At 67.5% G+C, this 57,671-nt stretch carries 47 protein-coding genes and 2 pseudogenes (1 of these 49 running past the window's edge); 25 read left to right on the forward strand and 24 right to left on the reverse strand.

Translation table 11 applies throughout. The features are described 5' to 3' along the window. The 17 genes and pseudogenes from C7I84_RS12670 to C7I84_RS12755 form a co-directional block, all read right to left on the reverse strand. Positions 1 to 282, reverse strand: a pseudogene (locus C7I84_RS12670) (leucine zipper domain-containing protein); the annotation flags it as partial. 131 nt (positions 283 to 413) lie between these two features. Further along, on the reverse strand, positions 414 to 1,295 hold the full coding sequence (locus C7I84_RS12675) for an AAA family ATPase (protein WP_106772567.1): 882 nt from the start codon (positions 1,293 to 1,295) through the stop codon (positions 414 to 416). A 310-nt stretch (positions 1,296 to 1,605) separates the two neighbouring features. Beyond that, entirely contained in the window at positions 1,606 to 2,616 is a 1,011-nt protein-coding gene (locus tag C7I84_RS30945) for a xanthine dehydrogenase family protein molybdopterin-binding subunit (protein ID WP_106772569.1), read from the reverse strand. A 3-nt stretch (positions 2,617 to 2,619) separates the two neighbouring features. Continuing rightward, positions 2,620 to 3,984, reverse strand: a complete 1,365-nt coding sequence (locus C7I84_RS30950; protein ID WP_106772704.1) for a xanthine dehydrogenase family protein molybdopterin-binding subunit — start codon at positions 3,982 to 3,984, stop codon at positions 2,620 to 2,622. A 196-nt stretch (positions 3,985 to 4,180) separates the two neighbouring features. Then, complete coding sequence (locus C7I84_RS12695) at positions 4,181 to 4,663, reverse strand: (2Fe-2S)-binding protein (protein ID WP_106772570.1); 483 nt, start codon at positions 4,661 to 4,663, stop codon at positions 4,181 to 4,183. Positions 4,664 to 5,056: 393 nt separating this feature from the next. Then, entirely contained in the window at positions 5,057 to 5,857 is an 801-nt protein-coding gene (locus C7I84_RS12700) for an FAD binding domain-containing protein (protein ID WP_106772571.1), read from the reverse strand. Between the two features lie 30 nt (positions 5,858 to 5,887). Further along, positions 5,888 to 6,331, reverse strand: a complete 444-nt coding sequence (locus C7I84_RS12705) for an SRPBCC family protein (protein WP_106772572.1) — start codon at positions 6,329 to 6,331, stop codon at positions 5,888 to 5,890. A 224-nt stretch (positions 6,332 to 6,555) separates the two neighbouring features. Next, positions 6,556 to 7,371: an AraC family transcriptional regulator gene (locus C7I84_RS12710; protein ID WP_106772573.1), complete on the reverse strand. Its 816-nt coding sequence runs from the start codon at positions 7,369 to 7,371 to the stop codon at positions 6,556 to 6,558. Between the two features lie 203 nt (positions 7,372 to 7,574). Next, the gene (locus tag C7I84_RS12715) at positions 7,575 to 8,969 is read right to left on the reverse strand and encodes a glutamine synthetase family protein (RefSeq protein WP_106772574.1); all 1,395 of its coding nucleotides are present in this window, start codon (positions 8,967 to 8,969) and stop codon (positions 7,575 to 7,577) included. Between the two features lie 33 nt (positions 8,970 to 9,002). Then, a complete protein-coding gene (locus tag C7I84_RS12720; RefSeq protein ID WP_245428420.1) occupies positions 9,003 to 10,091 on the reverse strand; it encodes a branched-chain amino acid ABC transporter permease in 1,089 nt (362 codons plus the stop codon). Positions 10,092 to 10,094: 3 nt separating this feature from the next. Further along, positions 10,095 to 10,994 carry a branched-chain amino acid ABC transporter permease gene (locus C7I84_RS12725; RefSeq protein WP_106772575.1) on the reverse strand — a complete coding sequence of 300 codons (900 nt, stop codon included), beginning with the start codon at positions 10,992 to 10,994 and terminating at the stop codon, positions 10,095 to 10,097. Positions 10,995 to 10,997: 3 nt separating this feature from the next. Further along, positions 10,998 to 11,702 (reverse strand): ABC transporter ATP-binding protein, encoded by a 705-nt coding sequence (locus tag C7I84_RS12730; protein ID WP_106772576.1) that lies wholly within the window; start codon positions 11,700 to 11,702, stop codon positions 10,998 to 11,000. Between the two features lie 54 nt (positions 11,703 to 11,756). Then, on the reverse strand, positions 11,757 to 12,908 hold the full coding sequence (locus C7I84_RS12735; RefSeq protein ID WP_106772577.1) for an ABC transporter substrate-binding protein: 1,152 nt from the start codon (positions 12,906 to 12,908) through the stop codon (positions 11,757 to 11,759). Positions 12,909 to 12,956: 48 nt separating this feature from the next. Continuing rightward, complete coding sequence (locus C7I84_RS12740; protein WP_106772578.1) at positions 12,957 to 13,682, reverse strand: ABC transporter ATP-binding protein; 726 nt, start codon at positions 13,680 to 13,682, stop codon at positions 12,957 to 12,959. A gap of 174 nt (positions 13,683 to 13,856) precedes the next feature. Then, positions 13,857 to 14,435 (reverse strand): helix-turn-helix domain-containing protein, encoded by a 579-nt coding sequence (locus C7I84_RS12745; protein ID WP_106772579.1) that lies wholly within the window; start codon positions 14,433 to 14,435, stop codon positions 13,857 to 13,859. A 71-nt stretch (positions 14,436 to 14,506) separates the two neighbouring features. Continuing rightward, a complete protein-coding gene (locus C7I84_RS12750; RefSeq protein ID WP_106772580.1) occupies positions 14,507 to 15,325 on the reverse strand; it encodes an N-formylglutamate amidohydrolase in 819 nt (272 codons plus the stop codon). Next, positions 15,303 to 16,712 (reverse strand): aldehyde dehydrogenase family protein, encoded by a 1,410-nt coding sequence (locus C7I84_RS12755; RefSeq protein WP_106772581.1) that lies wholly within the window; start codon positions 16,710 to 16,712, stop codon positions 15,303 to 15,305. The genes C7I84_RS12750 and C7I84_RS12755 overlap by 23 nt, the downstream gene beginning before the upstream one ends. A 155-nt stretch (positions 16,713 to 16,867) precedes the next feature. Here C7I84_RS12755 and C7I84_RS12760 point away from each other — a divergent pair, with 155 nt between their 5' ends. From C7I84_RS12760 to C7I84_RS12775, 3 genes are all read left to right on the forward strand, one after another. Next, positions 16,868 to 17,620 (forward strand): SDR family NAD(P)-dependent oxidoreductase, encoded by a 753-nt coding sequence (locus C7I84_RS12760; RefSeq protein ID WP_106772582.1) that lies wholly within the window; start codon positions 16,868 to 16,870, stop codon positions 17,618 to 17,620. 266 nt (positions 17,621 to 17,886) lie between these two features. Continuing rightward, positions 17,887 to 18,633: an SDR family NAD(P)-dependent oxidoreductase gene (locus C7I84_RS12770; RefSeq protein ID WP_106772584.1), complete on the forward strand. Its 747-nt coding sequence runs from the start codon at positions 17,887 to 17,889 to the stop codon at positions 18,631 to 18,633. Positions 18,634 to 18,959: 326 nt separating this feature from the next. After that, positions 18,960 to 20,063 (forward strand): aldo/keto reductase, encoded by a 1,104-nt coding sequence (locus C7I84_RS12775; RefSeq protein WP_245428421.1) that lies wholly within the window; start codon positions 18,960 to 18,962, stop codon positions 20,061 to 20,063. Between the two features lie 32 nt (positions 20,064 to 20,095). Here the strand turns inward: C7I84_RS12775 and C7I84_RS12780 are convergent, their stop codons facing one another. The 3 genes and pseudogenes from C7I84_RS12780 to C7I84_RS12790 form a co-directional block, all read right to left on the reverse strand. Next, a complete protein-coding gene (locus C7I84_RS12780; protein WP_106772585.1) occupies positions 20,096 to 22,912 on the reverse strand; it encodes an autotransporter serine protease in 2,817 nt (938 codons plus the stop codon). A gap of 201 nt (positions 22,913 to 23,113) precedes the next feature. Continuing rightward, a pseudogene (locus C7I84_RS12785) lies at positions 23,114 to 23,731 on the reverse strand (LysE family translocator). A gap of 211 nt (positions 23,732 to 23,942) precedes the next feature. Then, a complete protein-coding gene (locus C7I84_RS12790) occupies positions 23,943 to 24,602 on the reverse strand; it encodes a response regulator (protein WP_106772586.1) in 660 nt (219 codons plus the stop codon). Positions 24,603 to 24,673: 71 nt separating this feature from the next. On the opposite strand from C7I84_RS12790, the gene C7I84_RS12795 reads away from it, so the two are divergent. The 4 genes from C7I84_RS12795 (at position 24,674) to C7I84_RS12810 (ending at position 29,454) form a co-directional block, all read left to right on the forward strand. Further along, positions 24,674 to 26,455, forward strand: a complete 1,782-nt coding sequence (locus C7I84_RS12795; RefSeq protein ID WP_245428431.1) for an ATP-binding response regulator — start codon at positions 24,674 to 24,676, stop codon at positions 26,453 to 26,455. A gap of 194 nt (positions 26,456 to 26,649) precedes the next feature. Beyond that, positions 26,650 to 27,888, forward strand: a complete 1,239-nt coding sequence (locus tag C7I84_RS12800) for an MFS transporter (RefSeq protein ID WP_106772588.1) — start codon at positions 26,650 to 26,652, stop codon at positions 27,886 to 27,888. A gap of 118 nt (positions 27,889 to 28,006) precedes the next feature. Then, positions 28,007 to 28,297, forward strand: coding sequence for an ArsR/SmtB family transcription factor (locus C7I84_RS12805; RefSeq protein WP_106772589.1), 291 nt, complete (start codon positions 28,007 to 28,009; stop codon positions 28,295 to 28,297). Positions 28,298 to 28,338: 41 nt separating this feature from the next. Further along, positions 28,339 to 29,454, forward strand: a complete 1,116-nt coding sequence (locus C7I84_RS12810; RefSeq protein WP_106772590.1) for an alkene reductase — start codon at positions 28,339 to 28,341, stop codon at positions 29,452 to 29,454. 210 nt (positions 29,455 to 29,664) lie between these two features. Here C7I84_RS12810 and C7I84_RS12815 read toward each other — a convergent pair whose 3' ends face one another. Continuing rightward, on the reverse strand, positions 29,665 to 30,537 hold the full coding sequence (locus tag C7I84_RS12815; protein ID WP_106772591.1) for a LysR substrate-binding domain-containing protein: 873 nt from the start codon (positions 30,535 to 30,537) through the stop codon (positions 29,665 to 29,667). A gap of 105 nt (positions 30,538 to 30,642) precedes the next feature. Here C7I84_RS12815 and C7I84_RS12820 point away from each other — a divergent pair, with 105 nt between their 5' ends. From C7I84_RS12820 to C7I84_RS12855, 8 genes are all read left to right on the forward strand, one after another. Next, positions 30,643 to 32,343, forward strand: coding sequence for a Na/Pi cotransporter family protein (locus C7I84_RS12820; RefSeq protein ID WP_106772592.1), 1,701 nt, complete (start codon positions 30,643 to 30,645; stop codon positions 32,341 to 32,343). 72 nt (positions 32,344 to 32,415) lie between these two features. Next, positions 32,416 to 33,615 carry a 2-aminoethylphosphonate--pyruvate transaminase gene (locus C7I84_RS12825; protein WP_106772593.1) on the forward strand — a complete coding sequence of 400 codons (1,200 nt, stop codon included), beginning with the start codon at positions 32,416 to 32,418 and terminating at the stop codon, positions 33,613 to 33,615. 29 nt (positions 33,616 to 33,644) lie between these two features. Continuing rightward, the gene (gene phnA, locus C7I84_RS12830) at positions 33,645 to 34,904 is read left to right on the forward strand and encodes a phosphonoacetate hydrolase (protein ID WP_106772594.1); all 1,260 of its coding nucleotides are present in this window, start codon (positions 33,645 to 33,647) and stop codon (positions 34,902 to 34,904) included. Positions 34,905 to 35,076: 172 nt separating this feature from the next. Further along, on the forward strand, positions 35,077 to 36,531 hold the full coding sequence (gene phnY, locus C7I84_RS12835) for a phosphonoacetaldehyde dehydrogenase (RefSeq protein WP_106772595.1): 1,455 nt from the start codon (positions 35,077 to 35,079) through the stop codon (positions 36,529 to 36,531). A 9-nt stretch (positions 36,532 to 36,540) separates the two neighbouring features. Beyond that, positions 36,541 to 37,659 (forward strand): TIGR03364 family FAD-dependent oxidoreductase, encoded by a 1,119-nt coding sequence (locus C7I84_RS12840; protein ID WP_106772596.1) that lies wholly within the window; start codon positions 36,541 to 36,543, stop codon positions 37,657 to 37,659. 496 nt (positions 37,660 to 38,155) lie between these two features. Then, on the forward strand, positions 38,156 to 39,178 hold the full coding sequence (locus C7I84_RS12845) for a putative 2-aminoethylphosphonate ABC transporter substrate-binding protein (protein ID WP_106772707.1): 1,023 nt from the start codon (positions 38,156 to 38,158) through the stop codon (positions 39,176 to 39,178). A gap of 91 nt (positions 39,179 to 39,269) precedes the next feature. Next, positions 39,270 to 40,451, forward strand: a complete 1,182-nt coding sequence (locus C7I84_RS12850; protein ID WP_106772597.1) for a putative 2-aminoethylphosphonate ABC transporter ATP-binding protein — start codon at positions 39,270 to 39,272, stop codon at positions 40,449 to 40,451. Position 40,452: 1 nt separating this feature from the next. After that, positions 40,453 to 42,462 carry a putative 2-aminoethylphosphonate ABC transporter permease subunit gene (locus C7I84_RS12855; RefSeq protein ID WP_106772598.1) on the forward strand — a complete coding sequence of 670 codons (2,010 nt, stop codon included), beginning with the start codon at positions 40,453 to 40,455 and terminating at the stop codon, positions 42,460 to 42,462. A gap of 154 nt (positions 42,463 to 42,616) precedes the next feature. On the opposite strand, the gene C7I84_RS12860 is transcribed toward C7I84_RS12855, so the two are convergent. Next, on the reverse strand, positions 42,617 to 42,823 hold the full coding sequence (locus C7I84_RS12860) for a hypothetical protein (protein ID WP_106772599.1): 207 nt from the start codon (positions 42,821 to 42,823) through the stop codon (positions 42,617 to 42,619). Positions 42,824 to 43,541: 718 nt separating this feature from the next. On the opposite strand from C7I84_RS12860, the gene C7I84_RS12865 reads away from it, so the two are divergent. From C7I84_RS12865 to C7I84_RS12900, 8 genes are all read left to right on the forward strand, one after another. Next, positions 43,542 to 45,125, forward strand: a complete 1,584-nt coding sequence (locus C7I84_RS12865) for an ABC transporter substrate-binding protein (RefSeq protein ID WP_425351339.1) — start codon at positions 43,542 to 43,544, stop codon at positions 45,123 to 45,125. Between the two features lie 136 nt (positions 45,126 to 45,261). Continuing rightward, entirely contained in the window at positions 45,262 to 46,242 is a 981-nt protein-coding gene (locus C7I84_RS12870; protein ID WP_106772708.1) for an ABC transporter permease, read from the forward strand. A 20-nt stretch (positions 46,243 to 46,262) separates the two neighbouring features. Continuing rightward, a complete protein-coding gene (locus tag C7I84_RS12875) occupies positions 46,263 to 47,168 on the forward strand; it encodes an ABC transporter permease (RefSeq protein ID WP_106772601.1) in 906 nt (301 codons plus the stop codon). Next, positions 47,168 to 48,991, forward strand: a complete 1,824-nt coding sequence (locus C7I84_RS12880; protein WP_106772602.1) for an ABC transporter ATP-binding protein — start codon at positions 47,168 to 47,170, stop codon at positions 48,989 to 48,991. Before C7I84_RS12875 ends, C7I84_RS12880 begins: the two co-directional genes overlap by 1 nt. A gap of 128 nt (positions 48,992 to 49,119) precedes the next feature. Further along, a complete protein-coding gene (locus tag C7I84_RS12885) occupies positions 49,120 to 49,887 on the forward strand; it encodes a DeoR/GlpR family DNA-binding transcription regulator (RefSeq protein WP_106772603.1) in 768 nt (255 codons plus the stop codon). Further along, positions 49,874 to 51,154, forward strand: coding sequence for a Zn-dependent hydrolase (locus C7I84_RS12890; RefSeq protein ID WP_106772604.1), 1,281 nt, complete (start codon positions 49,874 to 49,876; stop codon positions 51,152 to 51,154). The genes C7I84_RS12885 and C7I84_RS12890 overlap by 14 nt, the downstream gene beginning before the upstream one ends. Before the next feature lie 13 nt (positions 51,155 to 51,167). After that, positions 51,168 to 52,115, forward strand: coding sequence for a phosphotransferase (locus C7I84_RS12895; protein ID WP_106772605.1), 948 nt, complete (start codon positions 51,168 to 51,170; stop codon positions 52,113 to 52,115). Positions 52,116 to 52,119: 4 nt separating this feature from the next. Continuing rightward, positions 52,120 to 53,064, forward strand: a complete 945-nt coding sequence (locus C7I84_RS12900; protein WP_106772606.1) for a phosphotransferase — start codon at positions 52,120 to 52,122, stop codon at positions 53,062 to 53,064. A gap of 106 nt (positions 53,065 to 53,170) precedes the next feature. Here the strand turns inward: C7I84_RS12900 and C7I84_RS12905 are convergent, their stop codons facing one another. After that, on the reverse strand, positions 53,171 to 54,664 hold the full coding sequence (locus tag C7I84_RS12905) for a xylulokinase (RefSeq protein ID WP_106772607.1): 1,494 nt from the start codon (positions 54,662 to 54,664) through the stop codon (positions 53,171 to 53,173). A gap of 93 nt (positions 54,665 to 54,757) precedes the next feature. Further along, positions 54,758 to 55,744, reverse strand: a complete 987-nt coding sequence (locus tag C7I84_RS12910) for a sugar-binding transcriptional regulator (protein ID WP_106772608.1) — start codon at positions 55,742 to 55,744, stop codon at positions 54,758 to 54,760. Between the two features lie 113 nt (positions 55,745 to 55,857). On the opposite strand from C7I84_RS12910, the gene C7I84_RS12915 reads away from it, so the two are divergent. Both C7I84_RS12915 and C7I84_RS12920 read left to right on the forward strand, forming a co-directional pair. After that, positions 55,858 to 57,213 (forward strand): iron-containing alcohol dehydrogenase, encoded by a 1,356-nt coding sequence (locus C7I84_RS12915; protein WP_106772609.1) that lies wholly within the window; start codon positions 55,858 to 55,860, stop codon positions 57,211 to 57,213. Positions 57,214 to 57,216: 3 nt separating this feature from the next. Continuing rightward, positions 57,217 to 57,671, forward strand: partial view of an HAD-IIB family hydrolase gene (locus C7I84_RS12920; protein WP_106772610.1) — the 5' portion only. It continues 361 nt past the right edge of the window; 455 of the gene's 816 nt are visible here — the first part of the coding sequence; its start codon is at positions 57,217 to 57,219; its stop codon lies off the right edge, out of view.

The following is a 57,671-nucleotide window of genomic DNA, read 5'->3' on the forward strand; positions in this document are numbered from 1 at the left end:
CTTCAGCTTCTTCGGACCCCAGTTCGGATGATCGAGCCGGCACTCCACCAGCGCCGCGCGGATGTCCTCATCGACCGATCGAGCCTGAACCAGCGGCGCCCGCGAACGGGCCACCACCCCGCCAAGCTCCTCGGCCGCGTAACGCCGCATCAGCATGTAACCCGCCTGCCGGCTGATCCCGTACTCGGCACACAGCGCGCTCATGTCATCACACTCGCCCGAAAGCCGGTCCATGATGAACCGGCGCTTCACTTCCTCGATGCTCGCTCCAGTCCAAACCATCGGCAGGCTCCTTCCCCTGCCGACACGCTAATCTGTCAACCATCTCGCCGGTCCATTCTGTCAACAATCTGCCCGGTCTGGACCTTGCAGCCACCCCTCCCTCAAGGGGGAGGGGGAAGCCGGCGCTCCGTTCACCCCAGCGCCTCCTCGACGATGCGGCCGAGGTCGGGCGCGAGGTAGGAAAGGTCCTCCTCGTCCTTGATCAGGACGCCGATCGCCCGGCGGAACGCTTCCGGCCATGGGCTGCCGCCCTTCTCCAGTACGGTCGCCGCATTGGCCCATTCGACGGCCTCGGAAATGCCCGGCGGCTTGGCCAGCGGCCGGGCGCGCAGGCTGCGCACGGCGTCGGCGACGGCGCGCGCCGTCTCTTGCGCTACATCGCCTGCGCGCAGCATGATGATCGCCGCCTCGCGCTCGGCGTCGGGGTAGCCGATCCAGTGGTAGACGCAGCGCCGGCGCAGCGCTCCCGCCAGCTCGCGCGTGCGGTTGGAGGTGAGGATCACCACCGGCTGCGCGGTCGCGCGGATGGTGCCGCGCTCCGGGATGCTGATCTGGAAGTCCGACAGGAATTCCAGCAGCAGCGCCTCGAATTCGTGGTCGGAGCGGTCGATCTCGTCGACCAGCAGCACCCGTTCGAGCGGCGCCCGCAGCACCTGCAGCAGCGGGCGCGCCACCAGGAAGCGGTCGTCATAGATGTCGATCTCGCGCTCGCCGGCCTGGCGGATGGCAAGCAATTGGCGCTGGTAGTTCCATTCGTAGAGCGCATGCGCGGCGTCGATGCCTTCGTAGCATTGCAGCCGCACCAGATCGCGCCCGAGCAGCGCGGCGACCGCCTTGGCCGCCTCGGTCTTGCCGACCCCTGGCGCGCCTTCGAGCAGCAGCGGCTTGCCCATGCGCAGCGCCAGGAAGATCGCCGTGGCGAGCCCGTCGTCGGCGAGATAGCGCATCTCGGCGAGCCGCGACGCAACGGCCTCGGGCGATGCGACGGGCTTTTCGGCGGCCGCTCTGGTCATGCCGCTCTCCGCCTGCAAAGGCGCCGACCGTGCGGTGGACTTATCCTCCCCTTTGTGGCGAGGGCAAACACATATGGAATTACCCCCACCCCTACCCTCAAGGGGGAGGGGACTGGCTTGCGTTTCCGCTCGGTCTCAATCGTCGGCGGTTTTGCGCGGCAGAGCAGCCGCAAAATCCCCCTCCCCCTTGAGGGGAGGGGTAGGGGTGGGGGTATTGCGCGGGCCGACGCTTCCAGAACTTCCTTGTACGATTGCGCCACCCTTGAGAGGGCACGCCGGTCGCGACTGAGCATGACCGCTTCCATCCTCCCTACACCGCCCCGGCCCGCTGCTCCTTCAGCGCCCGCAGAATCCGCTCCGGCGTGATCGGCAGCGTGTCGACGCGCACGCCGACGGCGTCGAAGATGGCGTTGGCGACGGCCGGTATCTGCGGATTGGCGCACATCTCGCCCGGCCCCTTGGCGCCATAGGGCCCGTCCGCCGCCGGCCGCTCCAGCACAATGATCTCGGTCTCGGCGAGGTCGCCCGGCCCCGGCATCAGATACTCGTTGAAGTCGGTGCCGCCATGCTCGCGGTTGGGATAATAGGGCTCGGTCGTCTCGTAGAGCGCGTGCGAAATGCCCATCCACGAGCCGCCGACAAGCTGCTGCTCGACCATCCTCGGGTTGAGCGCCCGGCCGATCTCGAAGACGTTCTTGACCGAGATCACCGTCACCTCGCCGGTCTCGTCGTCGACGTCGACTTCCGCCACCGTGCAGGCATGCGCGTAGCAGGTCGACGGCTTCATCGCCCCGGTCTCCGTTTCCGGGAAGGAGCGCGGCACCAGGAACATGCCGCGGCCGGAGATCGAGCGGCCGAGCTTGAAATGCGCGGTCAGCGCCGTGTCGAAGATCGAGATCGCCTTCTGCGGCGCGCCCTTCACGTGGATGTTGCCGGTGCCGTCGGTGTCGAGGTCGGCGGCGTCCACCTCCAGCGCCTCGGCCGCCACCTCCAGCATCACCTGCCGCGCCTCCTTTGCCGCCTGGATCACGGCGTTGCCGATGCGGTGGGTGCCGCGCGAGGCGAAGGTGCCCATGCAGTGCGGGCCGGTGTCGGTATCGGCGGTGTCGATGATCACCTGCTCGGTCGGCACGCCGATCGTCTCGGCGCAGATCTGGGCCATCACCTGCTTCAGCCCCTGGCCGAGATCGACGGAGGACAACGTCACCATGAAATTGCCGGTCGGCGTCGAATGCACCAGCGCCTGGCTGGGGTCGCCGCCGAGATTCATGCCCGTGGGATAGTTCACCGCCGCCACGCCGGTGCCGCGCCAGATCGCCATCGCTCAGCTCCCCTTGTAGGACGACATGGTCATGAATTTCTCGGCCACCGGCCAGTTGGAGGCGCGCGCCGCCTCCTGCATGCATTCAATCAGCGCCGCGCCCTCGGTCTTCTGCCGGTGCGCCTTCATGTCGCCGTCGCGATAGGCGTTGATGAAGCGGAATTCGAGCGGGTCCATGCCGATCAGCCGCGCCAGCTTGTCCATCTGCACCTCCAGCGCGAAGTCGGCGATGGTGACGCCGAAGCCGCGCATCGCCGAGGACGGCGTGCGGTTGGTGTAGACGCAATAGGTGTCGATCCACACATTCGGCACGGTGTAGGGGCCGGGGTAGTGCGCGGCGCCCTTTTGCGCGCCATAGGGCGAGTGGCGCGAATAGGCGCCGGCATCGGTGTAGCCCGTCACTTTCCGCGCGATCAGCCGCCCGTCCTTCGTCACCCCGTCCTTCAGCACGATCTTCTCCGCCGCGCGCGGCGAGGAGATCTGCATCTCCTCGTAGCGGCTGTAGATGAAAGAGACCGGCCGACCCGTCAGCTTCGAGGCCAGGATGGCGATCGGCTCGACCGTCACGTCGACCTTGCCGCCGAAACCGCCGCCCACCGTGCCGCCGACCATATGCAGCTTGTGGCCGGGCATCTGCAGGATGATCGAGGTGTTGTCGAGGGTGAAGAACATCGCCTGCGTGTTGGTGTGGCAGGTGAAGCGGTCGTTGCCCTCCGGCACGACGATGCAGCCGGTCGTCTCGGTCGGCGCATGCTCGATCGGCGACGACCAGTAGGTCTGCTCGAGGATGTGGTCGGCCTCGGCAAAGGCTTTTTCGACGTCGCCGAAGCGCACCTTCCGGCACTCGCCGCTGTCATACATGTAAAAATTCTGGCCGTGATATTCGTTGACCACGGGCGCGCCGGGCTGCAGCGCCGCCTCCATGTCGAGCACGGCCGGCAGCACCTCGTAGTCCACCTTCACTTTCGCCGCCGCCTCTTCGGCGGCGCGCTCGCTGTCGGCGATGACGGCCACCACCGCCTCGCCCTTCCAGCGCACCTTGTCCTCGGCCAGCACCTGCTCGTCCTCCGGCCCGACCTGGATGAGGATCAGGATGGTGTAGACGTTGTGCGGCACGTCCTTATGAGTGAGCACGCGCACCACGCCCGGATGTTTTTCCGCCTCCGACGTGTCGATGCTTCTGATGCGCGCATGGTGATGCGGGCTGCGCACCATCTTCAGGTGCAGCAGCCCCGGAAAGGTGCGGTCAGCGAAATAGGCGGTCTTGCCGGTCACATGGCCGGGCACGTCGGAGCGCGGCCGCCCCTGGCCGAGTTCCTTCAGGTCGTCGGTTCGCTGGTCGGCGAAGTAGGATTTGGCGAGTTGGATCATTGGCGAGTTCCCGGCTCTCGTAGAGCTTCTCCGATCGACGTATTGCGCTCCCTCCACCGCCTTCGGCGGTCCCCCTCTCCCGTTTCGCAGGGGAGGAGCCGGCCGCCGCGGCCTGCCGCGACCTTGATCCTCCCTCGTTTACGGGGGAGGGGGACCACGCGAAGCGTGGTGGAGGGGGCGGCCATGATTTCCATCACGCCGCGTTCTGCGAGTTGGCGCGGGCGGCCGTCAGCACGGCGCGGATGATCGGCTCGTAGCCGGTGCAGCGGCAGATGTTGCCGGAGATCGCCTCGACCACGTCCTCGCGCGTCGGGTTCGGCGTCTGGTCGAGCAGCGCCTTGGCCGCCATGATCATGCCCGGCGTGCAGAAGCCGCATTGCGCGGCGAATTCGTCGACGAAGGCACGCTGCAGCGGATGCATGACGCCGTCCGCCGCCAGGCCGGCGGTGGTCTCGACCGCCGCCCCCTCGCAAGTCTCGGCAAGCGTCAGGCAGGAGAGTTTCAGCTCGCCGTCGATGATGACCGAGCAGGCGCCGCAGGCACCCTGGTGGCAGCCGCCCTTGGGCGAGGTGTCGCCAAGCTTGTGACGCAGCACCTTCAGAAGCGTCGCGCCACTCTCGACGAACTCCGCCTTCTCCTCCCCGTTCAGCGTGAACTGGACCGGTACCTTCGCCATCTTCTCCTCCTCGCGCCTGCGCGGCTACTGGGCCGCTGCGCCTTGGCGATTCCCTATCGACGTTTCGGACTTCGCGCCCCTTGTCCTGCCGGACACTCCCCCACTCCCCCCTTGAAGGCAGGGCAATCGCACATGAGTTTACCCCCACCCCTAACCCCTCCCCACAAGGGGGAGGGGAATTCGCTGGCCTGTTCGCCAGGCGTCAGTCATCGACGGTTTCGCCTGGCATGGCGGCCGCAAAGTCCCCCTCCCCCTTGTGGGGAGGGTTAGGGGTGGGGGTACGGACCGGCGAAAGTCCCCATCGTTTGTCATATGCGATTGCCCTGCCCTTGAGGGGGAGAGTCCGGCAGGACAGAGGGGGTGCGAGGCACCGAAGCATACGCCACCTGAAACCTACTCCAGCAGCAGCCGGCCGAAATGCACCGGCAGCACTTCCTTGCGGTACCAGGCGCTGGCGATGGCGTCGGTGATCGGCCGCACGCCGTCGCCGACCGCCGCTATCGCCGCCGCGATGCCGTCCTTCGTGCGCCTGCTGCCGACCAGCGCCTTCTCGGCCGCGCGGGCGCGGATCGGGTGCTCGGCCATGCAGCCCAGCGCGATGCGCGCGGCGGTGACGGTGCCGTCGGCGCTCTCCTCCAGCACGGCGGCGATGCTCAGCACCGAAATGCCCTTCGGCTTGATGCGCGAGACCTTCAGGAAGCGGAACTGCCCAGCCGCCGGCACGTCGAAGCCGACGCCGGTGACCACGGTGCCGGCATGCATCCCGGCGCGGCCCGCCAGGAAGGCCTCGACCGGCACCTCGCCGCCGGTCGTATACACGGTCGCGTCGAGCGCCAGCAGCGCCACGGCGAAGTCGCCATAGGGCGCCGGCGCGAACAGGTTGCCGCCGACCGTCGCCATGTTGCGCACGGCCGGCCCGCCGACGGCCCTGGCCGCCCTCGCGAGCGCCGCCAGCTCCGGATGGCGGGCGATCTCGGCCATCGTCACTGCTGCGCCGAGATGCGCCCTCCCTGCGTCGACCGCGATCTTTCGCAGTGCCGGATCGGTCGAGCGGACGAAGGTCGACAGCGAGATGTCCCCCTCGTTGGCGGCGCGCACCACCAGGGTGCCGCCGCCGAGATAGCGGGCCCCGGCGGCCTTCAGCGCCGCGCCGGCTTCGGCTGCTGTTTCGTAGGTCTTGAGTGCGAGCGGCATGCCATCCTCCCGAGCTGGCCGCGACGGCCCTCAGCCGTTGCCGACGAAATGGTTCTTCAGCGCGTTGAACCCGCCCTGGAAGACGTTCTCGCCCATGCCCTTGGCGATCTCGTCGGCCTTGTCGGCCGGCGCGTCGAACTCCGCCGTCCACACCGCATAGGTGCGGTCGCCGTCGGTGACGCGCTCGAGCCGCAGCGTGGACGTATGGTTCGAGATCGGAGCCGGGTGTCCGATGATCGTATAGGTCACGTTATGATCGTCGTCCGAGAAGGCAATCAGCTTCTCACGGATGGTCGCACCGGACGCGACCTTGAAGTTGCGCACGCAGCCGATCTCGGTCGCCGCTCTGCCGTCCTCGATATGGCTCTCCACCATGCGCGGGTGCCAGCCCGGCAGGCCGTTGAAGTCGCGGATGCGCTCCCACACCTTTTCCACCGGCGCGTCGATGACGCTGGACACATGAACCTTCGCCATGCGGCGCTCCTCCCGAACTGTGCGTTGGAGGAGAGACTATGCCGCGCCAATCGAGCGCGCTTATCAATGCGTCTTCGCTGCTTATCGATGCGTCTGAAAAAGCGCGGGTTCAGGAGGCACCGCAGGGGACAGTTTACTTTCTTTCCGCAGAAAGGCCGAAGCACGCGAAAGGCTGGTGCGGGCGGAAAAAAGTAAACTGTCCCCGGTCCTTGACCGTGTAGCGCCTACACTGTCGCCCGCGCTGCCTCCCTATAGAGCGTCGGCGGCACGCCGGCGTGGTCGCGGAAGAAACGGGTGAAGTTGCCCTGGGTGGTGAAGCCGAGATTGCCGGCCACCGAGATCAGCGGCTCCTCCGATCCCTGCAGCTGCCGCAGCGCCTCCTCCATGCGCAGCGTGTTCCAGTAGACGTTGGGCGTCAGCCCGGTCTGCTCCTTGAACAGGGCGAAGAAATGCGGCCGCGACAGCCCGACGGCCCGCGCCACCGCGTCGAAGCAGATGCGCTCGCACACATTGGCCTTCATCAACTCGATCGCCTTGCGCACGCGGAAATCCCGGATCGCCGGGCCGCGCCGCCGCGGGCTGGTGGGCGCAGCGTCCAGCAGGCTGTCGATCAGCCGCTCGATCTCGTAGGCGGCGATCTCGCCGAAGCCGTCGTCGTCCTCCAGCCGGTGGTAGAGGTCGAGCGCGGCCCGGTGCAGCCAGGGGTCGAGCGGGATCGCCGGCTCGGCGAACAGCGGCACGCCGCGGGCGAGGGCGCGGCGCCGGCGCGCCCAGTCGGGATCGATGTAGAAGGCGAGGAACCGGCCCGGCGTGCCGTCCGGCGAGAAGGCATGGCTGTGCGGCTCCAGCGAGTCGATGCCGGCGGCCATGTCCCCGGCCAGCCGCACCGTCTCGCCGCCGATGGTCATCTCGCCGGCGCTGCCCTCGAGCCACAATATGATATGGGCTTCCGCATGCGCATGGGTGACGAGGCTGCTTGCGACGTTCAGCACCGAGACGTGGCCGAACGCGCCCCGGAAGAGCCTGATCGAGCTCGCCATGTTTTCCTCCCCAGAGCTTCGTGCCGTTCGATGCGTGGCTCTGATCCTCGGGGAAAATTCTGGAGCGCCGGCGGCGGGCCGTCAATAGCGGCCGTCTGGCGATTGGCGAGAGGGGACAGTTTACTTTCTTTCGGCAGAAAGGCCGCAGCAGTTCAGAGGTCGCGCGGGCCGAAAAAAGTAAACTGTCCCCGGCACTTACGCCATCAATTGACGAAATAGCGCTGCCACTCGAAATCGGTGATGTGCGCGGCCTGCCACGCTTCGAACGCGGCCTGCTCGGCGCGGCGGCTTTCGGCATAATTGTCGCGGAACGCCTCGCCGAAGGCATCGGCGCAGAATTCCGAGCGGGCGAAGGCGTCGATCGAGGCGGACAGCGTGCGTGGCAGCTTCGGCTTGTCGAGCCCGGCGAGGTCGGAGGTGACGGGGGCCTCCAGCGCAAGGCCCTTCTCGATGCCTTCGCAGCCGGCGGCCAGCATGGCGGCGATGGACAGGTAGGGATTGACGTCGGCGCCGGGCGCCCGGTGCTCGAAGCGGCAGGCGGCGTCGCCCGGCGTGGTGATGACGCGGATCGGCGCGGTGCGGTTCTCGAAGCCCCAGGCGACGTCCTCCGGCGACCAGGCGCCGCGGTCGAAGCGGCGGTAGGAGTTGACGGTCGGCCGGAACAGGAGATGCGTCTCCTGCATGCGGTTGAGCATACCGGCCAGGAATTTTTCAGCGACCGGCGCCAGCCGGTTCGGTCCGGCGGGGAAGGCCGGCTTGCCGTCGCGCCACAGGCTGACATGGTGGTGGGCGCCGCAGGCGCTTTCCTTGCCGGGCGGCTGGAAGCGGGTCATGAAGGTGGCGACCAGGCCGCGCTCGGCACACAGCTCGCGCAGGTGCAGTTTCGCCCGCATGGCGGCGTCGGCCGCCTCCAGCGGCGTCTTCGGCGTCAGCGCGTATTCGTACATGCCGAAGCCGTATTCGGTCACCAGCGAGGCGACGCCGATGCCGATGCTCTTCATGCGGGTGACGAATTCGGCGGCGAAATCCTGGTAGTCGCCGGTGCGCACCAGATCGTAGTTCACCAGCGAATGGCCCCAGGGCTTCAGCTCGCGGTAGCGGCCGGCGCGCATCAAATCGTGGTCGGCATGGAAGATGCCGAACTCGTATTCGAGCGCGAAACGCGCCTCGTAGCCGAGCGCGTCGATCCGCTCCTCCACCTTGGCGAGCACGCTGCGCGGATCGTAAGGGCAGGGGCTGCCGTCGAGCATGAAGGCGCGCGTCATGGCCGAGGCGAATTTCGGCTTCCAGCCGTGCTGGACGACGGTCGCCGGGTCGATGATGCCCTTGATGTTGGGAAAGCCGTTCTCGTCGTTGGCACAAGCCGAGGCGAAGGCGACGTCGCCCATCGGCTGGCCGTCGCCATGGGTCACGCAATAGAGGATGGCGTTGATCGCCTCGCCGGACGTCGACAGTTTCAGCGGCGCGATCTTGGAGCGGAACGCGCCGGACGTGTCGACGGTATGAATCGCGATGAATTCGACGCCGTCGGCGGCCAGTTTGCCCTGCAAAGCCTCGAGTTTTGGCGCGTATTCGGCGATTTTTTCTTCAAATCCCACCGTAAATCTCCCGAAAAATGGCCGGCCGCCGCCCTAGCGGGCGCGCCGGAAAAACCTTGCGAGCTGCTCGTCCAGTTCGTGGCGGCCGCATATGCCGCTCGGCCGGAACGCCATGCTGAGCACGATGACGACGCCCAGTGCGACGCCGGACAGGCCGAGAAGCTGCGGCAGCTGGATGCCGCCGATGCTGACGCCCGACTCGATGCTGCGGATGAATTCCAGCCCGACCGACAGCACGATCACGCCCGTGACCGCCCCTGTCACGGTCGCCATGCCGCCCAGGATCAGCATGGCGAGCGTCATGAAGATCTGCTGGAAATAGAAGAGTTTCGGGCTGATCGTGCCGGCGAAATAGGCATAGAGGATGCCGGCCAGCCCGCAGATCAGCGCCGACAGGATCCAGGCGACGAGCCGCAGCCGCTTCGCGTCGACGCCGACGGCCGCCGCCGCCTGCGGGCTCTGGGCGCTGGCCCTGAGCTGCAGGCCCCAGCGGCTGTCCTTGAACAGCCGCGCCAGCACGATCACCACGACGGCAGCGGCCATGATGCCGGGCAGGCCGACCACCTTGGGGATGCCGAAGAAGGCCTGGTTGCCCTTGAACAGGTCCGTCCAGTTGAGGAAGACCGAATGGACGATGATCAAAAGGGCGAGGCTGACGATGGTCGCCGCCACGCCTGACAGGCGGCTGATGACCTTGCCGCTTGCCGCCGCGACCACGCCGACGGCGAGCAGCGCGCACAGCGCCGCCGTGAGCGGGTCGAGGGCGATGTCAGCCAGCCCGAACGGCGCGTCAGGGATCGACAGCTTCTTCATCGCCGGCGGGGTGGCTAGTACCGCCACGCCGTAGGCGCCGATGCCGACGAAGGCGCTGTGGCCGAGATTGGCGATGTTGCCGTTGCCCATGAAGACCTGCAGGCCGACGACCACGATCAGGTTGACGAAGGCCGCCAGCGCCAGGTGCGTGTAGTAGGCCGGCGCGAAGGCGAGGATCAGCAGTCCGATGGCCAACACCGGCAGGGCGGTCACCAGCCCGCCCAGCAGCGAACGCAGCACCGGCTTTGCCGGACCGGATGGCGTTGCGACGGCAGTAGACGTCGAGGCGCTGATCTCCATGTGCGCCATCGGTCAGGCCTCCTTGTCGCCCAGTTCCGCCCGCCTGCCGAGCAGGCCCTCGGGACGGTAGAGCAGGAGCGCCACGATGATCCCATAGGTGAGGGCCTCCTTGAAGCCCCCGTATTGCTGCGGCAGGGCGACCAGCAGGCCGACCTCGATGAAGCCGAGCAGCATGCCGCCGACCGCCGCGCCGGCGAGCGAGCCGAAGCCGCCGATGACGCAGGCGACGAAGGCCTTCAGTACCAGGCCGAAGCCGAGGTCGGGCGTGACGCTGCCGCGCCGGGCGATGATGAACACGGCGGCGATGCCGGCCAGCGCGCCGGAGATTGCGAAGGCGGTGGCGATCACCCGGTTGGCGCGGATGCCCATCAGCCGCACGGTGGCGAAATCGCGCGAGGCGGCGCGGATCGCCAGCCCGAGGGTGGAGCGGTTGAGGAACAGCACCAGCCCGACGATGGCGAGGGCAGCGACGACAAGCTCCAGCACCTGCAGCGACGACACGGCGAACGGGCCGAAGAACCACATCTGGTTGAGGCCGTTGAGGATCGACACCGACTGCGGCTTCGGCGAGATCAGCAGCATGAACAGGTTCTGCACGACGATGCTGACGCCGAAGGCGGTGAGCAGGCCGGTCGTCGTCGGCGCGTAGCGGACGGGGCGGAAGGCCACCCGCTCGAAGGCGACGGCGGCAAGCGCGGCCGCGCCGACCGCCAGCAGTACCGCCACCAGCGGCGAGGTGAGCCCGAGCGCGGCGGCCAGGAAGACGCTGTAGGCGGAGACGCCGATGATCTCGCCATGGGCGAAGTTGACCAGCCCCATGATCGAGAAGACCACCGCCAGCCCGAGCGCCACCAGCGAATATTCCGCGCCGAAGGCGAGCGCGTTGAGCAGTTGCTGGAAGAGGTAGTCCATGGGTCAGCCGCCGATGTAGAGATTGAGTAGGCCGTGCTCGTCGGCGAGACCCGCCGGCGGACCGGAATAGCGGAGGGTGCCCGAGGTGACGACATGGACGCGGTCGGCGAAGCGCAGCGCCTGCGCCGCGTTCTGCTCGACCACGAGCAGGGTTAGGCCCTCGGCCTTCAGCTGGCCGATGAAATCGAAGATCTGCACGACGATCTTCGGCGCGAGGCCGAGCGAGGGCTCGTCGAGCAGCAGCAGCTTCGGCCGCGACATCAGCGAGCGGGAGATCGCCAGCATCTGCTGCTCGCCGCCCGACAGCGTGCCGGCGGCCTGGCCGTAGCGCTGCGACAGCACCGGGAACAGCGCCAGGAAACGATCGATATCGGCGCGCACGCCCTTGGGATCGCGCCGCGTCGCCGCGCCCAGGCGAAGATTCTCCGCGACCGTCAGGTTGGCGAAGATGTGCCGGCCCTCCGGCGTCGAGGTGAGGCCGGCGCGGATGCGGTCCTCGGTGCGCGTGCGCGAGATGTCGCGGCCATCGAGGACGATGCGGCCGGCGGCCGCGTCGACGAGGCCGGTGAGCGCGTTGATGGTCGAGCTTTTGCCGGCACCGTTGGGGCCGAGCAGCGCCACCAGCTCGCCGTGGCCGATCGAAAGCGAAAGGTCGCGCACCGCCGTCACCGCGCCGTAGCGCACGGTCAAATTCTCGACCGTCAGCACGGCACGGCCCGGCCAGCAGATGGCGCCCGATGCTTCATGTCCCCGCCGTCGCGCTCAGTCCAGCGCCGGCACGTAGGTCGGCGGGGTGTCGGTGATCAGCACGCGGTTTCCCTCGGCGAAGCCGATCACCGGCACTGCCTTGACCGGATAGCCCTTCTTCTCGGCGAAGGAGATCACCGGCGCCGTCGTGCCGGGATATCCGCCCGGCGCGCGCATCGCCTCGCGCAGCGCCGCCGCCTCGGTCGTGCCGGCCTTCTTCGCCGCCTCGTAACTGATCTGCACCATGTCGGCGCCGAGCGCGTCGAAGATGCCGTTGACCTTGTAGCCGTCGGCCTTGCATTGCTCCAGGAACTGGTCGATCGGGCTGTCCATGCCGGTCGCGCCATGGGTGGCGAACATCACCTTGTCGAGCGAGGCGGCGTCGCCCACGGTGCCTTCCAGCGACTTGTCGTCGAAGGCGTCGCAGCCGGCGACCCAGCCGTCATAGCCGTTGGCGCGCAGCTGGCGCAGGAGGATGCCGACATCCGGCAGCACACCGCAGACATGGATGGCGTCCGGCTTCTCCGGCAGCGCCTTGATGCTGGCGATCTGCGGCGACCAGTCGGTGGTGCCCCAGGAATAGTTGAGCTTCGTCACCACCTTGCCGCCGAGATGCTCGAACACCTCGCCGAACCATTCCGGCAGCTTTTCCGAATAGGAGCCGGCGTCGGGCGACACCAGCAGCGCCACGCTGAGCGCGCCCTTGCCGTAGAGCGCATTGGCGACGGCGGCGGCGTTGATCGGATCGGGCACGGCGCCGGCGATGAAATTGTCGAGGCCGGCCTGCTGCATCTCGAGCTGCGTGTTGGGCGCCGAGAACACGGTGGCGCCATAGGGCTCGGCGATCTGCGCCGTCGGGATGAGGGCATCCGGGAAAGGCACGCCGGTGATGACCTGCGCGCCGGCGTCGAGGAATTTCTGGCCGAGCGACACGGAGAGCTGCGGGTCGGAACGGTTGTCCTCGATCATCAGCTCGATCTTCGGCCCGCCGTCGGCCGCCTTGTTGATCCTGTCGGCCATGCAGCGCGCGCCCTCGGCCTCGCTGTAGGGCGCGTAGGTGCCGGTCATGGCCACCGCCAGGCCGATCTTGAGGTCATCGGCTCCGGCGCTCGCCGCCTGCATCAACCCCGCCGCCAGAGCGGCCGCTCCAAGAACCAACTTTCCCATGGTGTTACCCCTTCCTTCCCGTTGTTCTCGTTTTCCGCTGCTTCGCCTTCAGGCGGGCTGCGCCTGCCCGACATAGACCTCGATGACGCGCGGATCGCGCCACACCGCGAGCGTCTCGCCGGAAGCGATGACCTCACCCTGGTCCATTACGCAGAGCCGGTCGCACAGGCGGTTGATGAAGCGCAGGTCGTGGTCGATGACGATGGTGGCGCAGCCGACGTCGCGGCGGATGCCTTCGATCGCCATGGCCAGCGCCTCGGATTCCCCTTCGTTGAGACCCGCCGCCGGCTCGTCGAGCATCAGCAGCGACGGCCCGAGCGCCAGCGCGCGGGCGATCTCCAGGCGCCGCTGGCTGCCGTAGGGCAGGGTGCCGGCGGGGACGTCGGCCAGGTCGTCGAGGCCGTATTGCGCGAGCAGGGCGTCGATGTCGATACCGGCGGCCTGCTTGGCCCGTGTGGCGCGGCAGGTGATGTAGGCGACCTCGACGTTCTGGCGGACGGTGAGATCCTTGAACAGGCGGATGTTCTGGAAGGTGCGGGCGACGCCTGCGCGGGCGCAATGTTCGGCGCCGCGTCCGGTCAGGTCCCTGCCGTCGAGGGTGATGCTGCCGCGCTCCGGCCTGAGCGTGCCGGAAATGGCGTTGACCAAGGTCGACTTGCCGGCGCCGTTGGGGCCGATCAGGCCGAGGATCTCGCCGGCCGCGCAGGCCAGCGACGCCTCGCGCAGGGCCTGGACCCCGCCGAACGTCTTGCTGACCGCCTCCACCGACAACATCGGCCGTCTCTCCCATTACCGGCCGGCGGCTGTTTCGCCTGCCGGCGGGTCAGAGGGATGCTAGACCCGCCACTTTTCCGGAACAAGCATTTTTTTCCATTTTAGAAAAAGTTTCTGGCGAACCGGATCCGAAGACGCGACGGAGGGATCGTTCCGGCAGCCGGCGAGACGGTTTCAGACCCCCGCCGGCAGGCCGTCCCGCGGCACCGTGTTCGACATCAGCATGACGACCGGATCGCCGCCGAGCGCGACATAGGCATGCTGCATCTCGCCGTCGAACAGGATGCTGTCGCCGGGATTGAGCACGGCGGGATCGTAGTGGATGGTGTGCAACTCGAGGCGGCCGGAGAGCACATGCACGAACTCCTCGCCCGAATGGCTGCGCCAGCCGCCATTCTCCTCGAACGACTTCGCCGTCAGCGTGACGCGCCAGAAGATGTTGGTCTTGTCGCGGAAATCGCTGCACAAAACCTCGAAGGACATGGCGTTGCCTTCATGCATGACGCCGCTGCCGGAGCGGGTGATCGAGCGCCGCGCCTGCAGGCCGGGCTTCGGCCGGAACAGGAAGGAGGCCACCGGCACATGCAGCACGCCGGCGATCATCAGGGCGACGTCGACGGTCAGCCGCGCCTTGCCGTTCTCCAGCTTGGACAGTTGCGAGACCGACAGGCCGGTCCGCTCGCTGAGGTCGCGCAGCGTGACGTTGCGCTCCTTGCGGGCCTCCCGGATCTTCGTTCCCACGCTGCCCTGCATCGTCCAGGCCCCCTGCTGTCGTGTTTCCAATCCGACAAGCTCTACCGGGGCGGACGGGAGGCGTCCAGTTGCTACGCGGCTTCGACGGGTTCCGGCCATAGCGATACCGCGACGGATGCAAGGGCGTCTTCCACGATCTGCGCGACCGGACCGAATGTTTCCGGATCGGCAAGCAGATCGTTCCTGACTTCGAGATAGAAACAGGGCATGCCGCGCCGCAGCCCGTGCCGGTCGAGCGTGTAGCCGATCGCCTGGCGCCAGTCATAAGGCTCGTTGTCGCCGACCTTGAACCCTGCGGCGAAGCCTGCCGCCTGGAAGGCTTCGAGCACGGCGGCGACGAAGGGCGACATCTCGCGCCACAGCACGCCGATGTCGACGGCCCGCCTTGCACCGCCCATCACCGGGGTGAAGGAATGGACCGAGACGAGCGCCCGCCGTCCTTCGGCGGCGGTGGCGATCGCCTGCTCCAGCGGCGCCCAGGCGATCCGGCGGCGCAGCTCGCGGTCACGCTCGTCCGCGCCAAAATTGCCGGGCACGGGGATGCCGCCGAGATCGGGCCGCATATGGTCCCACTCCTCGGTGGGCCGGTTGTAGTCGAGAAAGAGCCGCGACCAGCGGGCGAGCACGGCTGGGGCGCCGAGCCTTTCGGAGAGCCGGCGGGTGAGCGCGTCGATGCCGATGTCGACGGCGAAATGCGTGTCGAGGAGGGGCGGCGGCAAACCGAGATCGCGCCACGGCGCCGGCACGCGGTTGCCCGCATGCTCGGCGATCAGCAGGTATGGGCTGGCCGCCTGCGGTCGCAGCGTTTCCGCTGCCTCGGCCGCCAGCGCGGTGACCGTTGCGTCGTCCGGCCGACCGAAGCCGGTCTCAGGCGATGACGGAGCGGACATGGTAGGCCTTGGCCGCCGTCGCTTCGATGAGGCCGGCGCGGCCGTTGGTGCGGCCCATGCCGGAGTTCTTCACCCCGCCCCACGGCAGATAAAGGTCGGCATGGTCGCAGCGGTTGAGATAGACGGTACCGGCCTCGACCTCGTCGAGCAGCGCCGCGCCGCGGTCGATGTCCTGCGTCCAGATGCTGGCGCTCAGGCCGAAGTCGCTGTCGTTCATCAGCGCGACCGCCTGGTCGTCGCCGTCGACGGCCTGGATGCAGGCGACCGGCCCGAACAACTCGTCGCGCATGATCGCCATGCCGTGGTCGACGCCCACCAGCACTTCCGGCGCGACATAGGCCGCCCCGAGCTCGGCGGCGCGGCGCGCGCCGGTTTCCGGCATGAGGCGGCGGGCGCCGGCGCGCACCGCCTGCTCGGCCATACCGCGGATCGTGTCGGCCGCACTCGCCCGCACCACCGCGCCGAGCATAGGCTTCTCCGCGATCGGGTGGCCGATGGTCCATTTGGCCGCCTCGGCGACAAGAGCCTCGACGAAACGGTCGTGGATCGCCCGGTCGACATAGATGCGCTCCACCGAGCAGCAGGACTGGCCGGCATTGGAGAAGCTGCCCTCGGCGATCTGCGGCACGGCCGCTGACAGGTCGGCGTCGGCGCGGATATAGGCGGGATCCTTGCCGCCGAGTTCGAGATGCACCTGCGTGAAGGTGCCGGCGGCCGCGGCATGGACGCGGCGCCCGCCATTGACCGAGCCGATGAAATTGACCGCGTTGAAGGCGCCTGAAGCGATCAGCCGCTCGGCGTCGGCATGGTCGAGATGCAGGCTCTGGAACACGCCTTCGGGGCCGCCGGCGGCGCGGAAGGCCTCTTCCGCGACCTCCGCGATCAGCGGCGTCTGCGGCGAATGCTTGAAGATCACGACATTGCCGGCGGCGAGCGGCGCGGTGACGAGATAGCCCAGCATCGCGGTCGGATAGTTCCAGGCGCAGATCGACAGGTGCAGCCCGCCGGCGATCGGCCGGACGTAACGGCGGATGTTCTCGTCGGCCGGGTAAGGCGTATCGGCCAAGGTCTCCGCGGCTACGTCGGCAAGCAGCCTGCCGACCAGGGCAAGGCGCGGCGTCTCGTCGGCCTGCCAGAGCGGCCGGCCGATCTGCCAGGCGAGCATCTCCGCCAGTTGCGCGGCGCGCGCCTGCATCTCCTCGCCGAAGCGCAGCAGGATCGCCAGCCGCTCGGCAAGCGGGGTCCTCCGCCAGGAGCGCAGTGCGGCGCGGGCGCGGGCCAGCGCCGCCTCCATCGCCGCGCCGTCGGCGTAGGCGCGGGTGGCATAAACGGAACCGTCGACCGGCGAGGTGACGGAAAAGGTCCGGATGTCGGTGCGAGGGTTCATGAGGATCAATCCGCCGAATGCTGGGTGCGGAGGCGGACGATAGACGTATTTTCCAATTTGGCAAATTTTTTCTGTTTACGCTTGATGGCTGGACGGGCTGCTCCTATTGTCGCCTTGCAGCCGGCATTTCGGCCGGCGGGACGAGGGATGCACGGATGGTGGTTTTCGATTTCACCGGCAGGCATGCGGTGGTTGCCGGCGCCGGCGGCGGCATGGGCGAGGCGATCGCGCTGGCATTGCTGAAGGCCGGCGCCGCGGTCACCGCCATCGACGTCAAGGCCTGCCCGGACGCGCTGTCGGGCTACGGCGACAGGCTGACTTTCGCGCAGGGCGATCTCACCGACGCCGCCTTTGTCGAGGAGGTGATCGGCCGCGCCGGGCGGGCGCGCGGCGGCATCGACCATCTCGCCAACGTCGCCGGCGTCCTGTGGTTCGGCCGCGACAAGTCGGCGCTCGACATGGATCTCGACGTCTGGGACGAGGTCTTCCGCATCAACCTGAAGTCCTTCGTCCATACCGCCCGCTCGGCGGTGCCGTTCATGCGGCGGCGCGGCGGCTCGATGGTGCATTTCTCCACCATCCAGTGGTATCGCGGCGATCCCGCCCCGCAGGACGCCTACCAGGCCTCGAAGGCCGGCGTTTGCGCGCTGTCGAAATCGCTGGCCATGCAGCTCGCCGCCGACGGCATCCGCTCCAACGCCATCTGTCCCGGAATGGCGCTGACGCCGCTGCAGGCGCGCTGGGACACGGAGGAAAAGCGGGCGGCCGTCGCCGGCTATGCTCCCCTGGGGCGGATCGGCACGCCGCAGGACATGGCCAACGCGGCGCTGTTCCTGCTGTCGGACGCGGCGAGCTACATCACCGGCATCGAGCTCGCCGTCGACGGCGGCCTGCTGATGCGGATGTAGTCGAGCCGGCCGTCGGAAGGGAGGGTGACGCCCTCTCATCAGGCCGGCCACCTTCTCCCGGGAGAAGGTACCGGATTCACACTTGAAACTTGCGCTGCCGGCATCGCGGAAGAGATTGTCTTCATCGGCTCCGACTTCGCCACCGCCGAGGCGGCTGGCTTCACCATGAAATCGACGCTGGTGCCTTGCCCAAAGGGCCGGCGAGAGGCGATGGTCGAGCCTGGAGACGCGATGGCGCGGACAAGACAGTCGGGCAGGAGCAATTGATGAACCATATCGATCTCGAAGGACAGACGGCCGTGGTGACCGGCGGCGCGCAAGGCCTCGGGCTGGCCATGGCCGAGCGGATCGCGCGCTCCGGCGGCAAAGTCAGCCTTTGGGACGTCAACACGGATGAGCTCACCAGGGCGGCGGAAGCGATCGGCCCAGCGGCGAGCGCGGTGGCGGTCGACATCACCGACCCCGAAGCGGTCATGGCGGCATTGGCGAAGACGGAAGCGGCGGCGGGACCGGTGTCGATCCTGGTCAACTCGGCCGGCATCGCCGGACCCAACCATACGCTCGACGCCTATCCGCTGGAGGACTGGTATCGCGTCATCGCCATCAACCTGAACGGCACCTTCCACGTCAACCGCGCCGTGGTGCCGGGCATGAAGGCGCGCAACTATGGCCGCATCGTCAACATCGCCTCGATCGCCGGCAAGGAAGGCAATCCCAACGCCAGCGCCTATTCCGCCTCCAAGGCGGGCGTCATCGGCCTCACCAAATCGCTCGGCAAGGAGCTCGCGGGCTACGACATCGCCGTCAACTGCATCACGCCGGCGGCGGCGCGCACACCGATCTTCGCCCAGATGAAGCAGGAGCACATCGACTACATGCTGGCGAAGATCCCGCGCAACCGCTTCCTCGAGGTCGACGAGGCGGCCAACATGGTCGCCTGGCTGGTGTCGAAGGAGAACAGTTTTACCACCGCCTCGGTGTTCGACCTGTCGGGCGGGCGCGCCACCTATTGACGACAGCAAGGCCTCGGACCGCCGGCGTCCGCTGAACCTGCGTCCGCGCAACTGCCGGGTCGGCAGGGGCGGCTCTTGGCTTCCGCTGTGCCCTGGTTCATCGACCCTCCAGAGCGCGCCCCGTAGAGCGACGCGAGCTACCGGTGAAGACGCCGGCGGAGCCTTGGCGTCGGCACGGCCGCTGAGACAAACCGATACAATTTCGCAGGCTGCGGGCAAAGTCCTGCGACAAGCGCCCCCTATGGTGCGACCGTCGGCTGGTGTTGCGGCCGAGGCCCGGCCGATAGGACCGGGTCCCACCCGCAGGACAGATCTGGAGAATTGCCATGATGACGCCCCGCGCCATCCCCCCGATATCGCGCCGCTCCTTCCTGGGCACGGTCGCCGCGGGCTCGGCGCTTGCCGCGGCCGTGCCGGCGCGCTCGGCCGTGCCGGCCCAGGAAATCGCCGGCTCCAGGATCCTGCGGACGATCCCCAGGACCGGAGAGCCCGTGCCGGCGATCGGCATGGGGAGCCTGCACACCTTCGACGTATTCCCCGGCGGCCCGCGCGGGAACATCATGGAGATCATGCGGCGCTTCTACATGGGTGGCGGACGGGTGGTCGACACCTCGCCGCTGTACGGCGCCTCGGAGGTCAATATCGGCGACTTCGCCACCGTGCTGGGGATCAGCGACGAGCTGTTCATCGCCAACAAGGTGTCCGTCACCGGCGATCATCCCGACGACGGCAGCCATGCCCGCCAGAGCTTCGAGCAGTCGCTGCAGCGGCTGTGGCGCGGCGGCCTGGACGTCGTGCACGTTCACGCCACGGCGAACAGCGCCGTCATGATCCCGCTGCTCAACGCCTGGAAGCGCGAGGGCCGCATCCGCCATCTCGGCGTCTCGCACCACGAGGGCCTCGGCTTCGACGCGCTTACGCAGTGGGTCGAGGCAGGCGAGATCGATTTCGTCCAGCTTCCTTATTCGATCCACACGCGAACGGCCGAGCAGCGCGTGCTCGAGGCCGCGGCAGACCAAGGCGTCGCCGTGCTCACCACCATGCCGTTCGAGAAGGCGCGGCTGTTCAGGATCGTCGAAGGCCGCCCGCTTCCCGGTTTCGCGCGCGAGATCGGCGTGGAGAACTGGGCGCAGTTCTTCCTGAAATGGGTGATCTCGCACCCGGCAATCACCTGCGCGGTGCCTGCGACCACCGATCCTGACCATATGAGCGAGAATATCGGGGCGTTGCAGGGGCAGTTGCCCGACGCTGGCATGCGGGCGCGCATGCTGCGGCACATGGAAGCCATCCCCGGATTTGCGGCGCTGGCCGCGATGCCGCCTTATCCCGACAAGCAGTTGCAGGGCTTTGCGCGGCCGGTGCGACGGTCGCCGTCAAATGCCGTGATCCGGCAGCAGGATCGGCCGCGCGGGCACAGCAAGGTCATCTGACGCAAGCCCACCACGGCCGTTCGCCCCGCCGTTCAGAACTTCAAGGTGAGGCTGCCGCTGAAGCCGTGATCCCGCGCCGAGCCGGCGATCTGCCCGGCATAGGTGAGGCCGAGCGAGGCCGCGGGCGCGATGGCGAGGTCGAGACCGGCTTCCAGTACCAGCGCATCCCTGGCGATCGGCAGTCCTTCGGCATCGAACGACCCGCCGCCGGCCAGCGCCATCGCCGTCGTCGGCACCACGTCGCCGAAGGCGTGCCGCCAGCCCAGCGTGCCGCGCGCCGTCGCCGCCAGGCTGCCGATGTCGAAGCCGGCGGAGGCATGGACGCCCAGCGTTGCGAACGTTGTATCGGTCGTCGACGCGGCGGCGGTGAGCCCCAGGGGACCGCCGTCCTTCTCGGTGAAGCCATCGGCCCTGACGCGCGCATAGGCGAGGCCGGCGAACGGCTCCAGTTCCATCCTCGCGGCGGGAAGCCGGTAGCCGAGCTCGCCGAACAGCTGCGCGGTGCCGGCGTCGTAGCCGGCAGTCGGATTGCCGCCCAGCCAGCCAAGCCAGGTCTCGCGCCGCGTCTCGACGTCGTGCCAGCTGTAGGCGGCGCCGGTGCGCAGCGCCAGCGCTCCCCATTCGGCGCCGCCATAGATGCCGAGGTGGATGTTCTTCGAGGAGCCCGAGGCGAGGGACTGCTCGAAGCTGGTATGGCTGTAGCCGCCGAGAACACCCACGCGCCAGGCGTCTCCCACTGCCGCGTCGCCGCCGAACAGCAGGCCGCCGACGGAATGGTCGAGCCCTGCGGCGCTGCCGTTGGCGTCAATCTCGCCGCGAGCGCCCAGCACCTGGCTCCAGACGGCGAAACGGTCCGTGGTGGCGGCCGCCGGCGCCGCACCGTCCGGGCCATAGGCCATGACCGGCAACGGCGCTGCGCCCGCATCGGCGAAGGTCGAGCGCAGCCGTGCCGTCGCGGCGTGGCTGAGGAGGCTGCTCTGCTCGATGAGCAGGCCGGAGAGCGATGCGTGAATCTCGCCGCTGAGGGATGCGAAGGGTGCTTCGCCGGTGAATATCCCGATAGCGTTGTCGTAGAGGATGTTGCCGATGCCGAGGCTCTCGATGGTGCCGGCGACCGCCGCGCCGTTGCCGCTTGACGCCAGGTCGGCGAAGGCGACCTCGTTGCGGGCGACGTCGAGATGGACGGCGGCCGGATCGTAGGCGAGGGCGAAGTCCAGGAATGCATAGCAATTGCAGACCTCGGCGAAGCGCCCGGTGACGCCACCGGCGGCCGACAGGATGGTATGGCGCCCGTCGCCTCTGTAGCCGCCGGGTGCCACCAGCACGTCGACCGCGCCGCCCTCGAGGGCGGCGGTGCCGGTGACGTCGAGCCGGCTGGTTCCGTCGGGGGCTCCGAGTTCCACCACCAGCCAGGAGTTCGCCCGCTGGCGGTAGTTGCCGTCGACGGTGAGCACCCCGCCGAGCACGTTCCAGCCGGCATAGACGGCACCGGCATTGTCGACGTCGCCGTGGACAGTGCCGGTGCCGGCGAGCAGGCCCGACTGCTCGACGAAGGTATCGGAGGCGATGCTGCCGCCGATGGCGAGCGCCCCGCCGTCGATGCGGGTGTCGCCGCCATAGGTGCTGTCGCCCGTCAGGACGAGCGTCCCGTCGCCGGATTTGATCAGCCCGCCATCGCCGGTGATGTCGTTCTCCCAGACGCTGGTGCCTTCATCGATGACGACGTGCAGGTCGCCCCAGTCGAACGCGCCGGGGCCGCGCACCGCCTTGCCGACGTTCAGCAGGCCATAGCCGAAGATCTCGTCGACACCGGCCGGACCAACGTCGCGAGCAGTGCCGAGCAGCACCTGGCGCACCTGCGACATCGTCATATAGGGGAACATCTGCGAGACCAGCGCGGCAGCACCGGCGACATGCGGGGCGGCGTATGAAGTGCCGTACGCGGTGCGATACCCTCCGCCGGGCACGGCACCGAAGATGTCGGCGCTATCCGGCCATTCCCACATGTCTGTTTCGGGGTTCCATTCGTAGTGACTGCCGCCGGGCGCCGACAGACACCAGTTCATGGCGACCCCGCATTGATTCGACCAACTTGCCAACTGCGTTGGTGTGACCGCCACAACGGCGAGCCAGCCGGATTCCAGCTCGGAAAAATAATGAGGGAGCCCTGCCGGGAAGGTCGGACTGTCGTCCCCGCCGTTACCGCTTGAGAAGATCATCAGGGCGCCGCCATCGACAGCACGATGCGCGGCGGAAACAATGTTCGGAGAGAATTCGCTCCAGGCTTCGGCGGGATAGTCGGTGATCGGATTGCCGTTCCATCCCCAACTGTTGTTGATGATGCGGACATCCTGTTTCAGAAGTTGGTCCCAGGCGGAGGCCGCTCTCGGGTCCCAAACATTGTTTCCATTCTCGTCGAACCAACTGTCCTTGTCCCATATTCGAGCGGCGAAGATTTCCGCACCGGAAGCCACGCCATGCATGCCGGCGCCGTCCCGGTTTGCGCCTAGGATCGAAGTGACCATGGTTCCGTGTCCGTCGTGATCGATCAGGTCCGGCGAACCAGCCACATGATCATACCCCCCGCCGACACGGCCGGCGAATTCAGGGTGATTGATGTCCAGGCCGCTATCGACAACCCCGACCTTCACGCCGCTGCCGTCGACGCCCCTAGCATAGGCATCGGCGGCGTTGATCATGTCCAGTCCCCATTGGGCGCGGTATTCCGGCGTCTTCCATGTCTCGGGATCGCTGGGATCGCCGGCCGTCTGCGCCAGCGCCGCTGCCGGGAAGGCGACGGACAGGAGAAGCGTGGCCGCGCGGCCGGCGCGGCGACTTGCGTTCTTCATCTTGAATGCCCTCGAAAGCCGACGCGGCTGGCCGCTGATGCGCTGGACGAGGCGAACCGCCGATTCACTTCGATCCGTCAACAGGATACAAAGAGCGTGGATGCCCGGAGAATACGGCACCTGCCGTATATCGGCCGTGCCGGAACGGCTTTTCCCGGGTCCGCCGCGGCGGCGCGGGCAAATGCGATGGTGCGGCGCATGTCAGGCGTGGTGCCCGGCGAGCGCGACGCCCAGGCCGATCAGGATCGAGCCGCAGGCTTTCGGTATCACCCAGCCGGCCCTGCCGGCGGAGAAGCGGGAGAGGGCGGCCGAGGCGAGGCCGACCGCCGCCAGGTCGGCAAGCGAGAAGACGAGATTGACGGCCACGCCAAGGATCAGGAACTGCATCCACAGCGGCACGGCGGCCGACGGGTCGACGAATTGCGGCAGGAAGGTCAGGAAGAACAGCGCCGTCTTCGGGTTGAGGATCTCGACGACGACGCTGTCGCGGAACGTGCTCGGTTGCGGGCGGGCGGCATCGGCGCTGCTTCAGTCGCCGCCGAACACCATGGCAAGGCCGAGCCACACGAGATAAGCGGCGCCGGCGAAGCGGATCGCCGCATAGACGGCCGGCGCGCTTTCGACGAGCGATGCCAGCCCGATCGCGGCCGCGGCGATATGCACATAGCAGCCGAGATGGATGCCGAGGGCCGCCATCATGCCGGCCCGCCGGCCATGCGCCAGTGTCTGTGCCGTCATGTAGAGGATCGCCGGGCCGGGCATGCAGGCGAAGGCGAGCGTGGCTATGACGAACGGCATCCATGGCGCAAATGACGGCATGGCAGATCCTCCCGATCTCTGTCCGCTTCGTGTCGAGCGGCCTTTCCGGCTTGCGGTTGCTTGCCGGAGGCGGGAGGGATAGGGGCGGGATGGACCGCAAGACATACGGCAGGTGCCGTATTTGGTGCGCCTGGCCGGCCGGCTAGGCTCGCAATGGTTAAGGCAATGCTACCGCGTCATCGACGATTGGCCGGAGGAGCCGGAAATGGCGTCAGCCCGCGGGCAGTCCCAGCCGCACGGCATAGGCCGTCAGTTCGGCGGCGCTGTGAAGGTTCAGCTTGCGCATCAGGTTCTCCCGATGCTTGCGGGCGGTCAGCGGGCTGATGCCGAGCCGTTCGGCGACCATGCGGGCGGTCTGTCCCTGTGCCACCAGCAGCAGGATCTGGCGTTCGCGCAGGGTCAGCGGAATCGGCGACACGACCTGCTCGCCGTCAGGCAGCCTGGCGGTGCGCGCCGGCTCCGTCAGGGCGAAGCGGACGGAGCGGGCGATGTAGGTGCCGCCTTTCCTGACCGCCGCGACGGCGTCGGCGAGCTCGGCCGGGTCGCCGTCCTTGGTCAGATAGCCGCTGGCGCCGGCCTCAATGGCGGCGCGCACCGTGCGCGGCTCGACATTGGCCGTCAGCACCAGGATTCGCAGCCGCGGCGCCAGCGAGCGGATGTCGGAGATGAGCTGGATGCCCGCGACGCCCGGCATGCCGAGATCGAGGATGAGCAGGTCGGCGCGGGTTTCCCGCACGAGCCCGAGCAGCGCCTCGCCGTCCGCGGCCTCGCCGACCACCGCCACGTCGTCCAGGGTGGAGAGGAGCATCTTCAGCCCCTCCCGCACGATGGCGTGGTCCTCGGCGAGAATAACGGCAAGCGGACGGTTCATTCGCGCACTATACTCGAGTCGGTGCAATTTCCGGTTGCCAATCCATGAAAAACGAACTCCCGTTGGATCAAGTGGTCGTGGGCAGCGTGCCGTTGTCGGCAGGCTTGTCCGCGACTCCGCAGGACGACCGGATTCGCGAGGCGCTGGTCGAGCTTCTCTACCGCAATTCCTACGGCGTGGTAGCCGCCAACGTCCTGATCTCGCTGCCGGCGGCCTACATCCTCAGCAGCGTCGTGTCGCCGCGCTGGTTCGTCGGCTGGCTTGTCGCGCTGTACCTGCTGACGGCCGCGCGGGTGGTCGCGGCGCGGCTGTTCTTCCGCCACGCCGGGAAGGGGGGATCGGTGGCCCGCTGGGCGTGGCTCGCGGCCGTCATGTCCTGGCTCTCGGGACTGATGTGGGGCATGCTCGGCTGGGTCGGCTTCCTGCCGCACGAGCCGCTGCTGTTCGCCTTCACAGTGATCGTGCTCACTGGGCTCGTGTGCGGCACGGTGCCGTCGCTCTCGGCCTTCCCGCCGGCCCTCGTTGGCTCGATCCTCGCTACCATCGTGCCGGTGGCGATCCGCTGTCTCAGCAGCGAGGGCGAGGTCTTCGGCGCCTATCTCTTCCTGATCGGCAGCCTGGTGGCGATCAACCTTTATTATTGCCGCGTCACCTACCGCATGCTTCGCGAGACAGTGAGGCTGCGCACCGAGAATGTCGAACTCATCGGCCGGCTCGAGGACGAGCGCGACCGCGCGCAGGCCGCCGACCGGGCCAAGACGCGCTTCCTGGCCGCCGCCAGCCACGATCTGCGCCAGCCCATCCATGCGCTCAGCCTGCTGGTCTCGACGCTGTCGATGATGGGGCAGCGGGGCGCCGTCGCCGCCGCGGATGCGCGCTCGATCGCCGGCAAGGCGAAGTCGATGGTCGGCAATCTCAGCGGGCTGCTCAATGCGCTGCTCGACATCTCCAAGCTCGACGCCGGCGTGGTGACGGTTGAGCGGGAGACCGTCGACCTGGGTGAGCTCTTCCGCAACCTGCGCCAGGAATTCGCGCCGACGGCCGGGGAACGCGGGCTCGGCTGGCGCGTGGTGGAGACCGGCCTGCACGTCGACAGCGACCCGATGATGCTGAAGCGCATTCTGGACAATCTGCTCTCCAACGCCTTCCGCTACACGACGGCGGGACGCGTCCTGCTCGGCTGCCGGCGGCGCGGCGCGGCGGTGGAGATCCAGGTGTGGGACACCGGACCGGGGATTCCCACTGATCAGCAGGCGGCCGTCTTCGAGGAGTTCGTGCAGCTGCACAATCCGGCGCGCGACCGCGCCCAGGGGCTGGGGCTCGGCCTCGCCATCGTGCGCCGCACAACCGAGCTTCTGGGGCATCCGCTGAAGCTGGTCTCCGTTTCCGGACGCGGCTCGATGTTCTCCGTCACGGTCCCGCTGGTGCAGGCGGCGAAACCTCCTCGTGCCGCTTCCGATGTCCGGATGGACGGCGCCCCGCTCGGCATCATGGTGGTGGAGGACGAGCAGGACGTTCTCGGCGCGCTGGTGCAGATGCTCGAGTTCGACGGCCACCGCGTCTATGCCGGCCGCTCGGCCGGCGAGGTCATGAACGCCCACGCGGCAGCGCAAGACGGCTCCGCGTCGGTCGGCGTGATCGTCGCCGACTACCGCCTGAAGGACCATGCAACGGGGGTCGAGGCGATCGATGCCCTGTACGATTATCTCGGCCGCGCGGTTCCGGCGATCATCGTCACCGGCGACACCTCGCCGGCGCGCATCAAGGAGGCGGCGCGGAGCGGGCACCGCCTGCTGCACAAGCCGGTCAGCGGCGAGGATTTGCGCGAGGCGATCCGCCGCGAGGCGGGGTAGGGGAAATCCGTTCCGACAGCTTCGGATCCGAGGCAGGAGTGCCGGTGCGAAAAGGCATGTTCGGCGTCTTGCCAGGCTCCGAGAAAAAATTTCGGACAGAAAGTCGCCTTCCGCCCCGCCCGTTCGTCCTCTGCGGAGAAGCCGGCTTCCCTCGCCCGAACGGGCGGGAACGCCGGCAGGCAGCGAGGTGCTCCATGTCCTATGCCCAAACTCATGCCCAGGCGCCCCATTCCTATCGCTGGGTCATCATTGCCATCGGTGCGCTGATGACCTGCGTCGGCATCGGCGCGATGTTCTCCCTTGCCATCTTCCTGCAGCCGATGTCGGTCGACACCGGCTGGTCGCGCGCCGGCATTTCCAGCGCCATGACCCTCAACTTCCTCGTCATGGGCGCCGCCGGCTTCGGCTGGGGCACCCTCAGCGACAGGATCGGCGCGAGGCCGGTCGTGCTCATCGGCGCCGTGCTGCTCGGGCTGGCGCTGGTTCTGGCGAGCCGCGCAAGCTCGCTGCTCGCCTTCCAGCTCGTCTACGGCATCCTGGTCGGGCTTGCCGCCGGCGCGTTCTTCGCACCGATGATCGCCGCCGCGACGGCCTGGTTCGATACCAATCGCGGCCTTGCCGTGTCGCTGGTATCGGCCGGCATGGGCGTTGCCCCGATGACCGTCTCGCCTTTCGCCGCCTGGCTGCTCGCCACCTATGACTGGCGCATGGCGATGATGGTGATCGGCATCGCCAGCTGGATCCTGCTCGTCCCGGCAGCGCTGCTGGTGCGGCGGGCGCCGGACGCCGATCATGCCGATACGGGTGCCGAACCGTCAGCCGAAGCGGGCGGCTTCTCGGCCTGGAAGGCTCTGCGGACACCGCAATTCGCCATCCTCGCCGGCACCTTCTTCCTCTGCTGCGCCGCCCATTCCGGGCCGATCTTCCACATGGTCAGCTATGCGGTGGCCTGCGGCATCGCGCCGATGGCGGCCGTCAGCATCTACAGCGTCGAGGGATTGGCCGGCCTGGGCGGCCGGCTGCTGCTCGGCGTGCTGGCCGACCGCCTCGGCGTCAAGCTGGTGCTGATCGCTGGCCTGATGGTCCAGGCCGTCGTCATGGGCGCCTATGTGTTTGCCCGCGAGCTGCCCGAGTTCTACCTGCTCGCCATCGTCTTCGGCACCGCCTATGGCGGAGTCATGCCGCTCTATGCCGTGCTGGCGCGCGAATATTTCGGCCAGCGCGTGATGGGGACCGTGTTCGGCGCGGCGACCATGACCTCCAGCATCGGCATGGCGCTGGGGCCGCTCGGCGGCGGCTGGGTGTACGACACGTTCAACGTCTACGACTGGCTGTTCATCGGCTCCTTCGGCATCGGGCTGGCGGCGGTGGCGATGGCACTGGCGTTCCCGCCGTTCCCGGCCAGGCAGGCGGAGCAGGCACAGCCGGCATGAACGGGCCGGCCGTTCTTTAGGGCAGGTTTTCTTTCGCGGAAGGCAATTTTGGAATGAGATTGCCTTCCGCATCGTTCTGCCTCGATCTATATATCGCTAAAGTCCGATATACAGATCGATGGAAAACGATAACATCCTGAAGGCCCTTGCGCACCCGGTCCGCCGCGACATGCTGGCGTGGCTGAAGGAGCCGGAGAAGCATTTTTCCAGCCAGGAGCATCCGCTCGACATGGGCATCTGCGCCGGCCAGTTCGAGCGCTGCGGCCTGTCGCAGTCGACCGTGTCCGCTCATCTGGCGGCGCTGTCCGCCGCCGGCCTGGTCACCTCGCGCCGCGTCGGCCAGTGGGTGTTCTACAAGCGCAACGAAGAGACCATCGCCGCCTTCCGGGCGACGCTGTCCGACCTCTGACCATTTCCGTCCGCTTCCCCAGCATGAAAGGCATTCCTCCCATGGCCACTTTGTTTGATCCGGTGAAGGCCGGCGATCTTTCGCTTGCCAACCGCATCGTCATGGCGCCGCTGACGCGCAACCGCTCGCCCAATGCCGTGCCGGGCGATCTCTCCGTCACCTATTACCGGCAGCGCGCCAGTGCCGGCCTGATCGTCACCGAGGCGACGGCCATCACCCATCAGGGTCAGGGTTACGCGGACGTTCCCGGGCTCTACGGCCCCGATCAGCTCGCCGGCTGGCGGCGCGTCACCGATGCCGTGCACGAGGCCGGCGGCAAGATCGTGGTGCAGCTCTGGCATGTCGGCCGCATCTCGCACGATTCGCTGCAGCCCGGCGGCGGCAAGCCGGTGGCGCCCTCCGCCGTCCGGGCGAAATCCAAGACCTTCCTGATCAGGCCGGACGGCAGCGGCGAATTCGCCGAGACGTCCGAGCCGCGCGCGCTGGAGGCGAACGAGATTCCGGGCATCGTCGACGACTACCGCCGTGCCGCGAAAGCGGCGGTCGAGCAGGCGGGTTTCGACGGCATCGAGATTCACGCCGCCAACGGCTACCTGATCGACCAGTTCCTGCGCTCGGGAAGCAATCACCGCACCGACGCCTATGGCGGATCGATCGAGAACCGGGCGCGTCTGCTGTTCGAGGTGGTGGAGGCGATCACCGGCGAGATCGGCGCCGGCCGGACCGGTATCCGGCTGTCGCCGGTGACGCCGGCCAATGACGCTTCCGACCCCGAGCCGCAGCCGCTCTTCGACCATGTCGCCGCCGGCCTGGGCAGCCGCGGGCTTGCCTATGTGCATGTCGTCGAAGGCGCGACCGGCGGCGCCCGCGACTTCCAGCAGGGCGACAGGCCGTTCGATTATGCGGCGTTCAAGACTGCGTACCGCCAGGCCGGCGGGCAGGGCGCCTGGCTGGTCAACAACGGCTACGACAAGGAACTGGCCGAAAAGGCGGTTGCAGAAGGCCGCGCCGACCTCGTCGCCTTCGGCAAGCCGTTCATCGCCAACCCCGATCTCGTCGGCCGGCTGAGGAGCGGCGTCGCCCTCAACGAGCCCGACAAGGCCACCTTCTATGGCGGCGGCGCGAAGGGTTATATCGACTACCCGACCGCTGCTTGACGGCGTGAGGCCGCCGCCTTGGTCTTCCTCACAAAGAGCAGGGCTATTGCGAATGGAATACCCCACCCCTAACCCCTCCCCTCAAGGGGGAGGGGGATCTTGCTGCGGCACCGCCAGGCTCCAATGGTCCACGATTTCGCTCGGCAGGGCGGCCGCAAAGTCCCCCTCCCCTTGAGGGGAGGGGTTAGGGTTTGGGGGTACCGGAGCGCATCAGTCGTCGCTCGACAGCTCCCGCGCGATCTCCCAGAAGGCGCGCACCAGCTTGCCGCGCGAGCGCTCGCGCAGGCAGATCAGCGCCTCGTCCATCAGCATCGGCGGCGAATCGATGGCGATCTGCACCAGCCGCCCGTCCTGCCCGAATTCTGCCTCCGACACGAAGCCGATGCCGCTGCCCGAGGCAACGATCTCCCGAACGGCCTCGCGGCCTTCGGCCTCGATCGCCGGGCGCAGCGCCACGCCTTGCGACTGCGCCATCGCTTCCAGCTTCTGCCGCGTCTTCGAACCGCGCTCGCGCAGGATCAGCGGGTGTTTTTCCAGTTCGGCGAAGCTCATCGAGCCGCTGCCCGCGAGCCGATGAGTCTTGGCGACGAAAGCGACGATCGGCGTCGAGTTGAGCTTCAGCATGTCGAACTCGCGCCCTTCCGGGATCTCGCCGAGCACGCCGATGTCGGCTTCGTAGGCGAACAGGCCGGCGATCACCGTCTCGGTGTTGCCGGTGCGCACCGAAATCTGGATGCCGGGGAATTTTTCACGGAACCGGCCGAGGATATGCAGCAGATGGTGCGCCGCGTCGGCGACGATGCGCAGCGTGCCCGAGCGCAGGGCGCGCGATTCCGACAGCAGGTCGAGCGCCTGCTGCTCGGTGTCGAACATGCGGTGGGTGATCTCGAGCAACTGCTCGCCGGAGCGCGTCAGCGTCACCTGCTTCTTGTAGCGGTTGAAGAGCAGCACGTCGTACTCCTCCTCCAGCTTGCGCACCTGGTCGGAGATAGCCGGCTGCGTCAGGAACAGCGCTTCGGCGGCACGCGAAAAACCGCCGGATATGGCGACATAGTGGAAAGCCCGGAGCTGGACGTAACGCATGCGGGTGCCTTCCATTGGCGGAACTGATGGAAGCATAGAAACTAACGAATTGACTTATGTAAAGGCAAAAGTGACCCTGACGGTTCTCGACACGGGAAGCCGCCCATGCATTTCTCGCTCCTTCTGCTCCACCTCGCCGGAGCGACGATGCTCCTGCTTTATGCCGTGCACATGGTGCGAACGGGCATGGAGCGCGCCCATGGCGCGCTGCTGCGCCGGCTGCTTGGCGAGGCGAAACGCGGCCAGCTGAAAGCCGCGGCTGGCGGCGTGGCGATGGCCGTGATGCTGCAGAGCTCGACGGCGGTGGCTATGCTCGCCTGCGGCTTCGCCGCCGGCGGCGTGCTCGCGCTGCCCGTCGGCCTGGCGCTGCTGCTCGGCGCCGACCTCGGCTCGGCGCTGGTGGTGCGGGTGCTTTCCTTCGACCTCGGCTGGCTGGTGCCGGTCTGCCTGCTGGCCGGCGGGGTCATGCACCTCAAGCTGTCGGGGCAGGCGCTGCGGGAGACCGGGCGCATGGTGCTCGGCATCGGCTTCGTGCTGCTCTCGCTGAAACTCATCGGCGAGGCGACGGAGCCGCTGCGCGGCAGCGCCATGCTGCCGGGCCTCTCCGCCTATCTCGCCGACGACTATGTCACCGCCTTCCTCGCCGGCGCGGTGTTCGCCTGGCTGCTGCATTCCAGCGTCGCGGCGATCCTGATGGTGGTGGCCTTCGCCGGGCAAGGGCTACTGCCGCTGGAGGCCGGCCTGCCGCTGGTGCTGGGCGCCAATCTCGGCGGCGGGCTGATCGCCTTCTGGCTGTCGCGCGGCATGTCGCCGGCAGCGCAGCGCATCCCGGTCGGCAACCTGCTGTTCCGCGCCGGCGGCGCCGTGATCGCGCTTGCGATCGTCGAAGCCACCGGCCTGCCGGTGGAGCGGCTGGGCAGCGATGCCGGCACGGCTCTGGTGAATTTCCATGTCGCCTTCAACGCCTGCCTGCTGCTGTGCTGCCTGCCGCTCACCGGCGCGATGGCGCGGCTGACGAAAGCGCTCCTGCCCGAGCCCGCCCACAAACCGGAGGCGGGCGGCCTGCTCGCCCACCGCGCCAGCGCGCTCGACCGCGCCGTCATCGGCAATCCCAGGCTGGCGCTGGCCAGCGCCACGCGCGAGTTGCTGCGCATGGGCGAACTGGTCGAGATCATGGTGCGGCCGGTGATGGAGCTGTTCGCCGCCGGCACGCGCGAAGAGATCGCCCGCACGCGCCGGATCGACGACGAGGTGAACCGCGTCCACAGCGACATAAAACTCTACCTCGCCGCGGTGAGACGCGGCGACATGAGCGACGCGGAAGCGCGCCGCAGCACCGAGCTCACCGACTTCGCCATCAACCTGGAGCATGCCGGCGACATCGTAGCCAAGACCCTGCTGGTGCTGGCGGACGAGCGCCTGCAGCGCAACCTGCGCTTCTCCAAGGAAGGCTGGAAGGAACTTGGCGAGCTGCACGGGCGGCTGGTCGAGAACATGCATCTCGCGCTCAACGTGCTGGTGTCGAACGACCTGTCGTCGGCCCGCCAGCTCGTCGTCGAAAAGGAGCGGATGCGCTCGCTGGAGCGACGCAGCCACGACAGCCATCTGCTGCGGCTGCGCTCCGGCACGCCGGAGAGCGTCGAGACCAGCGACATGCATCTGGAGGTGGCGCGGGCGTTCAAGGAGATCAATTCGCTGCTGGCGACCGTCGCCTATCCGCTGCTGACGGAAAGCGGCGACCTGTTGCAGAGCCGTCTGACTCGATCCGTCGATCATCATTCCAGCTTATTGATGGATACAAAATAACGATTTTCCAAATGGATCGGAATGGCTCAAGGTCGCCCTGTTACCCCAGCCAATCGCCTTCGGAGGAAAGCCATGCGGACCGGTTCTGCCACTGCCAGCGAGGACTTCGAGCCGCCGGCCCTGGGCGAGCCCTATCTGCTGACGCCTGGCCCGCTCACCACGGCCTATGCCGTCAAGCAGACGATGCTGCGCGACTGGGGCTCGTGGGACGGCGATTTCCGCGCCATGACCGCCGATTTGCGGCGGCGCCTGCTGGCATTGACAGGAGACACGAAGAGCGAGTTCGACTGCGTGCCGATGCAGGGTTCCGGCTCCTTCTGCGTCGAGGCGATGCTCGGCTCCTTCGTGCCGAGGGACGGCAAGGTGCTGGTGCTGGCCAACGGCGCCTACGGCCTGCGCGCCGCACAGACCATGCAGTATCTCGGCCGCGCCCACACGCTGCTCGACAAGGGCGACTACCTGCCGCCGCGCGGCGACGAGGTGGCGGCGATCCTCGATGCCGATCCGGCCATCACCCATGTCATCGCCATCCACTGCGAGACCAGCTCGGGCATCCTCAACCCGGTCGCCGAGATCTCGAAAGCCGTCTATTCGAGGGGCCGCAAGCTGCTTATCGACTCGATGAGCGCCTTCGGCGCCATCCCGCTCGACATCAACGACATCCGCTACGAGGCGATGGTCTCGTCCGCCAATAAATGCATCGAGGGCGTGCCCGGCTTCGGCTTCGTCATCGCCAGGAAGAGCGAGCTGGAGGCCGCCAAGGGCCGCAGCCATTCGCTGTCGCTGGATGTGCACGCGCAATGGGCGGCCATGGAGAAGACCGGCCAGTGGCGCTTCACCCCGCCCACCCATGTCGTCGCCGCGTTCCTCGAGGCGCTGCGCATCCACGAGGCCGAGGGCGGCGTCGCCGGACGCGGCGCGCGCTATGAGCGCAACCGCGACGTCATGGTCGCCGGCATGCGCGCGCTCGGCTTCGAGACGCTGCTCTCCGACCGCTGGCTGTCGCCGATCATTGTCACATTCTTCTGTCCGGCGCATGCGAACTTCGCCTTCGACCGCTTCTACGAGCTGATGAAGGAGAAGGGCTTCATCATCTATCCGGGCAAGCTCACGGTGGTGGAATCCTTCCGCATCGGCTGCATCGGCCGCATGGACGAGCACGTCATGCGCCGCGTGGTCGACGCGGCGGGCCGCTCGTTGGCCGAGATGAACGTTCCCGACGCGGCGCCGCCGCGCACCGCGCTCGACGAGCGCGCAAAACTCGCCGCCTGATCATCGCCTCCGGCAGAAAGACCTTGTCCATGAACCAGATGTCCCCCGTCACCATCGAGGCCAACGGCCGCAGTTATGCCTGGCCGCGCGTGCCGGCGATCGCCATCTGCCTGGACGGCTGCGAGCCGGCCTATCTCGACGAGGCGATAGCGGCGGGACTGATGCCGGCGCTGGAAAGGATCAAGTCGAAGGGCACGGTGCGCACGGCGCATTCGGTCATCCCGTCCTTCACCAACCCCAACAATCTGTCGATCGCCACCGGCCGCCCGCCTGCCGTGCACGGCATCTGCGGCAACTACCTCTACAACCCGGAGACGGGCGAGGAGGTGATGATGAACGACCCGAAGTTTTTGCGCGCGCCGACCGTGTTCAAGGCCTTCTACGACGCCGGGGCCAAGGTCGCGGTAGTGACGGCCAAGGACAAGCTGAGGGCCCTGCTCGGCCATGGGTTGAAGTTCGACGACAACCGCGCCGTCTGCTTCTCCTCGGAGAAGTCGGCCACGACGACGAAAGCCGAGCACGGCATCGACAACGCGTCGAAGTGGCTCGGCCGTCCGGTGCCCGAAGTCTATTCGGCCGAGTTGTCGGAATTCGTCTTCGCCGCGGGCGTGAAGCTGCTGAAGGAGTTCCGGCCGGACGTGATGTATCTCACCACCACCGACTACGTGCAGCACAAATACGCGCCGGGCGTTGCGCAGGCGAACGCCTTCTATGCCATGTTCGACAAATATCTCGCCGAACTCGATGCGCTCGGTGCGGCGATCGTCGTGACCGCCGACCACGGCATGAAGCCGAAACATCTGGCCGACGGCTCGCCGGCCGTGATCTATGTCCAGGATCTGCTCGACGGATGGCTGGGCAAGGACACCGCCCGCGTCATCCTGCCGATCACCGACCCCTATGTCGTGCATCACGGCGCGCTCGGCTCCTTCGCCACCGCCTACCTGCCGAAGGATGCCGACCGCGCCGACATCATGGAGCGGCTGGAGGCGATCGACGGCATCACCGTGGTGCTTCCCCGCGAGGAGGCCTGCCGCCGCTACGAGCTTCCCGAGGACCGCATGGGCGACATCGTCATCGTGTTGGGTGAAAACGTCACGGTGGGCACGTCGGCGCATCGCCACGACCTCGCCGCGCTCGACGAGCCGCTGCGCTCGCATGGCGGGCTGACCGAGCAGGCGGTGCCCTTCATCGTCAACCGCCGGCTGCCCGACCTGCCGGACGCGCCGGCGCTGCGCAATTTCGACGCCTTCCACTATGCCGCGATGGCCGCGGCGCTGGCGGGATAGCGCCTTACCCTCTCCCTTGTGGGGAGGGTCGATCCGCGACAGCGGATCGGGGTGGGGGTCTGGACCTTCGGAGCTGCATACCCCCACCCCGGCTCACAATCTCCGCCATGCTCCGATTGCTCGCCGACCCTCCCCACAAGGGGGAGGGTAAAGCCGGCGCCAGGAACCGATCATGACCAGACCCGAGACCAGCATCAAAGTCCGCCACGAGCCGATGCGCATCGCCGGCGAAAAGGTCGACGCCGACGGCGCCGTCGAGGTGCGCTATCCCTGGAACGACACGGTGGTCGGCACGGTGCCGGCCGGCGGGGCCGAGCACGCGCGCCGCGCCTTCGCCATCGCCGCCGGCTACCAGCCGAAGCTCACCCGCTACGAGCGCCAGAAAATCCTGCTCCGGACCGCCGAACTGCTGAACGCCCGCAAGGAGGAGATCTCCGACCTGGTCACGCTCGAGCTCGGCATTGCCAAGCAGGATTCGCTCTATGAGGTCGGCCGCGCCTACGACGTGTTCACGCTGGCCGGCCAGATGGCGATCCAGGACGACGGCCAGATCTTTTCCTGCGACCTCACCCCGCACGGCAAGCAGCGAAAAATCTTCACCCTGCGCGAGTCGCTGAAGGCGATCTCGGCGATCACGCCGTTCAACCACCCGCTCAACATGGTCTCGCACAAGGTGGCGCCGGCGATCGCCACCAACAATTGCGTGGTGGTCAAGCCGACCGAGCTGACGCCGATGACGGCGCTGGTGCTGGCCGACATTCTCTACGAGGCCGGCCTGCCGCCCGAAATGCTCTCCGTCGTCACGGGCTGGCCGAAGGACATCGGCGACGAGATGATCACCAACGAGAACATCGACCTGATCACCTTCACCGGCGGCGTGCCGGTGGGCAAGCTGATCGCCTCGAAGGCGGGCTACAAGCGCCAGGTGCTGGAACTCGGCGGCAACGACCCGCTGATCGTGCTCAACGACCTCTCCGACGACGACCTCGCCAGGGCGGCCGACCTCGCGGTCGCCGGCGCTACGAAAAACTCGGGCCAGCGCTGCACGGCGGTGAAGCGCATCCTGGTGCAGGAAAGCGTCGCCGACCGGTTCGTGCCGCTGGTGCTGGAGCGGGCGAGGAAGATTAGGTTTGGCAATCCGATGGACCCCGGGACCCAGCTCGGCACGGTGGTGCACGAGAAGGCGGCGGCGCTGTTCGAGCGCCGCGTCGAGATGGCGGCGGAGGCCGGCGCCGACATCCTCTACCATCCCGGCCGCCGCGGCGCGCTGCTGCCGCCGATCGTCGTCGACCGTGTGCCGCATTCCTCCGAGCTGGTAATGGAGGAGACCTTTGGCCCGGTCGTGCCGATCGTGCGCGCTCCCGACGACGACGAGGCGCTGATAAAACTCTCCAACTCGACCGCCTTCGGCCTGTCGTCGGGCGTCTGCACCAACGACTTCCGGCGCATGCAGAAATACATCGCCGGCCTCCAGGTCGGCACCGTCAACATCTGGGAGGTGCCGGGTTACCGCATCGAGATGAGCCCGTTCGGCGGCATCAAGGACAGCGGCAACGGCACCAAGGAAGGCGTCATCGAGGCGATGAAATCCTACACCAACGTCAAGACCTTCTCCCTGCCCTGGTGAGCTGACCGCATGCATTACGATCTCGCAGTCGTCGGTGCCGGCATCGTCGGCCTCGCCCACGCGCTCGCTGCTGCACGGCGCGGGCTGCGCGTCGTCGTCATCGACCGCGACGCGCAGGCCAACGGCGCGTCCATCCGCAATTTCGGCCTGGTGGTCGTCACCGGCCAGGCGTCCGGCACATCGCTGCGCCGCGCCCGGCGCACACGAAAGCTGTGGCTCGGCCTCGCCGATGAAGCCGGGCTGGAAATCCTCCAGCATGGAAAACTCGTCGCCGCGCAGCGGCCGGAGGTGCTGGCTCTGCTGGAAGCCTTCGCGGCTACGCCCGACGGGCAGGAATGCCGATTGCTGACGCGCGACGAGGCCGCCCGCCATCAGCCGGGCCTCGACGGCGCAAAACTGGTCGGCGGGCTCTACTCGCCGTTCGAGCTGCGCGTCGAATCGCGCGAGGTGCTGCCGAAGCTCGCGGCGTTCCTGACGGAGCGCCACGGGGTCGAGTTCCGGCGCGGCGTCGCCGTCTCCGCGGTGGCGCCGCCGGCGGTCGAGACCAGCCACGGCCCGGTGCGGGCGGAGAAGATCGTGGTGTGCCCCGGCGACGACCTCGCCACCCTCTATCCCGAGCGGATCGGCGGCTACGGCGTGCGCCGCTGCAAGCTGCAGATGCTGCGGCTCGCCGATCCGGGCTTCCGGATGCGCTCGGCGCTGGTCTCCGACCTCAGCCTGCTGCGCTACGAAGGCTATTCGGCTTTGCCCGAAGCGGCCGCGCTGCGGCGCCGGCTGACCGAGGAATGCCCCCGCGCCCTCGACAACGGCGTACACCTGATCGTGGTCCAGAGCGCCGACGGGTCGCTGGTGGTGGGCGACTCCCACCACTACGGGCACACGCCCGACCCGTTCGCCTCCGACGAGGTCGACCGGCTGATCCTCGACGAGTTCGCCGGCCTGTTCGGCGGGGCCAGGCCGCCGGTGCTCGCCCGCTGGACCGGCACGTATGCCTCCGCCCCGGAGCATGCCGCCTTCTGCGATGCGCCGCACGCGGACGTGCGACTGGTGATGGTGACCAGCGGCACCGGCGCCAGCACCGGCTTCGCCATCGGCGAGGAGACGATCGTCGACCTGTTCGGCGCCTGATCCCTGCCGGAAGATCATTCTGCAAGGCTCGCCCCGCCGATACCCCCCAACCCTAACCCCTCCTCTCAAGGGGAGGGGGATCTTGGCGCGGTTCCGCCAGACGTGAATCGGGATTATTCCGCGCGGCATGGCGGCCGCAAGTCCCCCTCCCCCTTGAGGGGAGGGGTTAGGGTGGGGGTAACCTGCCGGCCGACGCTTCCAGAACTTCCATATGCGATCGCCCTGCCTTGAGCGGAGGGGTCAGGGGTGGGGGTAGGTCCATGGGATTTTTTCGGGTGCGTGCGTCGCTCCAAGGCGGCGCAAACGCGTGTGACGGCGGCACGACAAATATCAGCCCAGCCTATCTCCATATAGGATAAATAGATTTTACTTATCCTCCTGCCAGCCCCAAGGTTGACGCATGGACGATATCGGCCGGTGACAAGGCCGACAGCCGCAAGGCGGCTCCAGAGTCTCAGTGCATCGCAGAATGTGCCATCAAATGGGGAACCTGATCATGACATCTCGCAGTTCGGCAGTGCTGGCCGCCCTGGCCGCGGCGCTTCTCTCCTCTTCCGCCTTCGCCGAGACGACGCTTACGGTCTACACCTCGGTCGAGGCCGTCGACCTCGACCGCTACAAGCAGACCTTCGAGGCCGCCAATCCCGACATCAAGATCAACTGGGTACGCGATTCAACCGGCGTCATGACCGCCAAGCTGCTGGCGGAGAAGGACAATCCGCAGGCCGACGTGGTCTGGGGCGTGGCCGCGACCTCGCTGCTGCTGCTCAAGGGCGAGGGTATGCTCGAGCCCTACGCGCCGGCCGGCGTCGAGAAGCTCGATCCGAAATTCGTCGACCAGGCGACGCCGCCGAGCTGGGTCGGCATGGACGCCTATGTCGCGGCGCTTTGCTACAACACCGTCGAGGCCGAAAAACTCGGCCTGACGCCGCCCAAGAGCTGGGCCGACCTGACCAAGCCGGAATACAAGGGCCACGTCGTGATGCCGAACCCGAACTCGTCGGGCACCGGCTTCCTCGACGTCTCCGCCTGGCTGCAGATCATGGGCGAGGAGGCGGCCTGGAAATACATGGACGCCCTGCACGAGAACATCGCCGCCTACACCCATTCCGGCTCCAAGCCGTGCAAGATGGCGGCCGCCGGCGAGACGGTGATCGGCGTCTCCTTCGAATTCCCGGGTGCCAAGGCCAAGCAGGGCGGCGCGCCGATCGACATCATCTTCCCGTCGGAAGGCTCCGGCTGGGAGGCCGAGGCGACCGCCATCATCGCCGGCACGGCCAATCTCGAGGCGGCCAAGAAGCTGGTCGACTGGTCGATCAGCAAGGAAGCCAACGAAATGTACAATGTCGGCTATGCCGTGGTCGCCTATCCCGGCGTCGCCAAGCCGGTCGAGCATCTGCCGGCCGACGTGGCCGCCAAGATGATCAAGAACGACTTCGAATGGGCCGCCAACAACCGCGCGAAAATCCTCGCCGAATGGGCGAAGCGCTACGACGGCAAGTCCGAGCCGAAGTCCTGACCTGACCTGCCCGTCGGGCGCCGCCGCAGGCGGCGCCCGTTCCGCAAAGGACTACGGAGCACGGCTCCGCCGACCTTGATCGGGTGTGCCCATGAAGCATGAGAGCATTTCGGGACGGCCCGCCGTCGCGCTTGGAGACGTCGCGATGCAGGAAGCCGCGGCAAAGCCAAAGCCCGCCTATCTGCGGATCTCCGGCCTGTGGAAGAGTTTTGGCGATTTCCTGGCGCTGCGCGACGTCTCGCTGTCGATCGCGGAAGGCGAGTTCGTCTGCTTCCTCGGGCCCTCCGGCTGCGGCAAGACCACGCTGCTGCGCGCCATCGCCGGCCTCGACCTGCAGACGCGCGGCACCATCCACCAGGCCGGCCGGGATATTTCCGGCCTGCCGCCGTCGAAGCGCGACTACGGCATCGTATTCCAGTCCTACGCGCTGTTTCCCAACCTGACGATCGAGAGGAACGTCGCCTTCGGGCTCGAGAACAGCCGGCGCCCGCGTGCCGAGATCGACCGGCGCGTCGGCGAACTGCTCGCCTTGGTCGGCTTGTCGGGACAGGCGAAAAAATATCCGGCGCAGCTCTCCGGCGGGCAGCAGCAGCGCATCGCGCTCGCCCGCGCCATGGCGATCTCGCCCGGCCTGCTGCTGCTCGACGAGCCGCTGTCGGCGCTCGACGCCAAGGTGCGCGTACACCTGCGCCACGAGATCAAGGAGCTGCAGCGCAAGCTCGGCGTGACCACCATCATGGTGACGCACGACCAGGAGGAGGCGCTGTCGATGGCCGACCGCATCGTGGTGATGAACCACGGCGTCATCGAGCAGGTCGGCACGCCGACCGAGATCTACCGCCATCCCGAAACGCTGTTCGTGGCCGACTTCATCGGCGAGACCAACCAGTTCCCGACGAGGATCGCCGGGCAGGGAAGGCTGGCGGTCGAAGCGACCCAGTTCCTGTGCGCGCCGCACGATTTGCCCGAGGGCAGCGATGCCATCGCCGTGATCCGTCCGGTCGACGTCATCCCGCACGGCTCCGCCGCGCACGGGTCGGGTACTGCGGAGGGCGCCGGCACGGCGGAAAACCTCGTCGACGCGACCGTGGAGGAGATGGAGTTTCTGGGTGCCTTCTGGCGCTGCCGCCTCTCCTCGCCGCGCTTCGGCAGCCGTATCCTGGTTGCCGACTTCTCGATCAACGCCGTGCGCCGGCTGGGCATCGAGACCGGCGGCGCCATGCAGGTGGAACTGCCGCGCGAGCGTGTCCTCGTCTTCCCGGGGAAAACGTGAAATGAGCGTCGCAGCGCTTGCGCTTCCCGCGGGCCGGGCGCCGCGCCAGTCCATCGCGCGCGACGATCTGGTCAAGCGGGGCTTGATGGTGGCGATCTCGCTCTACCTCGTCCTGTCGCTGGCCGCGCCCCTCTACGTCATGCTGTCGAAGTCGCTTTCGACCTACCGCTTCGACCTCAAGCAGTTCGAGCTGCAGGTCAGCGACGCGACCGGCACGGTGTGGAGCGAGCCGGCGAGCGCCGAAGCGCTGAACGCCAGGCTTTCCGCCGCGACGGCGGACGATTTGCGCGCCGGCTCCGACAGCCGGCTGGCGGCAACGAAGTTCGTCGAGGATTTTTCCTTCCGCAGCCCGGTCAGATACCGCCTGCGCGGTACGGAAGAGGGCGCCCGCTGGCTGGTCGGTAGCGCTCCGGGCGGCGGCACGGCATGGCAGGAGTTCGATTCCAACACGTTCCGGCGGGTGATGCTGCGCCCCGTGCAGTCCTATGGGCTCGACAACTTCGTCAGCTATTTCTCGACGCCGGCGCTGTCCAATTCGATCCGCAACTCGGCACTGATGGCAACGATCAGCACGGCCATCACCATCGCCGTCGCCTTCGGGCTCGCCTATGCGCTCAACCGCAGCACCATGCCGTTCAAGGGCTTTTTCCGGCTGGTGACGGCGATCCCGATCCTGGTGCCGTCGCTGCTGCCGGGCATCGCGCTGGTCTATCTGTTCGGCAATCAGGGCCTGCTCAAGGGCCTGATGATGGGCTATTCGATCTACGGTCCGATCGGCATCGTCATCGGCTCGGTGTTCTTCACCCTGCCGCACGCCTTCCTGATCATCTCGACGGCGCTGTCGGTGGCCGATGCCCGCCACTACGAGGCCGCCGCCTCGCTGCGGGCGAGCCGCTGGCGCACCTTCTGGACGGTGACGGTGCCCGGCGCGCGCTTCGGCATCGTCTCGGCCGCGTTCGTCGTGTTCACGCTGGTCATCACCGATTTCGGCCTCCCCAAGGTGATCGGCGGCCAGTACAACATGCTCGCCGTCGACATCTACAAGCAGGTGATCGGCCAGCAGAATTTCGAGATGGGCGCGGTCGTCTCGGTCATCCTGCTCATCCCCGCCGTGCTAGCCTTCGTTGTCGACCGCATCGTCCAGCGGCGGCAGGTGGCGCTGCTCTCGGCGCGCGCCGTGCCTTATCGCCCGAAGCCGAACCGGCGCTTCGACATGCTGTGCCTCGCCTGGTGCGCATTCGTGGCGGTGTTCCTCGTCGGCATCATCGGTATCTGCCAGCTGGCCGCGCTGGTGAAGCTGTGGCCCTACGACATGAGCCTTGGCCTCAAGAACTACGCCTTCGACCTGATGGATGGCGGCGGCTGGGCCGCCTACTGGAACTCCATCGAGATGGCGTTGCTGACGGCGGTGGTCGGCACGGTGGTCGTTTTCACCGGCGCCTACATGGTCGAGAAGACCAAAGGCTTCGCCACAGGCCGCGCGGCGTTCCATTTCCTCGCCATGCTGCCGATGGCGGTACCCGGCATGGTATTGGGGCTCGCCTACATCTTCTTCTTCAACAATCCGGCCAATCCGCTCAACCCGATCTACGGCACCATGGCCATCCTGGTGGTCTGCACGGTGACGCACTTCTACACCGTCTCGCACCTCACCGCGCTGACGGCGCTCAAGCAGATGGATGCCGAGTTCGAGCCGGTGGCCGAGTCGCTGAGGCAGCCCTTCCACCGGCTGTTCTTCAAGGTGACCGTGCCGGTCTGCCTGCCGGCCATCCTCGACATCTCGATCTACCTGTTCGTCAATGCGATGACGACGGTGTCGGCGGTGGTGTTCCTCTATTCCACGCAGACGCAGCTCGCCTCGGTCGCCGTGCTCAACATGGACGATGCCGGAGATATCGCGCCGGCGGCGGCGATGGGCATGATGATCTTCTACACCAACGTCGTGGCCCGACTCGTCCACGCGCTTTTGTCGCGCCTGCTGCTGGCGCGCTCGCAGGCCTGGCGGCGCTAATTTAGCTGCCGGCCGGGTGATATCCCTGCTCACGATGAGGGGTGCTTGGCGACTGGCCTCCCCAAAGGTCGGAGCTCAAGACGGCGGACGTAGCACAAGGGCGCAGAGACGGGGCGAGAGCGGAATCCTCCTTTCCGCTCTCGCCCACCCTCTGTCAGCGGTCCCGCGGCAGGAACAGAGAATCATAAATGACGGCGCGCAGATCCGACTCGGACATCCGCCCGGCGACAGTGCGCTGCGCGGCTGTTTGCGCCGCCTGCGTTTTGGCCGCGGCGCCTGGGTCCGGTCCGTGCAGGCTCACAGCCCGCACGAGGTGGGAGATCATCGTCATTTTTTCGGAAGAGATGTCTGCGGAGGTCATGAAGACCTCCTTTCTTGTCGGGGCCAGGGCACGTTACCCGCCCTCAATTGGCAGTGCCCTTGAAATATCTGCCGACGAAACGACAGTAGGCCACGGGGAGCAAGATAGCTAGGCGATCACCAGAATAAAGGTTCAAAGGGCATTCTCGGTGCCAAATCAAATGACGCGCTGCGCCATTTGATTTTGCGCGCAACACAAAGTCGCCGGCGAGGCGCGAAGGCGGCGCCATGTTTAATTTTGAGAGGGCTCGGCCCAGCGCCCCCGCTTCCCGACTTCTCCCTCCGCGGTAATGGCCAAGGCCGAAGAGCAGTGTGGCGAGGAAGCCGCGCTGCCACACCGTTCCATCGGTCGCAAGCTGTCCTCTAGGCTCCAAAATGTGGTTTTGTGGGATTTGGAGAAGTTTCCACGCAAAACTCCCGACAATTCCCCGGTCCTCGCCGGAGTTGGATCACGGAAATGTGATCGGGATTGCGCATGCTCAAAATCACGGCGGATTCATCCAGAAATTGCCTTTATCTAACAAGCTTCTCGCCCCTTTTTCGCAAAAGCCCGCCGACGGCGATCGCCCAAATAGCAGGCAATCCAACCTGCTCTGAAGGCCAGTCCAGGCGAGAAGACCTATCCCAACGTCACATTTGGGATTGTCAACTTTCGTGACGGATTTATCGTGCGGCGCGCAGAAGCCACATACGGCCGCTTTGGGAACATGGGGAACACAATGAACGACGCAACACGACGCGGTTTCTTGAAGAGAGCGGCGGCCTTGGGTGCCGGCGCCGGACTCTTCACGATCAACCCGGAATTCTTCCTTTCGCCGGCCGCCGCCCAGGAAGGCAAGACGCTGGTCTTCCTGTCGGCCGAGAACATCACCGGCAACTGGGATCCGTCGGCGCACACCACGCTGTCGCAGAAGAACATCGAAGGCTTCATCATGGGCTTCCTCACCCGCACGCCGATGCGGGTCGAGAAACCGGACGAGGTCGTCTACGAGCTCGCCACCAGCCTGACCTTGCTCGACCCCACCAAGCTCGAGATCAAGCTGCGCCAGGGCGTGAAATTCCACGACGGCAAGGAGTTCAAGGCCGAGGACGTCAAGGCGACGTTCGAATACGGCTCGCGCCCGGACCGTCCCGCCCAGTGGTATCCCGGCCCGACCGAGACGCTGACCATCACCACGCCTGACGACTACACGGTGATCGTCGACACCTCGAAGGGCGGCTATCCCGCCCACCTCTTCATGTTCCTCGCCGCCTATCTGCCGATGATGTCGGCGACCGACATCGCCGCCGGGCCGCAGGGCCCGCTGTCGCAGCGGCTTAACGGCACCGGCCCGTTCAAGTTCGTCGAGCAGCGCGGCAACGACACCGTGCTTGCCGCCAACCCGGACTATTTCCTCGGCGCGCCGAAGATTCCGGCCATCAGCTTCAACTTCGTCGGCGATTCCACCACGCGCATGCTGTCGCTGATGAACGGCCAGGCCTCCATCGTCGAGCGCCTTGAGCCGGAGCAGGTCGCCACCCTGCAGGGCAACGACAAGGTCGCCATCAGCAGCGTGGTGTCGGTCGAGAACAAGTATCTGTGGTTCCGCTGCTCCAAGCCGCCCTTCGACAATCCGCTGGTGCGCAAGGCGGCCTGCCATGCCATCGACCGCGAGCAGATCCTGGCGGTGCTGGGCGAGGCCGGCCACAAGTCGGCGAACTACGTCTCGCCGGTGAAGTTCGGCTACATCGACCTGCCGAACTATCCCGCCTACGATCCCGAGAAGTGCCAGGCGCTGCTGGCGGAAGCCGGCTTCCCGGGCGGCGAGGGCCTGCCGCCGCTGGAATACATCACCTCGGTCGGCTTCTACCCGAAGACCAAGGAGTATGGCGAGGTCATCACCGCAATGCTGCAGGAGCAGGGTTTCCCGGTGACGCTCTCGGTGCTCGAGATCGCTGCGTGGAACGAGCGCCTCTACGACCGTCCCGGCGGCGGCCCCGGCCACATGGTGGATTGCGGCTGGTCGACCGGTTCGCCGGAGCCGGACCTCGTCCTGCGCACGCATTTCCACTCCTCGTCGAAGCGCATCACCGGCATCGTCGATGCGGAGATCGACGCCAGCCTCGACAAGGAGCGCAGCGCGCCGTCGCTGGAGGAGCGCAAGGCCATCCTGCAGAGCGAGACCATGCCGCTGCTCGCCGACAAGGTGCCGGCGCTGTCGCTGTTCACCTCGGTGATGATCCACGCCATGGACAAGTCGCTGAGCGGCCTGTTCATCTATCCGGACGGCTCGATGGACGCCTCCAAGGGCGCCTTCGCCTGACCTGCCTGCCGCGCCGGGACGCTGATCCGGCGCGGCAGCTTCATCCGGCCGGGACCGAACGCCGGCCGGAGAAGCCTGCAAGCGAATGAGACGCGGGGCGCCGCCCGCCCCGTCGCAAGCGCGCCAGGAGCCCGATTTGTTCATCCTCAGCTTTCTCGTCCGGCGCCTGCTGCAAGGCGCGCTGATCATCTTCCTGGTCACGCTGCTGATCTTCACGCTGCTGCGTGTCGTGCCGGGCGATCCGGTGCGGCTGATGGCGGGCGGCATGGCGCCGGAGGCGCTGATCGAGCAGATCGCCACCGAGATGGGCCTGCGCGATCCGATCCTGGTGCAGTTCGGCCGCTACATGGGCGGCGTGATCCAGGGCGATCTCGGCCAGTCCTTCGTGCGGCCGGCCAGCGGCGCCTCGACCGGCGGCTCCGGCTTCGGCGATTCCTCGCGCGGCGACCGCGCCGAGGTGCTGACGCTGATCGCCGACACGCTGCCGATGACGCTGCAGCTCGCCGCGCTCGCCATCTTCTTCGCGCTGGTCTTCTCCTTCCTCGTCGGCGTTCCCGGCGGGCTGGCGCCGAACCGATGGCCGGACAGGGTGGCGTTCTACATATCCTCGATCTTCATTTCGCTGCCGAACTTCTGGCTGGGCATCGTGCTGGCGCTGCTGTTCTCGGTGAAGCTCGGCTGGCTGCCGGCGATCGGCTACAAGGGTTTCGCCTACACCATCCTGCCGGCCATCGTTCTGGCGGTCGAGCTGGCGCCCATCCTCATCCGCAACCTCACGGCGTCGCTGGCCTCGGTGATGCAGAGCCCGTTCATCTCGGTCGGGCGGGTGCGCGGCCTCGGCCACCGGCGCATCGTCTACGCGCACGCCTTGCGCAACGCCTCGGTGCCGCTGCTCAACCTGCTCGGCATCCAGATCAGCGGCCTGCTCGGCGGCGTGCTCATCGTCGAGTTCATCTTCGACTATCCCGGCCTCGGCCTGCTCACCGTCAATGCCGTCCTGCAGCGCGACTTCCCGCTGATCCAGGGCATCGCCATCGTCACCAGCGCGATCTTCGTGCTGATCAACATCGCGGTCGACCTGATCGCCACCCTGATCGATCCGAGGCTCGAATACTGATGAGTGTGGCAGAAACCGACATGTCCATCGCCGTTCCCATCCCTGCCGACGAGCGCAAGGGAGTCTCCGTCTCCCGCCGCATCTGGCGGGCCGCCTTCGCCTCCTACGAGTTCCGCATCGGCCTCGTCATCTTCGCCGTCCTGGTGCTGGCGGCATTGCTCTATCCGTGGCTGAGCGGCATCAACCCGACCAAGATGAACGTCGCCGGGCGTCTCCAGGCACCCTGGTTCCTCGGCGACGTCTGGAACTGGGCCGCACCCCTCGGCACCGACCAGATCGGTCGCGACATGCTGGTGCGCAGCCTGGTCGGCCTGCGCTACTCGCTGCTCATCGGCTGCTCCACGGTCGTGCTCATGCTCATCGTCGGCTGCTCGCTCGGCACCATCGCCGGCTACTACGGCGGCAAGATCGACCTCGTGCTGATGCGCATCACCGACGCCCAGCTTTCGATCCCGATGATCATCCTCGCCATCACCGTGCTCGGCGTGTCGCGGCCGACGATCCCGGCGATCATCCTGGTGCTCGGCCTGTCGAGCTGGCCGGTCTATGCGCGCGTCACCCGCAGCGTCGTCATGACCGAGCGCAAGCAGGAATATGTGCGCGCCGCGCAGGTCAGCGGCGCCTCCGACTTCCGCATCATGGCGCTGCTGCTGGCGCCGCTGGTGCTGCCGCCGATCATCTTCATCTCGGTGCTCGACGTCGCCCGCATGATGATCTTCGAATCGGTGCTCGGCTTCATCGGCCTCGGCGTCCAGCCGCCGACGCCGACCTTCGGCAACATCATCGCCGACGGCCGCAAATACCTGCTCAACGCCTGGTGGATCGCCACCATGCCGGGCGTCTTCCTGTGCCTGACGCTGACCAGCATCAACCTGATGGGGGCGTCGCTCGAACGGGCGCGCAACCGCATCCACGGAGGCGCGTGATGGCCAGCCAGCCGGTCCTCTCCGTCCGCGACCTGTCGGTCGAGCTGCGCAGCGAAGGCCGCGCGCGCCGCATCGTCTCCGACATAGGCTTCGATCTTCAGCCGCGCCAGATCGTCGGCATCATCGGCGCTAGCGGCTCCGGCAAGACGGTGCTGTCGCGGGCGCTGGTCAACTGGATCGACCCGCCGCTGGCGATCTCGTCGGGCTCGGTCACCTACAAGTCGCAGAACATCCTCGACCTGCCGCCGAACCGGCTGCGGCCGCTGCGCAAGGAGATCGCCTATGTCGGCGCCAACCCGATGGGGGCGCTCGACCCGACCCTGCCGGTCGGCAGCCAGATCGTCGAGAAGATCCGCGCCCTCGTCCCCGGCATCGACACAACCGAAGCACGCAGGCGCGTCGTCGACCTGCTTGGCGCCGTACGCATCCCGTCGCCGGGCGCCCGCTTCCACGAATATCCCTCGCAGTTCAGCGGCGGCATGATGCAGCGGGCCCTGATCGTCGACGCGCTCGCCACCAACCCGGCCTTCCTGGTGGCCGACAACGTCACCCAGCCGCTCGACGTCACCGTGGCCGCGCAGGTGATGCGGCTGATGCGCGAGCTGACCGAGCGCTTCGATACGGCGGTCGTCTTCGTCTCCTCGTCGCTACCGACCGTCAGCGAGGCCGCCGACCAGGTGCTGGTGCTGGCCGAGGGTAGGATCGTCGAGCGGCAGACGCCGCGCAAGCTGGTGGAGAGACCCGAGCATCCCTATACGGTTCAGCTCATCTCCGAGATCCCGCAGATCTGGACGGATTCCGCGCCAGTGGTGGAGAGCCCGGCGCGCACGGGCAGGCCGCTGATCCGCATCGAGGACGCGACCCGCACCTACCGGGTGCGCAAGCGCGGCACCTTCGCCAGCTTCAGCGACGTGCGGGCGGTGCGCAACGTCACCTTCGACGTCTACCCCGGTGAGAATTTCGGCATCGTCGGTGAATCCGGCTGCGGCAAGTCCACGCTGATGCGGCTGCTCAGCCGGCTGGAATCGCCCGACACCGGCCGCGTCGTCTGCGACGGCGAAGACATCGCAAGACTGTCCGGCAAGGCGCTGCTGAAATTCCGCCGCGACTTCCAGCTGGTTCTGCAGGACCCGTTCAACTCGCTGCCGCCGCGCACCGCGATCGGGGCGATCATCGAGGGACCGCTCAAGGTCCATGGCATGCGCGGCGCCGACAAGCGGCGCGAGCGCGTGCTTGCCGTGATGAGCGAGGTCGGCCTGTCGGCCGCGCTCTACGAGGAACTGCCGCTGGGCTTAAGCGCCGGCCAGCGCCAGCGCGTCAACGTCGCTCGCGCCATGGTGCTGGAGCCGAAGGTGCTGATCATGGACGAGACGCTGTCGGCGCTCGACCAGACCGAGCAGTTCAAGCTGCTGAAGCTGTTTTCCGACCTGCAGGCGAGGCACGGCCTGACCTACATCTTCATTTCGCACGACATGGCCATGGTGCGCCGCGTCTGCAACCGGGTGGCGGTCATGTATCTCGGCGAGGTGGTGGAGATCGCCGAGAACGGCAAGCTGTTCTTCGATCCCGGCCATCCCTACACAAAGGCGCTGCTCAGCGCGATCCCGACGCTGGAGGAGCGGCGCTACCGCCCGGAGGAGTGCCTGCTCGAAGGCGAGCCGCCGAGCCCGATCGACCTGCCGCCGGGCTGCAGCTTCGCCAGCCGCTGCCCCAAGGCCTTCGACCGCTGCCGGGTGGAGAGCCCGAGCCTCAGCGTCGACGGCAAGGCGGGCATGGCGGCCTGCTTCCTGCTGGAAGGCGGACCGGCAAGCATCGCGGCGTGACGTGCATGGGAGGAATGGCGATGGAAAGTACAGCGGAAAAGAGCGGCTCTCTTGGTGGCGTCGGTGGCGCTGGCCGCCCTTGCGTGGTCGACTGCCGGGCACGGTAGTGCCGCAGAGCAGGTGATGGCATGAAAGAGCCCGAAGCACGCTTCGAACACATCCTCGCCGAGCTGAACCGGCTTGGCCGGGTATCGGTTCAGGATCTGGCGAACCGTTTCCATGTCAGCCGCGAGACCGTCCGGCGCGACCTGAAGCAGCTCGAGATGGAAGGGCACCTGCGCTGCGTCTATGGTGGCGGCGTCAAGCCGCAGCGCGACGGCGACGAGCCGATCGCGGAGCGCATGCGCGTCAACGCCCGCGAGAAGGCCCGCATCGGCGCCGAGGCAGCCAGGCTGCTGAGCGACGACATCAAGATCTTCGTCGATGCCGGCACGACCACATTGGCCTTCGCCAAGCACCTGAAGGACTGGCCGCGGGTCACCGTCTATACGAACTCGCTCGACATCATCGAACTCCTGTGCGGCTTCGACGCGCCCAACGTCGTGGCGGTCGGCGGCCAGCTCTCGTCGAGCTACCGGGCCTTCATGGGCGCCGACCCGCTGGCGATCGTCTCCCAGCACTTCTTCGACATCGCCTTCGTCGGCATCGTCGCCGTCGACTACAGGCTCGGCTTCATGGACCTCGGCCAGGACGAGGCGCTGCTGCGGCGCCTGCTGCGCAGGCATTCCAGGCAGTGCGTGATGCTGGCCGACAGCAGCAAGTTCGGCCGCCAGGGTTCCATCTGCACCTACGATCTCAAGGACGTCGACATCCTGATCACCGACGCTCCGCTCAGGGCGGACTTCGCCCAGAAACTCGATCAGGCTCAAGTGAAGGTCCATTATGCTCAAGGTTGAAAGCAAAGCCTCGTCTCTCCCCGACGTCGACGCCGAGGCGCATCACCGGATGATGGAGGAGGTCTCGGCCTTCGGCGGCGGTTCGGACGGCGCCATGCACCGGCTGACGCTGTCGGAGGAGGACCGCCAGGCGCGCGACTGGCTGGCCGCGTGGATGAAGCGGATCGGCCTGCGCGTCGAGATCGACCCGATCGGCAACATGTTCGGCTTCCTCGACTGGGCCGGCGATGACGCGCCCCTGATCATGACCGGCTCGCATCTCGACAGCCAGCCCAATGGCGGCCGTTTCGACGGCGCCTATGGCGTGGTCGCCGCCTGCAGCGCCATCGAAGCCATTCGGAAGAAGGTGGCGGAGACCGGCATCGAGCCGCAGGCGAATTTCGTCGTCGTCAACTGGACCAACGAGGAGGGCGCCCGCTTCCAGCCGAGCCTTTTGGGCAGCGGCGTCAACACCGGCGAGCATACGCTGGAATTCGCGCTCGCTCGCAGGGATGGCGACGGCGTCTCGGTCGGCGAAGCACTGAACCGGATCGGCTACGCCGGCACCTCGCCGCGAGTCGTCCCCGACGCGCTGATCGAGCTGCATATCGAGGGTGCGCCCTTTCTCGAAAAGGCGGGTCAGCGTTTCGGCGCCATCGACCGGTTCTGGGGCGCCGCCAAATACCGGCTCGCCTTCCTCGGTCGCCAGGCCCATACCGGCCCGACGCCGATGGCGGAGCGCCGCGACGCGCTGCTGGCAGCCGGCTATCTCATCGGCGAATTGCGCGCGATCGCCGATGAGGGCGGCGTCAACCTGCACACCTCGGTCGGTCGCCTGGAGGTTCATCCCAACTCGCCGAACGTCGTTCCGGCCGAGGCGGTGCTGTTCATCGAGCTGCGCTCGGACGACAGGGAAATCCTCGAAGCGGCGGAAGAGAAGCTGAAGACGCGCATGGCCGAATGCGCGGCGCGCGCAAAAGTCGGCTACGAGGTGCGCGCGATCGACCGCCGCAAGGCGGGTCCGCTCAACAGCCGCCTCTATGCGCTTGCCGAGGAGACCGCGGCCGCGCTCGGCCACGAGACGATGCGGCTCTCATCGATCGGCGGCCACGACGCGATCGCCATGGCGGCGGTGACGCGCTCGCTGGTCATCCTCGTCCCCAGCGTCGGCGGCGTCATCCATCATCCGAGCGAATTCACCACGCCGGAAGACCGCCTCCTCGGCGTCGAGATCCTGGCCGGCATGCTCTGGCGCTTCTGCCAGGACGGCGACCTGCTCAAATCATGAACCGGACCGCGTCATGACCATCGCAGCTTCCGACGACACCGTCATCTCGATCCTGGCCGGCGTCGAGGCGTGGCGGGGCAGGACCGTCAGCGCCCAGCCGGCCGCGCCCGGCGTGGCGTCGCCGGGCCACCGCGGCGTCGACAGCCGGCGCTGGACGATCGCGCTCGACGGCGACGCGCCGTCGCATCTGCTCAAGGTGATCGAGCCGGAGCAGGCGCGCTTCTTCGACGTCTCCGCCTCTTTCGCCGCGAACCGCGCCGCCGCCACGCTCGGCTGCACGCCGAAGGTGGTGCATGTCGACGCCCGCCGCCAGGCTATCGTCGTCGAGTTGCTCGACGGCTGGGCCACCGCCGGCATGGACGATCTGCGCAAGCCCGAAATTCTGGAGAAGGTCTTGGCGCTGAAGGCGACCCTCCGCAACGGCGCGGCCTTGGCCGGCTCCTGGACGGTGTTCGACCGGCTGCGCGCGTTCGAGGATGCCCGCCGGGCGGCGGGCGTGGAAGCGCCGGACGACTTCTGGTGGATGCTGGACGCGGTCGGCGACATCGAGAGGGCGATCCTCGCCGCCGGCTGGGATGCCAGGCCCGCCCATGCCGACGGGCTCGCCTCCAACGTCATGATCGGACCAGAGGGCGCGCTCCAGCTCGTCGATTTCGACGAGGCGCGCAACGTCGATCCCCTCTACGAGCTCGGCATCCTGCTCAACGAGGCTTTTCCGTTCGAGAGCGAGATGCTGCCGGCGCTGGAGATGGCCGAGGGCAGCGTCCGCCCGGCCTCGCTCGCCCGCTGCCGCCTCTATGCGGCGGCCGACGACCTGATGTGGGGCGTGTGGGGCCTGCTGATGAACGCGACGTCGAAGCGGGGCGAGGTCGAATTCCTGAAATATGCGAACTGGCGCCTGCTGAGATGCCGGATGGCGCTGCGCCATCCCGGCTTCGAGGAAAAGCTGCGGAACCTTTGAGGGCATGATGGCTGACAAGAGGATCGGCGAGGCCGCGAGCGAAGCCGAGCGTGAGATCGAGGCCGTGCTGGGCGCCGTTTCACCATGGCAGGGCAGGGACCTCCGCTATGGCCCCGTCCATGGCGGCATCAGCAATTCCAACTGGAAGGTGCGCATCGATGGCGAGCCGGGCAGCTATTTCGTCAAGGTGCCCGGCCGCGGCACCGAGATGTTCATCGACCGCGCCGCCGCGTCGGAAGCGAGCCGCCGCGCCGAGGCCTTGAAGATCGGCCCGCGCACCTACGATTATCTCGATCATCAGGGTGTCGAGATCGCCGACTTCATCGAGGGCCGCCGCCCCTGCACCAACAGTGACTTCCAGTCGCCGGAGGTGCGCGCCAGGGTGCTCGGCCTCTACCGCACCTTCAACGATTCCGGCCTGCTCGGCCTGACCAAGACCGTCTTCGACATGATCGAGGAGCATGTCGAGCAGGTGCGCACTCTGAACGGCGCCTTCCCCGCCGACTTCGCCTGGCTCTACAAGCAGTACCGGCTGGCGCGCTCGGCGCTCGAAGCTTCCGGCATCGACCTCGTGCCCTGCTTCAACGATCCTATGCCGGGCAATTTCCTCATCGCCGAGGACGGCTCGATCATGCTGATCGACTACGAATACGCCTCCAACAACGACCGCTGCTACGAACTCGGCATCTGGTGCGGCGAGATGTTTTTCTCCGACGCAATCGAGAACGAGGTGCTGGAGACCTATTTCGGCCGGGCCGAGCCGCGGATGAAGGCCAGGCTGATCGTGCACAAGGCGCTGGCCGACGTGAAATGGTCGACCTGGGCGATGGTGCAGAACGCGGTGTCGGCGCTCGACTTCGACTTCTACAAATACGGCGCCTGGAAGCACATGCGGGCGCGCTCGATCATGCAGGATCCGCGCTGGGTCGACTATCTCCGGGCGGTGTGAGGGCGGAAACGCCGACGATGTTGCGGACGACCCATCCGCTCCTCGCTTTCAATTCGCCTGCTGGCGCTGAGAAGCGAACCGTTCGTTGCAAGCTCGGCACGCCTTGTCAGGCGGAGCCGGCCAGCTTCATGCCCTCGTAGACCCTGGCCTGCCTTGCCGACAGCGCCTGCCAGTCGGCGAAGGCCGCCGGCGACGGGTCGACCTGCTCGGCGATGCGCGTCATCGCACGGGTGGCGGCGGCGAAGTCGGCGTGCCAGCCGGCGCCGACCGCCGCGCACATGCCGGCGCCGAGCGCCGAGGCCTCGTTCGACAGGCTGCGGATCACCGGCAGCCCCGTGGAGTCGGCGACCATGCGCAGCCACAGCGGGCTGCCGGCGCCGCCGCCGATGACCAGCACGCGCTCGACCTTGGCATGCTGGCGGCGCATCTGCTCGAGGGCGCGGGCGAACTCCAGCGTGATCGCCTCCAGCGAGGCGCGATAGAGATGGCCCATGCCGGTCTCCGGTCCCATGCCGGTGAAAGTGGCGCGCGCGTTCTCGTCCCAATGCGGGTCCATGCAGCCCATCAGGTAGGAGCACACCATGACCCCGCCCGAGCCGACGGGCAGTTTCAGCGCCTGCGCCTCCAGCCGCTCGAACACCGTCTTGTCCTCGTGGCCGCCGGCGAAGCTGTCGAGCAGCCAGTTGACGAAATAGGCGCCGCCGCGCTGGCAGCTTTCGAGCAGGTAGCCGTCGCCGGTCGGCGAGACCAGCGTGCGCCAGTAGCGGCTGAGCTCCGGCGTCGGCGACCACAGGCCGCCGACCACCGCCGTGCCGAGATTGAGATAGACCACGCCCGGGCTGGTGGCGCCGACGGCGAGGCCGGCCGAGTGCCCGTCGCCGCCGCCGGCGAATACCGGCGTGCCCGGCCGAAGTCCGGTCGCCGCCGCGGCCGCCGGCGTGACGTGGCCGATCGGCGCGCCGGGCCGGTAGAGCGGCGGCAGCTTCGACAGCGGTATGCCGAGATGGTCGAGGATTGTCCGCGACCATTGCTTTTCCTCGATGTCGAAGATGCCGAACGGGTCGGCGCTGGTCCAGCTCGCCGCCGCCTCGCCGGTCAGCTTCTGGACGAGGAAATCATGCACGCTGAGGATCTGCGCGGCGCGGTCGAGCAGCTCCGGCTGGTGCTCGCGCAGGTAGCGCAGCCGGTAGACGCAGGGGATGACGTCCACGGGCTTGCCGGAGATGGCATGCAGCCGCTCGCCGCCGAGCTCCTCTGCCAGCACCGCAACCATTTCGCGCGCCCGCCGGTCGAGCCACAGCGTCGCCGGGGCGAGCGGCCGCCGGTCGGCGTCGAGCAGCGCCATGGTCTCGCGCTGGTTGGCGATGGCGATGCCGTCTATCGCCGCCGGATCGACCTGGCCGGTGACGGCGGCGAGCGCGGTGGCCGCGGCGGTCCACCAGTCCTCCGCATTCTGCTCGGCGAGCAACGCGCCCGGCGTGCTGATCGCATGCGGCGCGCGGCCTTCGGCGCGCGGCGTGCCGTCGGCCGTCCAGGCGATCGCCTTGACCGACTGGGTGGATGAATCGATGCCCACGACATAGCGTTCATGCGGCTGCATGCAGTTCTCCTCCTCGCAGCGTCTTCCTCGCGCCGGCAGGGGGCCGGCCGGAACCGCGACGCCTCCTTTGACAGCGCGGGCCCGGATCCTTCCTCAGCCGGCCAGCAATGCCTCGCCGGTTGCCATGTCGGTCACGAAATGGGTGGCGTAGCCGGCTTCCAGCGTGGCGGTGATGGCGGCGATCTTGGTCTGGCCGCCGGCCATGCAGATGCGGCTCTTCACCTGCCTCAGCTCGTCGAGCGTGATGCCGACCATGCGGTCGTCATGGTCGCCGCCGATCGGCATGCCGTGCACGTCGATGAAGCGGCCGATGATCACGGCGACGGCGCCCTGCTCGACATAGGCGTCGATCTCGGCCTTCGAGGCGATGCCGGAGACGCGCACCGTACTGCGCGGGCCGATGTCGCCGACGCCGAACAGGATGCGGTCGGTCGAATGGATGAGCTCGAACTGCTTCTTCAGCACCGGCTCGGCGAGCAGCATCGCCTTCAGCTCGCGCGTCGACAGCACCGCCGGCGCCAGCAGGTTGACGCAGCGCGCATGGATGCGGTTCGACAGCAGCGACGTGCACAGCTCGGCCGAGAACTCCGGCTCACCGGTCGAGCTGCCTGACACCTGCACGACCGTCACGTTCCGGACAGGCCGCGGCAGCGATATCTGGTTGGCCACCGCGAGCACGGTGCGGCCCCAGGCCACGCCGATCGTGTCGCCGTCCTCGATCTGCTCGGCCAGCACCCGCGCGCCCGCGTCACCCAGCCGGTCGACCAGGTTCTGCTCGTCGCCGGTCGGGATGACGAAGGCGCCGTCCAGGCTGAATTTTTCCATGAGGGCGCGGGCGACGGCCGTGCGGCCAAAAGCCTGCGGACTGATCCGGACGGAGACGATCTCGCGCTCGCGCGCCTCCTGGAGCAGGTTGACAATGGTGGCGCGCGACACGTTGAGCTTTTTGGCTATCTCGCTCTGCGTCAACTGGTCGGCATAGTAGAGCCATGTCGCCCACATGACCGCATCGTCGAATTCCGTCGGCAGCCTCGCCTCGGAATTCCCGCCGGTTCTTGCTGCCGTGCCGCCGTTCGCCATGGCCTATCTGATCATCTTGGTAACATTTGTCAACGATACCTGTCTTGTGTCTTGACATCTGCCACTGCCTGTTGTCACGTGTCGGGCAAGGACGGAAAAGACTGATTGCGGGCATGGAAACGGCAAGGAAAAAAAGCGCGGAGAGCGACGCTCCGATCGGCGGCTGGACGGCGCTGATCGACGATGTGCTCGCCGGCCGCTGGGTCAGCCCGGATACGGGCAAGGCGGAGCGCGTTCCCTATGACAGCATCGTCATCGAGGAGAGCCTGGAAGGCGCGGAAGCCGATCTCGTCGCCGGCCTGAAGCTCGGCGAGAAATTCACCGTCGTCGCCGATGCCGACACCTGGGACGCGATGGGTTCGCGGGTTGCCAGGGCACTGACGAAACTTGGTCCGGTCGACATCGTCATCCTCGATCGTCCGCATGCCGATATGGAGAGCATCGAGCTGCTTACCGGCAAGCTTGCCGGCAGCGAGGCTGTCGTCGCCGTGGGATCGGGCACCATCAATGATCTCTGCAAATTCGTCACCGCCAAGCAGGGGCGCCGCTACTGCGTGTTCGGCACCGCCGGGTCGATGAACGGCTACACCTCGACCACCGCCTCGATCACGCTGGAGAGCGGGCTGAAGGTGTCGCTGCCGTCGCATGCGCCGGCCGGCTTCTTCGTCGATCTCGGCGTGTCGGCGGCCGCGCCGAAGCATCTCGCAGCCGCGGGCTTCGCCGACTGCCTCGTGCGCTCGGTCGCGCAGGTCGACTGGTGGCTGTCGCACCGGCTGCTCGGTTCGCTCTACGCCACCGCGCCCTACGCGCTCCAGGACGAGGACGAGAAGGCGCTGAACGCGCGCGCCGGCCTGCTGCCCAGGGGCGACATCGCCGCGCATGGCTATCTCTACCGCGTGCTGACGCTGTGCGGACTCGGCGTGTCGATGACCGGTATGTCGCATCACGGCTCGATGGGCGAGCACCAGATCTCGCACTACATCGACTGCTTCGCCGGCGACCGCCACCCCGGCACACTGCACGGCCAGCAGGTCGGCGTCGGCGTGCTCACCATGGGGCGGCTGCAACGTCAGATGCTGTCGAGCGACAAGCCGCCGGTGATCAAGCCGACCCGCATCGACCGCAACGGCATGGCCCGCCGCATGGGCGCCGAGGTGGCCGGGCAATGCTGGACCGAGATCCAGCCGAAGATTTTCGACGAGAAGGGCGCTGACGAATTCAACGCGAAACTGGAGGCGCTGTGGCCGCAGCTCCGGCGCGAGCTTCAGGCCTTCGTCATCCCCGTCGACGAAATGAGCCGGCTGCTCGCCGCAGCCGAAGGGCCGATGACCGCCGCCGATCTCGGCCTGCCCGTCGATTTCTACCGCGAGGCCGTGCTGCACTGCCGCGAGATGCGCAACCGCTACTCCTTCCTCGACCTTGCCGCCGACGTGGGCATCCTCGAGGATTTCGTGGCCGGGGAGCATTGAGCGATGCGCCCGGTCGCCGACATGCCGATCGAGACGGCCGCCGGCGTCACGGTGCTGTTTGCCGACATCGACGACACGCTGACCCATGAGGGCCGGCTGCCGGCCTGCGCCTATGAAGCGCTGGAGGCGCTGGCCAGGGCCGGCATCGCGGTCGCGCCCATCACCGGCCGGCCGGCGGGCTGGTGCGACATGATCGCTCGCATGTGGCCGGTGGCGGGCGTGGTCGGCGAGAACGGCGCCTTCTATTTTTCCTACGACGAGGCGGCGCGGAAGATGCGGCGCTCCTTTGCCATCGACGCCGAGATCCGCGCGAAGGATCGCGAACGGCTCAAGGCGGTGCGTGAGCGCATCCTGCGCGAGGTGCCGGGTGCGGCGGTGTCGGCCGACCAGCTCTACCGCGAGGCCGATCTCGCCATCGACTTCTGCGAGGACGTGCCGCCGCTGCCCAAGGCCGAGGT

Source organism: Kumtagia ephedrae, from assembly GCF_003012745.1.
Taxonomy (GTDB): domain Bacteria; phylum Pseudomonadota; class Alphaproteobacteria; order Rhizobiales; family Rhizobiaceae; genus Kumtagia; species Kumtagia ephedrae.

Bases quoted from the DNA above. Each gene is read 5' to 3' on its own strand.
- C7I84_RS12675 (WP_106772567.1), bottom strand. From the start codon at position 1,295: ATGACCAGAGCGGCCGCCGAAAAGCCCGTCGCATCGCCCGAGGCCGTT.
- C7I84_RS30945 (WP_106772569.1), bottom strand. From the start codon at position 2,616: ATGGCGATCTGGCGCGGCACCGGCGTGGCGGCGGTGAACTATCCCACG.
- C7I84_RS12695 (WP_106772570.1), bottom strand. From the start codon at position 4,663: ATGGCGAAGGTACCGGTCCAGTTCACGCTGAACGGGGAGGAGAAGGCG.
- C7I84_RS12700 (WP_106772571.1), bottom strand. From the start codon at position 5,857: ATGCCGCTCGCACTCAAGACCTACGAAACAGCAGCCGAAGCCGGCGCG.
- C7I84_RS12705 (WP_106772572.1), bottom strand. From the start codon at position 6,331: ATGGCGAAGGTTCATGTGTCCAGCGTCATCGACGCGCCGGTGGAAAAG.
- C7I84_RS12710 (WP_106772573.1), bottom strand. From the start codon at position 7,371: ATGGCGAGCTCGATCAGGCTCTTCCGGGGCGCGTTCGGCCACGTCTCG.
- C7I84_RS12720 (WP_245428420.1), bottom strand. From the start codon at position 10,091: ATGGCGCACATGGAGATCAGCGCCTCGACGTCTACTGCCGTCGCAACG.
- C7I84_RS12725 (WP_106772575.1), bottom strand. From the start codon at position 10,994: ATGGACTACCTCTTCCAGCAACTGCTCAACGCGCTCGCCTTCGGCGCG.
- C7I84_RS12735 (WP_106772577.1), bottom strand. From the start codon at position 12,908: ATGGGAAAGTTGGTTCTTGGAGCGGCCGCTCTGGCGGCGGGGTTGATG.
- C7I84_RS12740 (WP_106772578.1), bottom strand. From the start codon at position 13,682: ATGTTGTCGGTGGAGGCGGTCAGCAAGACGTTCGGCGGGGTCCAGGCC.
- C7I84_RS12745 (WP_106772579.1), bottom strand. From the start codon at position 14,435: ATGCAGGGCAGCGTGGGAACGAAGATCCGGGAGGCCCGCAAGGAGCGC.
- C7I84_RS12750 (WP_106772580.1), bottom strand. From the start codon at position 15,325: ATGTCCGCTCCGTCATCGCCTGAGACCGGCTTCGGTCGGCCGGACGAC.
- C7I84_RS12755 (WP_106772581.1), bottom strand. From the start codon at position 16,712: ATGAACCCTCGCACCGACATCCGGACCTTTTCCGTCACCTCGCCGGTC.
- C7I84_RS12760 (WP_106772582.1), top strand. From the start codon at position 16,868: ATGGTGGTTTTCGATTTCACCGGCAGGCATGCGGTGGTTGCCGGCGCC.
- C7I84_RS12770 (WP_106772584.1), top strand. From the start codon at position 17,887: ATGAACCATATCGATCTCGAAGGACAGACGGCCGTGGTGACCGGCGGC.
- C7I84_RS12775 (WP_245428421.1), top strand. From the start codon at position 18,960: ATGATGACGCCCCGCGCCATCCCCCCGATATCGCGCCGCTCCTTCCTG.
- C7I84_RS12780 (WP_106772585.1), bottom strand. From the start codon at position 22,912: ATGAAGAACGCAAGTCGCCGCGCCGGCCGCGCGGCCACGCTTCTCCTG.
- C7I84_RS12790 (WP_106772586.1), bottom strand. From the start codon at position 24,602: ATGAACCGTCCGCTTGCCGTTATTCTCGCCGAGGACCACGCCATCGTG.
- C7I84_RS12800 (WP_106772588.1), top strand. From the start codon at position 26,650: ATGTCCTATGCCCAAACTCATGCCCAGGCGCCCCATTCCTATCGCTGG.
- C7I84_RS12805 (WP_106772589.1), top strand. From the start codon at position 28,007: ATGGAAAACGATAACATCCTGAAGGCCCTTGCGCACCCGGTCCGCCGC.
- C7I84_RS12810 (WP_106772590.1), top strand. From the start codon at position 28,339: ATGGCCACTTTGTTTGATCCGGTGAAGGCCGGCGATCTTTCGCTTGCC.
- C7I84_RS12815 (WP_106772591.1), bottom strand. From the start codon at position 30,537: ATGCGTTACGTCCAGCTCCGGGCTTTCCACTATGTCGCCATATCCGGC.
- C7I84_RS12820 (WP_106772592.1), top strand. From the start codon at position 30,643: ATGCATTTCTCGCTCCTTCTGCTCCACCTCGCCGGAGCGACGATGCTC.
- C7I84_RS12825 (WP_106772593.1), top strand. From the start codon at position 32,416: ATGCGGACCGGTTCTGCCACTGCCAGCGAGGACTTCGAGCCGCCGGCC.
- phnA (WP_106772594.1), top strand. From the start codon at position 33,645: ATGAACCAGATGTCCCCCGTCACCATCGAGGCCAACGGCCGCAGTTAT.
- phnY (WP_106772595.1), top strand. From the start codon at position 35,077: ATGACCAGACCCGAGACCAGCATCAAAGTCCGCCACGAGCCGATGCGC.
- C7I84_RS12840 (WP_106772596.1), top strand. From the start codon at position 36,541: ATGCATTACGATCTCGCAGTCGTCGGTGCCGGCATCGTCGGCCTCGCC.
- C7I84_RS12845 (WP_106772707.1), top strand. From the start codon at position 38,156: ATGACATCTCGCAGTTCGGCAGTGCTGGCCGCCCTGGCCGCGGCGCTT.
- C7I84_RS12850 (WP_106772597.1), top strand. From the start codon at position 39,270: ATGAAGCATGAGAGCATTTCGGGACGGCCCGCCGTCGCGCTTGGAGAC.
- C7I84_RS12855 (WP_106772598.1), top strand. From the start codon at position 40,453: ATGAGCGTCGCAGCGCTTGCGCTTCCCGCGGGCCGGGCGCCGCGCCAG.
- C7I84_RS12860 (WP_106772599.1), bottom strand. From the start codon at position 42,823: ATGACCTCCGCAGACATCTCTTCCGAAAAAATGACGATGATCTCCCAC.
- C7I84_RS12865 (WP_425351339.1), top strand. From the start codon at position 43,542: ATGAACGACGCAACACGACGCGGTTTCTTGAAGAGAGCGGCGGCCTTG.
- C7I84_RS12875 (WP_106772601.1), top strand. From the start codon at position 46,263: ATGTCCATCGCCGTTCCCATCCCTGCCGACGAGCGCAAGGGAGTCTCC.
- C7I84_RS12880 (WP_106772602.1), top strand. From the start codon at position 47,168: ATGGCCAGCCAGCCGGTCCTCTCCGTCCGCGACCTGTCGGTCGAGCTG.
- C7I84_RS12885 (WP_106772603.1), top strand. From the start codon at position 49,120: ATGAAAGAGCCCGAAGCACGCTTCGAACACATCCTCGCCGAGCTGAAC.
- C7I84_RS12890 (WP_106772604.1), top strand. From the start codon at position 49,874: ATGCTCAAGGTTGAAAGCAAAGCCTCGTCTCTCCCCGACGTCGACGCC.
- C7I84_RS12895 (WP_106772605.1), top strand. From the start codon at position 51,168: ATGACCATCGCAGCTTCCGACGACACCGTCATCTCGATCCTGGCCGGC.
- C7I84_RS12900 (WP_106772606.1), top strand. From the start codon at position 52,120: ATGATGGCTGACAAGAGGATCGGCGAGGCCGCGAGCGAAGCCGAGCGT.
- C7I84_RS12905 (WP_106772607.1), bottom strand. From the start codon at position 54,664: ATGCAGCCGCATGAACGCTATGTCGTGGGCATCGATTCATCCACCCAG.
- C7I84_RS12910 (WP_106772608.1), bottom strand. From the start codon at position 55,744: ATGGCGAACGGCGGCACGGCAGCAAGAACCGGCGGGAATTCCGAGGCG.
- C7I84_RS12915 (WP_106772609.1), top strand. From the start codon at position 55,858: ATGGAAACGGCAAGGAAAAAAAGCGCGGAGAGCGACGCTCCGATCGGC.